The organism is Pantoea alhagi, assembly GCF_002101395.1.
In the GTDB taxonomy this organism is placed as follows: Bacteria; Pseudomonadota; Gammaproteobacteria; order Enterobacterales; family Enterobacteriaceae; genus Mixta; species Mixta alhagi.
On sequence record NZ_CP019706.1, the window covers coordinates 2,986,118 to 3,043,788 of the forward strand.

A 57,671-nucleotide genomic window follows, 5' to 3' on the forward strand; every position below is an offset into this window, starting at 1 on the left:
GGCGAAGTCAGGCCGCGCAATGGAAACCAATCCAGATAACTGCCGCCGGCAAACAGCACAATCAGCATGATGCCAAACAGAAAGGCGGGGATCGCATAACCAATGATAATCAGGGTGCTGCTCCAGACATCAAAGGCGCTGCCGTTGCGTACTGCTTTTTTAATACCCAGCGGAATCGACACCAGATAGATAATCAGCGTACTCCACAGGCCAAGCGATATCGACACCGGCAGGCTCTCTTTAATCATCTGGATCACCGAGGCGCTGCGGAACAGGCTATCGCCGAAATCAAAGCGAATATAGTCCCACAACAGGTTGAAATAGCGCTCGTGTAGCGGTTTATCGAAACCGTAACGTTTGGTGATCTCTGCGATGACTTCAGGATCGAGGCCGCGCGAGCCGCGATACTGGCTATCGCCCGGCGAGCTGTTAAGTATTGCCCGGCTGTTTTCCGCGCCGCCACTGCCGGGCAGACCGGTGGTCTGGCCAAACTGCGCGTTAGCCAGCGCCTGTTCTACCGGGCCGCCGGGGGCAATCTGCACAATAAAAAAATTCAGCGTAATGATCGCCCACAGCGTGGGGATAATCAGCAGTAAACGACGAATCAAATAAGCGCCCAAGTTGACTCCTTAACGCCGCTGGGCCGGCAATTTTTCAGCCTTGTTCACATCGTACCACCAGTTCTCCAGCCCGACGGAAAAGGCGGGCGTTACGGTGGGATGTGAAAATTTATTCCACCAGGCATAGCGGTCACTGGCACCATACCACATCGGGATCATGTAATAGTTCCACAGCAGGATGCGGTCCAGTGCGCGCCCTAACGGCAACAGCGCCGCCTTATCGCCCTGATGCGCCAGAATACGATCGATTAACGCATCCAGCACCGGACTTTTTACCCGTGGCCGGTTCCAGCTGGAATCGATAAACGGTGACTGCCAGAGCTGACTAAGGCTGCTGTTTGGCCAGGGCGTGGCGTAATAGTGCCCTGGCGTCATATCATAATCACCACCTCGCAGCCGCCGTAAATATTGCGAGCTGTCGACCCGGCGAATATCAACGGTAATGCCTAAACGCTTTAGACTGTGTTGGAAGGGGAGTACCCAGGCGATATTACCACCGCTCGGCAGCAGTAGTTCAAAACGAAACGGCTGTCCGGCGCTGTTAACCAACTGCTGATTTTTAAGCTGCCAGCCCGCCTGCTTTAGCAGCGCCAGCGCTTTGAGCAAGTTGGCGCGATCGTAGCCGCTGCCGTCGCTGCGCGGCGGCTGATAACGCTCGCTGAATACCTCATCCGGAATTTGACCTTTATACGGCGCGAGGATCGCCAGTTCCGCAGCATCCGGGTAGCCGCGTGCGGCATATTCGGTATTCTGGAAATAGCTGCTGCTGCGTAAATAGGCACCATAAAACAGCGCTTTGTTCATCCATTCGAAATCAAAGGCCAGCGTTAATGCCTGACGCACCCGGCGGTCGTTGAACAGCGGTTTTTCATTATTAAATGCCAGCCAGGCCGTATCGGTGGTGACCTGATTCGGTCGCGCCTCTTTCACGATCTGTTGCTGATCGAAACTGCTGCCACGGTACTGGATCGCCCAGTTCTTGGCCGAGCCTTCAGCGCGGAAATCTGAGGCACCCGCTTTAAACGCCTCAAAAGCGACATTGTCATCCAGGTAATAGTCATAGCGGATGGTATCGAAATTAAAGCGGCCTTTGTTTACCGGCAGATCGGCGGCCCAGTAATCTTTAACGCGCGAGTAGGTAATATACTGACCAATTTTATAGGCGCTGATACGGTAGGGGCCGCTGGAGAGCGGCGGATAGCCCAGCGGCTCGTTGAATTTACGCGACTGCCAGAATTTCTCCGACAGCACCACCATGTTAAACAGTCCCAGCATCAGGCTTTTATCCGCTTTCGGCAGCTCAATGCGCACCGTCAGCCGTGAAATCGCTTTTACCGTAACCCCTTTATAGACCAGACGAAATGAGGTTACGCCTTCGGTCATAAACTTTTCAAAGGTAAAGGCGACATCCTGTGCGGTAATCGGCGAACCGTCATGAAAGCGGGCACGAGGATTGAGCGTGATCTCCGCCCACTTAAAATCGGCGGGATAGCGAGCATACTCCGCAATCAATGGATAGTAGCTGCCGAGCTCATCGTCAGAGGTAGCGAACAGCCGATCGTACAGCGTAATGGTTCCTTCGCCAGGATAGCCGCGAGAGGCAAAGCGGTTAAAGTTATCGTAATTACCTATCACCGCCAGGGTAATTTTACCGCCTTTCGGCGCAGCCGGATTAGCGTAATCGTAATGGGTGAAATTTGCGTCATATTTTGGCTCGCCCAGCTCGGCAAAAGCGTGGCCTTCCTGAATGATTTCAGCCCACGCAGCAGGCGCTGCGCCAATAGCAAGAGCCAGTATAAGCAGACGAATTAACATTAAATCGGTTATCTCCCGAAAAAACAGGCGGCGCGGTGGACGCCGTCAAGAACCAGCGGGCTGAGCATCGGCTCGCTCGGCCTGCTGCTTTTGCAAATATTGGATAAGCTGCTCAGGCGGTAACGGGCGGCTAAACAGATAACCCTGCATATGCGTTACGCCGCGCTTAATCAGCCAGGCGGCCTGTTCCTCCGTCTCCACGCCTTCGGCAACGGTTTTCAAGTTTAGCTTACGCGCCAGCGTCAGAACCGCATCCAGCACTGGCGAAGTGACCGTTTCCATGCCGATACTTTGCACAAAACCACGATCGATTTTCAAATAGTCAAAGCTAAATTTCTCCAGATAGATCAGCGCGCTGTGACCGGTACCAAAATCATCAATCGCGATAGTGATCTGCTGTTCGTGCAGCCAGTCAAATACTGCCGCCGCCTTTTGCCCGGCAACCATGGTGCGTTCGGTTATTTCAAATACGTAATTAAAATGCGCAGGCGGCATGCTGGCAATCCACTCATTCACATCCTGGCGAAAACCTGAGGCAGAGAGATGCCCTGGTGCAATATTCAGCCCCATTGTAGCGCCCGACGGGAGATGGCAGCAAAGCAGCCGGGCATCCTGCGCGACCAGTCTGAACAGATGGCGCGTCAGCGGGACGATCATATTCTGGCTTTCAGCATAGGTAATAAAGGCATCAGGCGGAATAGGGCCGGTTACCGGATGCGTCCAGCGCAGCAGCGCCTCCAGCCCGTAGACGCGGCCGGTTGCTGCTTCGATCAACGGCTGATAAACCACGTGAAATTCATTACGTTTGATGCCCAGCAAAATCTCTTTGCCGGGGCGCAGACGCAGTGAAAAGAGCAGCCAGCTGACCGACGCGACAATCAATGCCAGCAGCAGGCCAGCCAGTAACACGAAAGCGATATCGCGTACCGTGAGTTCTTCACCGTACAGATAGAAGGTCAACGCGTAACCCGGCAGGCTAAACTGACGCAGGGCGGTAGCGGGCAGCGCCATGCGCGGAACCAGTTTATTACTCCAGGTGAGCAGCGCCTTATCGCCTGATACGATTGCCAGTCCATCCAGGCTCTCCTGATTCGCTGCCAGCAACAGCAAAGGCGTCATATTAACGTCCAGCGTGGCGAGTATGCCCTGACTGGCAGCACTGGGATGCTGTAGCCACAGCAGGATCGCGGGCTGATGGGGAAGCATGGGCGTGCCGCCGACCAACGCAACATCATATGGACGCGACAGCACCAGTGAGGAGGAAAAATTACGCACCGGCAGCAGAAAAGCGCCGGTAGCCGATGAACACCAGGCCTGGCCGTCGCGCACCAGCATGATAGTGCGAATATCGTTGATAAAGGCTGCGCGCGAGGTAAGTATGCTACCGACGCGCTGACAGCTATCGTTAGTATACTTAAGTAGCGGCAGCAGATTTTTCTGCAGATTATTAAACAAATTCTGCATATAAACCTTGCTGGCATTGGCCAGCAGATCATGTTGCTGCGCCCGCTTGTGTTGAATAATAAACAGAGTAGCGGTGCTAAAAAGAAGAAAGAAAATGAGACCCGCAACGGTACTGATCCAGGCTATCCGGCGCGGATGATCCGCTTGGCGCTTTATAACTTTGGACAATGGCATTGGGCATAATCTCCCGCTTTAGCCTTTTTTATAGTGAGAATTAGTACAGCCAGTATCTGGTAATAAGAAACGGAGAATATAACGAGTGAGGCTGTATGTCTTGCTATTCTGGAGTAAAGGTTTTTAGTAGGGCATTTTTTTCAAAAGCTGTGTATTCGGGGCGAAAAAAAACGCTGCCGGGGCAGCGTTTTTAATTGCTCATTAATATCAAACTTCAGGGAGAAGAATTAACTTTGTGTTCGGCTCAATACGCGTCGTGCTTCGCGATAACGATTTTTCCAGTATGAATCGTTGAGGCTGGAGATCATAACACCGCTGCTGGTCGAAGCATGGACAAAATTGTCGTTGCCCAGGTAAATCCCTACGTGACGGCCGGTTGAGCCCGCACGGAACAGCACCAGATCGCCAGGACGCAGCTTGGTTCGCGCCACCTCACGGCCAGTTTCTTTTTGCTCTGAAGTTGAGCGCGGCAGATCAAGACCGAATTGTTCACGGAAAGTGAGTTGTACAAATGCGGAACAATCAATGCCACGTTTAGTGGTACCGCCTAAACGATAACGCACGCCTTTCCAGTCGGCATATTGTTCCAGAATGCGCGATTTAATATCGACATTCTGCACCATTTGTTCAAATTCATCCTGAGACGCTTGAAGTAAAAAACCATTCTGGTTATTCACTGCATGGGTCTCAGTTTGCGCATTTTGTCCGTGATGACCACTACATGCTGAGAGTAATGTCGCCAGCGCGACAGCAGGGATTACCCGCAAGATATATCTCAGAAACGGTTGAGATTTGACCATTGTGTTTATTATCCCTTGAAGTCCTTACGACCGGAGGTCGCTGATTAATGAGCAAAACGGCACGAGATTAAATACTCCCAGCACATAAGACAATTTCTGAATCTTTAAAATGTGTGAATACGCACATTTTTTATTTACAGAAGCGTACATTACGTACGACTTTTGTCTGGCTGTGGCTGAGGTTAACCGATTGCAAGCCGCATGGCGAGTGGTTTTACGCACTTTTTTATAGGTTTTTTTGATGTGAAATCAATACATAACCATTTGGCTACTTTATCGACAACTTTGTGCAAATAATGGCGGGATTAAAGGGGCTTTAACCGGTCAATTTATCGGATGGCGGCTGTTTTCAGAAAAAACAGGCTGGACAAGCAGGGCCGCCCGCCAATATTCAGGCCGGGCGGTCATCACTATTTCTTTTACGTCGCTAATTAGCAGACTCATGACCAGGAAATAAAAAAGCCCCGTCGGCAATAACCTGACGGGGCTTTTCACGGTTTCGACACGCGCAGGCAGAAGCTTAGCGCGGTAAACCAGGTTTATATTTGCCGGGCAGGGTGCGCCAGAGCCAGTTAACCAGCACATCGCTGGCTGGCGTTATCAGCCACCAGCTCAGACCAACCAGCACCACCGAGAGCGAACCTACCGCAACATCGGTAAACCAGTGCGCGCCCGCCATAATGCGCGGCAGCGAAAACAGCACCACAATAACCAGCGCAATAGCAAAAGCCCTTTTGCCCAGGTAGCGCAGCATAAAGCAGGCAAAGATCATCAGCATCATGCCGTGATCGCCTGGGAAGCTGTCTTTGGAAGCATCCTTGGCAGGAATGCCGGTCAGCTCGCTTACGCGATAAGCCTGTTCAAAAAACAGCGTCGGGCTGCTGTGTTTTACCGGCAGCAGATGGCCGAGCTGGTTGAGCACTACCGCCGTCAACAGCATACAAATGCCGATCGCCAGCATACGGCGACGCTCTTGCGGCGTTTCACGCAACCAGTATGACCAGTACAGCAGGCCCATCGCCAGCAGCGATACCGCATCAAAGCCGCGATAATTAGTGATCGCCAGCAATAAGGCAAACGCATGACTGGTGGCCATATGCTGGTTAAACCAGAGAAAAATCGCGCTGTCGATGCTGAACCAGGCACCGTGATGTTCAGGCACGAACCAGGATAAAAACAGCGCCACTCCAAGTAAGTTCAGCAGCAGAATAATCGCCAAACGTTTTGCGTTCATATGGAACTCACAGCAAAGGTCAAAAATAGCGACACAGATTATGTCTTATCGCTTAAACGGAGTTTCAACAACTCGCTTTGTAGCTGGTTCCAGTCCGCTTCACTGTCGTGAATAATTTCGATACGGCTATCCGGCGGCGGCGCCTGGCGCGTCTCGATATGGAAATCGGCCCCCTGACGATTAATGCTGACCGCGCCTTCAGCGATACGCATGACCCCTTTAACGCGTGTCACCGGAGCCAGGCGCGCCCACTCAAGAATGCCGATGGTATCGAACAGCGTATCGCTGTCAAAAGCCCAGCCGCAGGCGTAATAGCCCTGACCCTGATTAAAGGCGCGACGCCAGCGCGCATTGCGATCGAGGCGTAGCGCTGAGAGCCCTGAACCATGGTGAGTATGCTGATGCGCCTCGCTCTGCGGTAGCGTGCGCAGATTATGGCGCGGTTGCGCCAACAGCGCCGGATCGATGCGGCCATATTCGGTAGAGACCAGCAGACGGCCTGCCAGCGCCTCCGCCTGCCATTGCGCCAGCGCCTGTCGATCTTCTTCCTGCCAGCGATCCTGCTTGTTGGCGATGATAATATCTGCCGCAGCCAGCTGATCGCGGAAATTTTCATTGGAACGTACGCGCGCATCACTTAGCTGACGCGGATCCAGCAGCGCCAGTGACGCCTGAAGCGTCAGCCAGGGCTGGTAAACTTCGGCGCTCAGCATATCCAGGATCTGTTTGGGATGACCCAGACCGGTGGGTTCGATCAGCAGGCGATCGAGCTGATGCTGACGTAGCAACATATTAAGCCCTACCTGCATGGGCAGACCATTAACGCAGCACATGCAGCCGCCGGGGATCTCTTTTAATACCGCGCCGCTTTCGGCCAGCAGGGCGCCATCGATACCGATTTCACCAAACTCATTTACCAGGATGGCCCAGTTTTCGCCTTCTGGTTTCTGCGCCAGCAGATGCAGGAGCGTGGTGGTTTTGCCGCTGCCAAGAAACCCGGTAATCAGGTTGACCTGGATCATAGAGATCTCCTTTTATTGATTAATTCGCTCTCTGCTGCTGCAAACATTATGTTTCATGGCGGCCTGGAGGAGTCGGGCTGCAATATCGCGGTAGCGCAGGGCGCATTAAACAGCGAGTGTTATCGTCAGCTATCAGCAACAACCAAATGTTATATTGTAACATTTGGTTGGGCGAAAGACAGATCGGAATTTTAGTCAGCGCGCCCCATATAACGGCGCTCGGCAATATGAATACGGATTTTGTCGCCGTTACTAAGATATTCCGGCACCTGAATAGATAATCCGGTTGCCATCACGGCGGGTTTGGTACGTGCGCTGGCTGAAGCGCCTTTAATGCCCGGCGAAGTATCCACAATTTCCATATCAACGGTCTGCGGCAACTCAAGCGCCAGCACCTGACCATCCATCGTCAGCACTTGCATACCCGGCATCCCACCTTCAGGAATGAACAGCAGCTCTTCTTCGATTTGCTCTTTTTTCAGGATGTAAGGGGTATAGTCCTCTTCATCCATAAACACATATTCATCGCCATCAACATAAGAGAAGGTTACTGAGCGGCGAATCAGAGAGATAGCGTCAACGATATCGTCGCCTTTAAAACGCTCTTCTACTTTCATACCGGTACGAATATCGGTAAAACGCATTTTATATAAAGTCGAGGCGCCGCGTGCGCTGGGGCTTTGAATATCAATGTCTTTAACCAGCAGCAGCTTGCCGTTCCAGGTCACGGCCATACCGCGTTTAATTTCGTTAGCTTTTGGCATCTACATTCTCTCTGCATCGTATAGTTAAGAATCGCGACAAAGTACTCCCGGCCAGCAGAACAGGCAAGATCCCGCAGCGATTTTTAACGGGTCAGATAGCAATTCATGAAACGGGCTGCTATTGTCGCGAGGTTTTCAGCGGGGGAATGTTATGGAATGTCGTAGCGGTTGTGGGGCCTGTTGTACAGCGCCGTCCATTTCATCACCGATTCCCGGCATGCCGCAGGGCAAGCCGGCCAATACGGCCTGTATTCAGCTGGATGCCCAACAGCGCTGTAAAATATTCGGCTCGCCGCTGCGCCCTAAAGTTTGCGCTGGTCTGCAGCCTTCCGCTGAAATGTGCGGCTCCTCCCGTGAACAGGCGCTTACCTGGCTGTTAACGCTGGAAGCGGCCACTGCTCCCTGAAAATATCTCTGCCTGTTCGCCTTTCCTGTAGGCTTTTGCCACCTCTTATTCTTATCAGCTGATGCTTGCTGAAGCTGAGCGATAAATCGTCTTTGCCGTCAGCGCCATTTCAGCCTGGCAGCAGAATTATTCTGAAAACGTAAATGAAATGTGCGTTGCTTCAAAAATATGCTACGCGGATTCAGACATAACTTGCGTGTAAACGGTACTCTGTACCAAACTGATTGAAACGTTTCAGCGTTATCTCGCAAGTAAAGTTGGCATGGGGTAACGCTTTTTTTCTCAATACAGCTGAAACGATTCAATTTCGGCAGGAGAGGAGAACTATGTTCCAGCTCGATATCAAGGCTATCCATCCAGGGCAGACAGCCAGTAATAAAGAAGAGGCCATTCGCCAGGTCGCCGCAGCGCTGACGGCCGCAGGCAATGTAGGCGAAGGGTATGTCAACGGCATGCTGGCCCGCGAACAACAAACTTCAACTTATCTGGGCAACGGCATTGCAATCCCTCACGGCACCACCGACACCCGCGACCTGGTTCAGCAAACCGGCGTGCAGGTGTTTCAGTTCCCGCAAGGCATCGCCTGGGGCGACGATCAAACCGCCTATGTGGTGATCGGTATCGCCGCCCGTTCCGACGAGCATCTGGCGCTGCTGCGTCAGCTTACCCATGTGCTAAGCGATGATGATGTTGCCGCGCAATTAAGAACCACCAGCTCTGCTGAAGAGCTACGCAGCCTGCTGATGGGTGAAAAGCAGGGCAGCGAATTTAAATTCGATACCTCGCTGATTGCCGTTGATGTTAACGCCAGCGATTTAATGACGCTGCAGGCGCTCAATGCGGGCCGATTGCAGCAGGCGGGTGCGGTTGATGCACGTTTTGTCGCGCAGGTTATTGGCGCGAAGCCGCTGAACCTTGGCCAGGGCATCTGGCTGAACGACAGCACCGAAGGCAATCTGGGCAGTGCCGTAGCGGTCAGCCGCGTCGCGCAGCCTGTTGTCGTTGATGGTGAAACCGCAGCGATGCTGGTGACCGTGGCGGTGGCTGATGATAAGCCGCTGCAGGTACTTAACTATCTCAGCGATCTGCTGCTGAAAAATAAAGCGGAGCGTCTGCTGAAAGCGGATGCCGCTGGCGTGCTGGCGCTGTTAACCAGCGAAGTGGATGAGCAGGCGGAAGTGCTGACGGCAGAATTTATCATCCGCAACGAACATGGTCTGCATGCCCGACCGGGCACGGCGCTGGTCAGCGTGATCAAGCAATTCAACTGTGATGTCACGATCACCAACCTTGACGGCAGCGGTAAGCCAGCCAATGGTCGCAGCCTGATGAAAGTGGTGGCGCTGGGCGTGAAAAAAGGACATCGCCTGCGCTTTACCGCCAGCGGTGAAGATGCGCAGCAGGCGCTGAATGCGATTGAAGAGGCCATTAACAGCGGCCTTGGCGAGGGGGCAGCATGAGCAGACGCGTTGCAACCATTACGCTAAATCCGGCCTATGACCTGGTGGGATATTGCCCGGAAATCGAGCGTGGTGAAGTTAATCTGGTGAAAACCACCGGGCTGCATGCCGCCGGCAAAGGCATTAACGTGGCAAAAGTGCTGAAGGATCTGGGCATTGATGTCACCGTTGGCGGTTTTCTGGGTAAAGAGAATCAGGACGGCTTCCAGCATTTGTTTAGCGAGCTGGGTATCGCCAACCGTTTCCATGTGGTGCCGGGCCGCACGCGTATCAACGTTAAGCTTACCGAGAAAGATGGTGAAGTCACCGACCTGAACTTTTCCGGTTTTGACGTTAGCGCACAGGACTGGGAGCGTTTCACCACCGATTCCCTGACCTGGCTTGGACAGTTCGATATGGTTTGCGTTAGCGGCAGCCTGCCGGCTGGCGTTGCGCCGGAAGCCTTTACCCGCTGGATGAGCGATCTGCGCGCCCAGTGTCCCTGCATCATTTTTGACAGCAGCCGTGAAGCGCTGGTGGCAGGCCTGAAAGCTGCTCCCTGGCTGGTGAAACCAAACCGCCGCGAGCTGGAGATCTGGGCCGGACGCAAGCTGCCTACGCTTGAAGATGTTATTGAAGCTGCGCATGCGCTGCGCGAGCAGGGCATTGCTCATGTGGTGATTTCGCTGGGCGCGGAAGGCGCGCTGTGGGTCAACGCCTCCGGCGAGTGGATCGCTAAACCACCGGCCTGTGAGGTGGTCAGCACCGTGGGTGCGGGCGACTCCATGGTAGGCGGGCTGATCTACGGCCTGCTGATGCGCGAATCAAGCGAACATACGCTACGCCTGGCTACGGCGGTCGCCGCGCTGGCGGTCAGCCAAAGCAATGTGGGCGTTACCGATCGTACTCAGTTGGCCGCGATGATGGCGCGCGTCGACCTGAAACCCTTTAACTGACAGCAGGAGAGGTAGAATGAAAACGCTGCTGATTACAGATCCTTCGCTGGGGCTGGCCTCCGGTTATATGGCAAAACAACTTATCACGGCGGCGGCGGGCAACGCTGGCCTGACGCTGGTGGAAAATCCTGCTGATGCTGAACTGGTGATTGCGCTGGGCAGCAAAATGCCTGCTGACAGCGCGCTGAACGGCAAAGCGGTATGGCTGGGCGAGGCGGCGCAGGCGGTACGCGATCCGCAGGCTTTCCTTGCGCGCGCCAAAGCAGAAGCAAAACCCTGGCAGGCTCCGGCTGTGGAGCCGATCGCGGCTCCGTCGGCAACCGTCGGCGCAGCTGCGACAGGCGCAAAACGCATTGTAGCGATCACCGCCTGTCCAACCGGCGTAGCCCATACCTTTATGGCTGCCGAAGCGATTGAAACCGAAGCGAACAAACGCGGCTGGTGGGTAAAGGTGGAAACACGCGGTTCGGTCGGCGCGGGCAACCCGATTACCCCGCAGGAGATCGCCGATGCCGATCTGGTGATCGTGGCGGCGGATATCGAAGTGGATCTGGCGAAATTTGCCGGCAAGCCGATGTATCGCACCTCTACCGGCCTGGCGTTGAAGAAAACCGCGCAGGAGTTTGACAAGGCGCTGGCTGAAGCGCGGCCTTATCAGCCGAAAGGCAATCAGTCGGGCGCATCCAGCGACGGCGAGCAGAAAGAGCGCGCCGGAGCCTATCGTCACCTGTTGACCGGCGTTTCCTATATGCTGCCGATGGTCGTGGCGGGCGGTCTGTCAATTGCGCTTTCCTTTGCTTTTGGTATTACCGCGTTTAAAGAGCAGGGCACGCTGGCAGCGGCGCTGATGCAGATTGGCGGCGGCACCGCTTTTGCGCTGATGGTGCCGGTACTGGCAGGCTTCATTGCTTTCTCTATCGCTGACCGACCGGGCCTGACGCCGGGATTGATAGGCGGGATGCTGGCCAGTTCAATTAACGCCGGTTTCCTTGGCGGGATTATTGCCGGTTTTATTGCCGGTTATGCCGCCAAATTCCTGAGCAGCAAAGTAAAGCTGCCGCAGAGTATGGAAGCGCTGAAGCCGATTTTGATTATTCCGCTGGTAGCAAGCCTGATTACCGGTCTGCTGATGATTTACGTGGTGGGTACGCCGGTCGCGAAAATCATGGAAGGTCTGACGCACTGGCTGGGCAATATGGGCACGGCGAATGCGGTGCTGTTGGGCGCAATCCTTGGCGGTATGATGTGTGCTGATATGGGTGGGCCGATTAACAAAGTCGCCTATGCCTTTGGTGTGGGGCTGCTCAGTTCGCAAACCTATGCGCCAATGGCGGCAATTATGGCTGCCGGTATGGTGCCGCCGCTGGCGATGGGCGTTGCGACGCTGCTGGCGCGCCGGAAATTTAACAAGGGTCAGCAGGAGGGCGGTAAAGCGGCGCTGGTGCTGGGGCTGTGCTTTATTTCCGAAGGCGCTATCCCATTTGCCGCTCGCGATCCGATGCGCGTTCTGCCTTGCTGTATCGTTGGTGGTGCGGTAACCGGCGCTATCTCGATGATGGTGGGCGCAAAACTGATGGCGCCGCACGGCGGTCTGTTTGTGCTGCTGATCCCGGGCGCAATTACGCCGGTGCTGGGTTATCTGCTGGCGATTGCGGTAGGGACGTTGCTGGCAGGCGTCTCTTACGCGGTGCTGAAACGCCCTGAAGCTGAGCTGGCGAAAGCGTAATTAACCGGTTCACGTTGTTAAAAAGCCAGCCTTCGGGCTGGCTTTTTTATAGCGCTTGCATTCAAAGTATGGGAGTGCCTTCAGAAGCAAGCTGCTGCGACTTCAGCCAGGCAATTTCATCTTTCCAGATATCGGGATTAATGGTTTCCAGAATCAGTGGAATATGGTCAAAGCGGCTGTCTTTCATCAGCCAGCTGAACACGGTTTTGCCAATATTGCCTTCACCCAGGCTGTGATGCCGATCGACGCGGCTGGCATAGGCGCTTTTCGCATCGTTCAGATGCATACCGCGCAGATACTGAAAGCCGACAATGCGATCGAATTCGGCGAAAGTCGCCTCGCAGTCCGCTTCGGTGCGCAGATCGTAGCCGCCGGCAAACGCGTGGCAGGTATCGATACAGACACCGACGCGCGACTTATCCTCCACCCGATCGATAATCGCCGCCAGGTGTTCAAAACGGTAGCCCAGGTTGCTGCCCTGGCCTGCTGTGTTTTCAATCACTGCGGTAACGCCGGTGGTTTTATCCAGCGCAATATTCACCGACTCAGCAATACGCTGCAGACACGCATCTTCGTCGATCTGGCTGAGGTGGCTGCCGGGATGGAAGTTAAGCAGGGACAGCCCCAGCTGTTCGCAACGTTGCAGCTCATCAATAAAAGCCTTACGCGATTTTTCCAGCGGCTCTTCCTGGGGATGTCCGAGGTTAATTAAAAAGCTGTCATGCGGCAGGATTTGACCGCTGCTATAGCCGTACTTTTCGCAGGCGCTGCGAAAGGCGTCGATGGTCGCAGTGGATAACGGCGCCGCCCGCCACTGCCGCTGGTTTTTGGTAAACAGCGCAAAAGCGGTTGCTTCCAGTTCATAAGCGCGTAACACCGCCTGTTCCACACCGCCCGCCGCACTGACATGCGCGCCAATAAATTTCATGCTGTTCTCCTGTTAATGGCCTGCCTGAGCAGGCCGGCCATGATAACTGATGCGCCTATGGCATGAAATGGTGAACCAGCAGGTTAATGGCGCCGCCACCCAGCAGCAGCCAGATAAACAGCATCAGGCCCAACAGCAGCGGACGCATGCCCGCCTGTTTAATCGCGCTCAGGCGCGTCGTCAGCCCCAGGGCAGCCATTGCCATCGCCAGCAGCAGCGTATCGAGTTGGTTGATCAACGCAATCCAGCCAGCAGGCAGCAGATGGAATGAGTTAAACAGCGCCACCGCAATAAACATCAGTGCAAACCAGGGAAACGGCACGGCGCTTCGTTGCGTCGAAGAGTGCGGGCTCTGGCGCTGGATCCAGGCGGAGAGCAGCAGCAGAAACGGTGCCAACATCATGACCCGCAGCATTTTGGCGATGACCGCTGCGTTTTCTGCCTCGGGGCCGATCGCGTGGCCCGCTGCAACCACCTGCGCCACCTCATGCACCGTCGATCCGGTATAAATGCCGAACTGCGTCATGCTCAGCGCGGGAAACAGCTGCTGCGCCAGCGGCCAGAGCAGCGGCCAGATAAAAATCGCCAGCGTGCCGAACAGCACTACGGTAGCGATCGCCACCGCCACCTTTGCCGCCTGCGCTTTGACCACCGGTTCCGTTGCCAGCACGGCGGCGGCACCGCAGATGCTGCTGCCTGCGCCGATCAGCCAGCAGCTCTCGCGATCCAGCCCCAGCCAGCGACGGCCAAGCCAGCAGGCCAGCAGAAAAGTTGAGCTTAGCGTCAACGCATCAATAACGATGCCGCTGATGCCGACGCCTGCAATCTGCTGGAAGGTAAGACGAAAACCGTACAGGATAATCCCCAGCCGTAGCAGACGCTGTTTCGCCAGCAGTACGCCACTATCGCACACAGAGTGAAGATAAGGATAAAGGGTATTGCCCAACAGCATGCCCGTAACGATCGCCAGCGTCAGCCCGCTCAGACCCAGCGTGGCAAAGAAATGCTGCCTGCCCAGCGTTAGCGCAGCGGCAGCCATCAGGCCGGTCAGCAGCAGCCCAGGTAAAAAACGTGCTGAACGATAGTGCGGTTTTGTCAGGGTTAAATCAGCCATATGCGGACTCCTCTTTCTCTAAGGCAAGTGTGCGCCGCGCCTGGCTTAAAAGTGAAATTGATTATATATTTATTATCAATCGGAATAAGTAATATAGGCGGAGGTGAAAGTGCTGTTTAATCGTCTACGTCGCTGGGTGCGGCTTATTAAAAAAGATGCGCTTACGCTATGGTTCGCCTGTCGCGACCCTCATGCGCCTCTGTGGTTAAAGCTTTTTACCGGAGTGCTGGCGGTTTATGCGGTTAGCCCCATCGACCTGATCCCTGATGTGATGCCCATTGTGGGATGGCTGGATGATGCGGTTATCGTACCGTCGGGTGTGATGCTGCTGTTGCGCATGATGCCAACGCAGGTACGCGCCCGCAGCGAGGCCAACGCTGAGCTACGCCAGCGGCAGGGTAAAAAAATGATGAGCAGCAGCCTTATTATTTTGCTGCTGTTTTGGCTGGCGCTGCTGATGTGGGGCGTCAGGCATTTTATGACGTAAAGGACAATCGATGCATATTACGCTGCGTCAAATAGAAGTATTTACCGAGGTGCTGAAAAGCGGTTCTACTACCCAGGCTTCACAGCAGCTGGCGCTTTCGCAGTCGGCGGTCAGCGCGGCGCTGGCCGACCTGGAAGGGCAGTTGGGCGTGCAGCTGTTCGATCGCGTGGGCAAGCGGCTGGTGGTAAACGAACATGGCCGTCTGCTCTATCCGCGCGCGGTAGGGCTGCTGGAGCAGGCGATCGATATTGAACAGCTGTTTCGCGAAGACAACGGCGCGATTAGGCTGTACGCCAGCAGCACTATTGGCAACTACCTGTTGCCGGGAATGCTTGCCGCCTGGCGACGCGACTATCCGCAGCTGCCGCTGGAGCTGAGTGTGGGCAACAGTCAGGATGTGATCAATGCGGTAGCCGATTTTCGCGTGGATCTTGGGCTGATAGAAGGGCCATGCCATCTCAGCGACATCATCAGCGAACCCTGGCTGCAGGATGAGCTGGTGGTGTTTGCCGCGCCTGATACGCCGTTGCGCCAGCAGCCGGTCACGCTGGAGAGCCTGGCCGCTGCGCCCTGGATCCTGCGTGAGCACGGCTCGGGTACGCGTGAAATCGTGGATTATCTGCTGCTCTCGCACCTGCCGCATTTTCAGCTGGCGCTGGAGCTGGGCAACTCTGAGGCGATCAAGCATGCGGTACGGCACGGGATGGGCATTAGCTGCCTGTCGCGGCGGGTGATTGCCGAACAGCTGGAAACCGGTTCGCTGGTGGAAATCAAGGTGCCGTTGCCAACGTTGTCGCGTACCCTTTATCGTATCCATCATCGGCAGAAGCATATCTCCAAAGCGCTGAGCCGCTTTCTGAGCTATTGCCGGGAATAAGTAACGGGCACTGCTAATAATCCAGCGCGAATCATGAAGGTAACTTATAACGCAGGGTTATCACTATACTTGACCCGATGAGTTGCTACAATCGCGCCTCTTTTCATCCCATTTACAGCGTTTAAATATGGTTCAGGATAAAAAAACAACACAACCACCTGGGTTGCAGCGTGCGCTAAAAGCGCGCCATCTGACAATGATCGCTATCGGCGGATCTATCGGCACCGGGCTGTTTGTCGCCTCTGGCGCGACGATCTCGCAGGCGGGGCCTGGCGGTGCGCTGCTCTCCTATGCGCTTATCGGGCTGATGGTTTACTTTTTGATGACCAGTCTCGGCGAACTGGCGGCGTTTATGCCGGTTTCCGGCTCTTTCTCCACCTATGGTGCCAAATATGTCGAAGAAGGGTTTGGCTTCGCGCTTGGCTGGAACTACTGGTACAACTGGGCGGTTACCATCGCCGTTGACCTGGTGGCATCACAGCTGGTGATGAGTTACTGGTTCCCGGATACGCCGGGCTGGATCTGGAGCGCACTGTTCCTCGGCCTGATGTTCCTGCTGAACTATATTTCGGTAAAAGGCTTTGGCGAGGCGGAATACTGGTTCTCGCTGATCAAAGTCACCACCGTGATCATCTTTATCATTATTGGCGTGCTGATGATGATCGGGATCCTGCGCGGCGGAGAGAGCGCTGGCTGGCAAAACTGGCAGATTGGCGAAGCGCCTTTCGCCGGTGGTTTTGCAGCGATGATTGGCGTGGCGATGATTGTCGGCTTCTCTTTCCAGGGAACCGAACTGATTGGTATTGCGGCGGGCGAGTCGGAAGATCCGGCAAAAAATATTCCGCGCGCGGTGCGTCAGGTGTTCTGGCGTATCCTGCTGTTTTATATCTTCGCCATTCTGATTATCAGCCTGATCATTCCTTACACCGATCCCAGCCTGCTGCGTAACGATGTAAAAGATATCAGCGTTAGTCCGTTTACGCTGGTGTTCCAGCATGCCGGTCTGCTGTCGGCGGCGGCGGTAATGAACGCGGTGATCCTGACGGCGGTGCTGTCGGCGGGCAACTCCGGGATGTACGCCTCGACGCGCATGCTGTTTACCCTTGCCAGCGAAGGCAAAGCGCCGCGTATTTTCGCTAAGCTGTCGAAAAACGGCGTGCCGCGCAACGCGCTCTATGCCACCACCGTAGTGGCAGCGCTCTGCTTCCTGACCTCGAAGTTTGGTAACCAGCAGGTTTACCTGTGGCTGCTAAACACCTCCGGGATGACAGGCTTTATCGCCTGGCTGGGCATTGCCATCAGCCATTATCGCTTCCGTCGTGGCTATGTGGCGCAGGGACATAAGCTGGAAGACCTGCCTTACCTGTCCGGCTTCTTCCCGCTGGGGCCGATTTTCGCTTTTGTGCTCTGTTTGATTATTACACTTGGTCAGAACTATCAGGCTTTCCTGGCGGACACCATTGACTGGTACGGCGTGGCTGCTACCTATATCGGCATTCCGCTGTTCCTGATCATCTGGTTTGGCTACAAGCTGGTACGCCGCAGTCGTTTCGTACGCTATCGCGATATGGAATTTCCACGCTTCGGTGACTAACGGTTAATGACGGGCAAATAAAAGAAAGGCGCGACGAAAGTTGCGCCTTTTTGTTATCTGGTACGATGCCACAAATTGCATTGATAACCATTATCATTTGTTTTATTGTTCCAGCCCTTACCGCTGGGCCTTCGGCCAGCGGCGGAGCAGGGCGGCGCGCACATTTTATTGCGACTCCACTAACGCAAGGAAGACAGACCACCCGCGCCGGAAATAACGGATATTGACAGGATTTAACATGAGTGTGACACCCGAATCCGCCCACTATGCCAGCGCTAAACTGCCTGAGCAGGTGATGGGACGCTACCGCCAGCTGTTACGGCACCGCCTGATGATGATGGGCCTGCTGCTGCTGGCTATTCTGGCCTCGCTAATCTTCGATTTTACCCTTGGCCCTTCCGGCCTGACGCTGGAGACACTCTGGCATACTTTGCTGCAGCCGGAGAGCGTAGATGCCGGAACACGCGTTATCGTGTGGGAAATCCGCCTGCCCTATGCACTGATGGCAGTGGTGGTGGGCCTGGCGCTTGGCCTGGCCGGCGCGGAAATGCAAACCATCCTGAATAATCCGCTGGCCAGCCCGTTTACGCTGGGCGTTTCATCCGCTGCGGCGTTCGGTGCCGCGCTGGCCATTATTCTCGGCATCGGCATTCCCGGTATCCCCGATCAGTGGTTTATCTCCGGCAACGCTTTTGTCTTTGCGCTGTTTGCTGCGCTGATGCTGGATGGCGTCACGCGCTGGACACGGGTCGCCACCTCCGGCGTGGTGCTGTTTGGTATTGCGCTGGTGTTTACCTTTAATGCCCTGGTCTCCATGCTGCAGTTTATCGCCAGCGAAGATACGTTGCAGGGGCTGGTGTTCTGGACCATGGGCAGTCTGGCGCGCGCCTCCTGGGACAAGCTGGGCATTTTAAGCGCGGCGGTGCTGCTGCTGCTGCCGTTCTCCCTGATGAGTTCATGGAAGCTGACCGCGCTGCGCCTCGGTGAAGATCGTGCTATCAGCTTTGGCATCGACGTGCGTCGTCTGCGTCTCGGCACGCTGCTGCGTATCAGTATCCTTTCGGCGCTGGCGGTGGCTTTTGTCGGGCCGATCGGCTTTATTGGCCTGGTTGCGCCGCATATCTCCCGACTGATATTCGGTGAAGATCACCGCTTCTACCTGCCTGCCAGCGCGCTGACCGGCGCGCTGGTGCTGTCGATGGCCTCTGTGGCTTCCAAAAATCTGATCCCGGGCATCATTATTCCGGTCGGCATCGTTACGTCGCTGGTCGGCGTGCCGTTTTTCCTGACCATTATTCTGCGTCATCGGGGGAATGTCTGATGGAAGGTTTACAAATCCGTAGGTTTCACACGGGCTATCCGAAACGTAAAGTCATTGAAAACCTCAATGTTCCCCGGCTGCCGCGCGGAAAAATCACCGTGCTGCTGGGGCCAAACGGCTGCGGTAAATCAACGTTGCTGCGTTCCCTGGCTGGCCTGAACCCGGCCCAGGGCGAACTCTGGCTTAACGGTGAAGAGTTGATGGCACAGCCGTTTGCGCGCCGTGCGGAAAAAGTGGTTTATCTGCCACAGTCGCTGCCGGCGGGCGTGCATTTACACGTTCTGGAATCCATTATTGTTGCTCAGCGCGCCTCCGGAGGTTACGGAGGAAGCGCCGTCAGCGAAGCGGAAGTCATGGTGCTGCTGGAACAGTTGGGTATTGCGCATCTGGCATTAAGCTATCTTGATCAGCTTTCCGGCGGGCAAAAACAGCTGGTGGGATTAGCGCAATCATTAATTCGACGCCCGCAGCTGTTATTGCTGGACGAACCGCTAAGCGCGCTCGATTTAAATTATCAGTTTCACGTAATGGATTTAGTGCGGCGGGAAACCCAACTGCGAAATATTGTTACTCTGGTTGTGGTTCACGACATTAATATTGCGCTGCGCCATGCAGAGCATGTATTGATGCTCCAGCAGGGCAGGTTAATTGCTGATGGTGAACCGGAAACGGTCATTACAGCGGAAAGCCTGGCCAAAGTATATGGTGTGCGTGGACGCATTGAGCGCTGCTCACAGGGCTCGCCGCAGGTACTTATTGACGGACTGGTGGCGGAACCCGGCCTGTAATTCCTTTAGCCCTTATTTAAAGCGCTACTACACGGCAATAAATAAGGGCGGGATACAAGCGAATCATCAAGGGAACAGTTAATAACGTCCTGTTGATTGTGGTAGCGCCCGGGGCGCAGGGACGTGCGCCCACTGAACAATCTGTTTAATTACCTGCTGGCATGCCTATCTGCTGGGCAGATTTTAGGTGCTGCTCAACGACCGGCGTGTGTGCCTCGGCCAGAGTCTTCACATCCGGATCCGTGATGTTCATGGCATCACTCTGCAGCCTCGACAGCACCATCTTGTGGTCTTTGATGCCAGCGTTTTCCATATACATCTTGTCAAATGCGTCGCCGCTCTGCTTTTCCAGCATGGTGGCTATGGCCTTGTGGCTGGCGTCCGGCTCAGTCGGCAGAGTCACGCCTTTTTGTTGGGCAACCGCCTGTACTTTGGTCAAGGCTCCGCCGTGGTCGTCGACCATCTGCTGAGCGAACGCTTTGACTTCACTGCTTTGGGCCTTGCTCAGCGCGATTTTGGCGGCGGCGATTTCATTGATATTGGCCTGCGCCATGTCCTTCAACGCTTTTTCGTCGCCAGAGCTGAGCCTTGCGCTCGATCCGGTCTGGCCTGAGGCGCTACTCTGCGCGGCGCTCGTCGGCGTCTGAGCTTGCACGCTGACCGCGCTGAACATAACTGTTACTGCCGATACGGCCAGCAGCCCTTTCAGGGTTTTATTCTTTAACATTTTGCTCTCCGGATGGTCATGGGTAAGGTTGATGCCAGGCAATTAACCGTGCGTAACCTCGTATGTAAATTGCTACTGCAATAGTCAGTATAGTGGATTAGCGATTTAAGGCAGGAGATTGAGTTATGGATCTCCACGGAGGACGGCAGGAAATGCGGAAGCAAAGAAGCGGAAATTGCACAGCACGGAGTTCAAAGGCTAAGGTCGGGCTGGAGGCATCCTGCTCACGAACACGCGCAACTGATCCGGTAGATACGAGAAGCCATGAGCGCCGACGCACGTCTGTTTGCCACTATCACCAGTAATAGCGGCAGGCTCTGCTGACAATTTTTCAATCAAAAAAACGTAATTTTGGAGAAAGGGGATCTGATTTTGCAGCTGTTTTCATGGTAATCCCCTTGGTAAAAATATCCGTCAGGATAGAAGAGGCTGATGATAAATACACCATCTTTGAATGCTTAAAAACTACGGGCATTAACTTTTGTCAGGTTTGAGATGCTCCTCCATCAGCGAACAGCTCAATGCCGTTTACATAACCTGCGGCATCACTGGCCAGAAATGTTGCAACAGCAGCAATTTCTTCAGGCTCACCAATACGCCCCAGGGGACTCTTTGCGGTCAAGAAAGAGAGCCCTTCTTTGGCCTTTTCTCCAAATGCGGCTCTGAGTGACTCTGTATTAACAGGACCGGGGCTGACGATATTTATGCGTATACCGGAACCATGCAGCTCTGTAACCCAGCTTCTTACCATGTTCCTGACTGCAGCTTTGGTCGCACCATAAATACTCATGTCTGGACCCGGATCCACAGAGGCCGTCGAACCAATGATGATTACGCTTGAATCTTTACCAAGCAGAGGTAAAGCCTGCTGAACTGTCAGCACCACGCCTTTAACATTTGTTGCGAACTGGTCATCAATCTGTTTTTCAGTTATTTCACCAAGTGGGGCATGGATCCCGCTGCCAGCATTAGCAACAAGAATATCAATGCGACCAAATTCAGCTTTAACCCTTTCATAAAGCGCATCCAGACTTATCTTGCTGCTGACATCAGCAACGATACCTTTTGCATTTTCCCCTAAAGTCATTACCGCCTTTTTAAGCGTTTCTTCCGTCCGGCCGGTGATGACAATATTTGCGCCTTCATCGATAAGGCTTTTCGCTATAGCCAGACCAATGCCGCTGCTGCCACCAGTGATAACGGCAAATTTTTTGTTAAGTGACTGATTCATATGTATACCATATTGGTTTGTGTAGTGGTCACTATATGCAGGCCTGAACGGGCTGTCATTAACTTATTGTAGCGATCGCTAAAGAAAAGTTTTAAGATGACAACTGACATACTTCTGGCGTAACGGGGAGATGGATATATGAGTGATACCGAAAAAGTGTTAAAGCCACGCAGGCGAACGTTTGACAGAGAGTCCGGCGTGCAGACGGCTAAAGCGCTGTTTCACCAGCATGGTTATGATGCTGTAGGCATAACGGAACTGACGAAGGCGCTGAATATAAATCCCCCCAGCCTGTACGCCGCTTACGGCAGTAAAGCGGGGCTGTTTGAGCGCTGCCTGGAGCTGTATGTTGCCGAAGGAAACCTGCCGGCTGACAAAATTCTGACGCCGGGCAGACCGTTGCATGAGGCCGTTGCCGACCTTTTTGTTACTGCTGCACGTTTGTACGCCCGGTCTCCGGTACAGCGGGGCTGTCTTGTGGCTGAAGGTATGCGTGCTGATGATCCGCAGGCCCGGGAACTGGCATGTCGCTATGGTGAAGCAGGAATTGAGTTCATCAGAAACTATATCCGGCAGTATGAGCCTGTACGGGACCGCGAACTTTCTGATTATGTTGTGACAACGCTGCGGGGCTTTTCCTCCGCCGCTGCAACGGGCCTGTCAAAAGCCAGGTTAACTGCTGTGGCTCAACTGGCCGGTCAGGCATTCAGCGCTTTGCTGACTCCAGCAAATGTTTAACCCGGAGGTAAAAGCGATGTCCATTATCGACCATATTGAAATTGCCGTAAAAAATGCTCAGGTATCGCTCAGGTTCTTTGAAGCAGCCCTCGCTCCGCTGGGATTCAGCCTGATTATTTCTGTGCCACCGGAGCGAACTCTTACAGGTGGTTCCCGGTATGGGCTGGGCCCGCATGGATACCCGAGGCTGTGGCTGCACGATAAAGACAAGCCTGGCGCTTCAGTGCACCTGGCTTTTGCTGCAAGCGAGCGCGTCACAGTTGATGAATTCTGGCGAGCCGCTGTACTGGCGGGCGGCAGGGACAATGGCGCGCCGGGAATTCGCCACCATTACCATTCCCACTATTACGCGGCTTTTATCCTTGATCCGGACGGTAATAATATTGAAATGGTGTGTCAAAACGCATGAGTAAGGCTGCCGGTTGTCACTCTGCGAAATAAATCACCTCTGAGGTCCGGCGGCCTGCGACTGACTGAGTAAAACATCGTGAGGTCAGTGATTGCTTTATTACGCCAGCAAAGACAACAATCTTACTAAACATTATTATCCATAAAGCTTTCTGCATCACCGGTCTCCTTGCGGAGATTTGCAGCATCCTTTAAAGGGGAGCGGCCAAAGAACCGGGCGTAATCTCGATTAAATTGGGGCACGCTGCGATAACCCACCTCCATAGCAACAGACGTGACGCTCTGCTGCCGCGCCAGTAGTTTGGTTCTGGCATGAAGAAGGCGGACGCGTTTCTGATACTGGACCGGACTCATATTTGTTACGGACTTAAAATGACGATGAAAAGCCGATACGCTCATGGCTTCCTGCCCAGCCAGTGATTCAACCACGAACTCTGACGCAAAATTGTGTCTTATCCAGCGAATGGCATTGCCAATGCGCGCCAGCATCGTTCCCGGTAAAGCGATATCCCTCAGCATCCAGCCATGTGGGCCTTTCAGAACATGATAAAGGATTTCCCGCTCATACACCGGTGAGAGCGCAGGGATGTCTTCAGGCGTTTTCATCAGACGAAGCATTCTTACCCAGGCATCCAGCAGTTCGGGCGTAACGGCGGCTACAGAAAAAGCACCCGACTGTGGATCAGCCCTCAGGGGGGGTAAATCAGCCAGCAGCGTCGCAATCCGTTCCGGCGTCAGAGTCAGGCTGACAGCAAGATAAGGTGCGCCACTGTCATCAGGATGTACGTCGCCTACCGCTGGCAAATCGACTGACATAACAAAATAAGAAGCAGGATCGTAATTGAATATCCGGTTACCTACCGTCATGGATTTACTGCCCCGCAGTATGAGATTAATCATCGGCTCATAGACCGCAGCCAGCGCATGCGCGGGGACATCACCCTGCACCATTGCCACCCGCGGGATACCGGTTTCGGTTCGCCAGTTTCGGGCATGGGCTGTCAGCTGACGTAACTCATCAAGCAAGGGGGCCTGTGTCACCGCCAGTCTCCTCAAAATTTAAGATAAACGAGCATAAAGCAGAAAAAGGCAAGAATCGAGCAGGAACACAGAAGCCCTGTGATGACGAGTGCTTTAACCTTTTCATATCGCAATGAAAAAGGAAAAACACCATGAAAATTGTACTGATCACAGGCGGCAGCGGCGGTATTGGCGCCAGCGCTGCAAGGCAGTGCGCGGCAGACGGAATGGGCGTCATCGTTACGTATAACAATCATCCGGATTCCGCTGAGGATGTAGTAAAGGAAATTGATCGCGCGGGAGGTCGGGCTGCCGCACTGAAACTTGATGTGGCCCGTACCGGCTCATTTGGCGCATTACGAAATGAGCTTAAGAATGTGCTCAGGCATATCTGGATGTCGGTTGTGTTATTGCGGGGCTGGCTTCTGAGCGTAATGGCTGGATTAACGCACAGTCAATTGAGGTCGCGGGCGGCTATCAAATCTGAAATATTCGGGAGTTTTTATGCTTGATCACGTGTTTCTGTCGGTCAGCGATACTGACCGTTCCGTTAAATTTTATACTGAAGCGCTTGCCCCTCTCGGCATCACGGTGCGTCATGATTATGACGGAAAAGACGGGCCTCCGGGACATCCGGATTTGAAAGGCTTCGGTGCTCAGGGCCGGATTTTTTTCTGGCTCCGCGAAGGCGTCGTGACTCCGTCTGCCGTGCACGTCGGGTTCATTGCCCGGAACCAGACAATGGTGAATGAAGCCTATGCTGCAGCCATGCGTGCTGGCGCAACTGACAACGGTGCGCCCGGCGCCCGGCTTCACTACGATCCCCGCTATTACGCTGCAGGTGTATTCGATCCTGATGGCTACAGCCTGGAATTTGTTTACAAGAGCTGGCAGCACCCCCAATGATGAAGACATTACTGATATATGGCGCAGCCGGTTATACGGGGCGCATGATTGCCGCACAGGCAAAAACCGCGGGTCTCAGTATCATTGTTGCTGGCAGAAAAGAGCAACCTCTGGGCGCGATCGCAGAATCACTTGATGCCGGGATGCGGGTTTTCAGCCTTGAAGATAAAGGTGAAGTGATTCGCCAACTGGAGGGAGTAAGTGTCGTGCTGAACTGTGCCGGGCCGTTCGCCGGCACGGCAGAGTCGCTGATGAGAGCCTGTATCGGGCAGGGCATTCACTACCTCGATATCACGGCAGAAATTAACGTTTACCGGCTGGCTGAATCATTGGGAGATGTGGCTGCGCGGGCGGGCAGCATGCTGATGCCGGGCGTGGGCTGGGATGTGGTGCCGACTGACTGTCTGGCGGTTCGCCTGGCACGACAGGTACATGAACCCCGGCGACTGCGCATAGCCTTACAGGTGGCCGGCTCTATGTCCCGGGGTTCTGCTGTCAGCGCAGGTGAAATTATCGGAGCCGGTCTGCTGGAACGCGTTAACGGTACGCTGATAACGAAACAGAATACGCAACCCGGTTGGTTTGATTTTGGTGAGGGGCCTGTCGCCTGTGCGCCGCTTTCCTTTGGCGATCTGGTTACGGCATGGCATTCAACCGGTATTCCGGATATTGAGATGTTTGTTCATGTGACCGGAGATGCTTTTCCGGAGGGGGATTTGTCGCTGCTTCCTAATGGGCCCGGCCAGGAGGAGCGTGAAGCCAACCGCGCACGCGCCATAGCCGAAGTCACCGGCTCGGACGGAAATATGCAACGGGCATTAATCGAAACGGTTAACGGATATTCCTATACGCCACTTGCGGCCGTTGAGGCTGTCAGACGCGTCCTCAGCGGTGACAGCGTCCCCGGCTTTCAGACGCCGGCAATCGTGTTTGGTGCTGAGTTTGCACTGGCAATTCCGGGTACGTCGATTCAGCTGTCCTGATTGTGCTTATAAGTTGCACCGGTTAGCGGGGTATCTGCTGGCTGGTGCTTCGCATTTTTATCACTGCCTTGTTTTTCCCGTAAACGTTTCCGTGGGAGAGATATGTCTGCACAAAAGGGCATCACGCTGTCATTAGTGTCATCAGTGCTGTTTGCTGTACTTTTCTATTACACTGTTTTTCTGCATCCGCTGAACGGATGGCAGATAGCCGGATGGCGCGCAGTAACAACCGTGCTGTTGCTGATGCTGGCACTGGCCTTTCGAAGAAAGCGGGATCCTTTCTGGCACTATTTAATGTCAGTGATAAAAAATACATGGCTGCTCATTGCAACACTTGTCTGCGCCGCGCTTCTTGCGCCTGCAGATACTTATTTTCCGCTGGGCACCCGTCAACGGGCAAAGCCGGTCACTTGCACTCGGGTACTTTCTGTTGCCTCTGGTCATGGTAGTAACCGGCAGAGCGCTGTACTGCTGGCGGCCTGCGGCGTAATGGTGCGTTCACTTCCGATCGTGGCGCTTGTCGTTATGCTGAGATATCAGTTGTATTTCATTATCAAACGTCAGCTGCAAAATAACGCTTTCTTTAGCTTAATTGCGGAAAATTTATTACTTGTGATGCCGGCAATTGCCCTGCTGATTTATCAGGGAAATGGAAAAGAATGGTTACCCGCCGGGGCTGTCGGCGGATGGGGCATTCTTGCAGGGCTGGGATTACTGAGCTGCTCTGCATTACTTTGCTTCCTGCTTGCCAGCAGTAGCCCCTCGTTTACGATGCTTGGCATGCAGTCTTATGTCGAACCCCTCCTGTTATTTCTGGTGTCATTTTTTTGCCTGGAGAAAAACTGACTCTGGCATCGCTGCTGACGTATGTCCCGATATGGCTCGCCGTTCCGGCGCTGATGGCTGATGGTTATAAAAAAGTGAAAGCCAGTGCGCACCACAGCAGAAAGCGGTGAATCGTAGGGATACGTCTGTCAGCGCTGGCTATCGTATTGACCTTGCCCGGGAGTCCCGGGCGCTGTTTCAGGCTTCCGGAACGGGTCTTCCGTCAGCGCTGGCACCCGTGACTGCAAAATACCGACAGGGCCGTTTGGTCCCGTTAACGCCTTTTTACCGCCGTGGCTGCGCATTCTTTTGACGTCAGAAAGCCTGTACTGTCATTTAAATCTGTGTCAAGCCCGGCTTCAACAGCGTTGACCTTAATACCAGAGGGTCGGGTTCTTTTGCGAATGAAACGGTAAGCTCCGTTGCAATGGCAAAGCCGATAACTTTATTGCCCTGGGAACGAGCCCGGCTTTTTCCTGTCCACTACGCTCACTCAGTCTGCGTACGGTTGACAGGTGCGCCAACGTGAAACTGAAGAGCACCCATCAGACGGGGAACAACATTGCGCGACGTAAATCGCCAGTAACCGTCATGTTTTTCAAAAGTGTCGTAATAACGCCCTGTACATATTGGCTGTAACGGGAATCCGTCCAGCTCCTGATGTACAGTGAAATAACTGACGCAGGTGGCTGAATCACCGGAAGGGAAAATATCTATCAGTGCACTGGATACGCTATGCCAGGTGCGGGGAGTTCCGTCTTCATGACGCTGAACACCACGGATAAAAAACTGCTCAACCTCTTCGCGACCATGAGCAGTATCACTGAGGACAATAAATTCGGCGTGTTCAAACAATTCAGAGTTCTCGGTAAATTTTCCGTCATCCAGGTTATGAACATACATTGCAAGCAACCGCTGAATCTTTAGCTCATCAATATAACGTTGTTCATTTACTGTATTAATGGCATTAGTCATAATCTGACCCCTTTGGGTTATTGTTGAAATAATTTCGCCATTCAGAAAGCAGGCGAATTGAATTAATCAATATGATTTTTTTAATAACAGACTCAGCCAGCTGTTCAGCACTGCGAATAAGTCAGACAATGACGCAAACGCAAAATCCATATAAGTCCGGAAATGACATAACCGGAACTGAGTCGGCTCTTCCTGCAAAGAGGCTGTCATACTGCCCACAAATATTATTTCTTCAGTGACTCGGTCAGATCTGAGAGGCACCACCGTCGGCGAATATCTCCGCGCCGTTAATATAAGCGGCATCATCACTGGCAAGAAAAACGACAGCTTTCGCAATTTCCTCAGTCCGCCCAATGCGACCAATCGGGCTGCGGTCGCGTAAAGACTGCAAAATTGCGTCAACCGGTTCTGGAAGGAAATCTCGCAGGGACTGCGTATCAACCGGACCGGGACTAAGAATATTGATGCGAACGCCGGTACCTTTGATATCCAGTATCCAGCTACGAACCATAGCGCGTAAGGCGGCCTTGGTGCCGCCATAAACACTCAGTCCTTCTCCGGGATTAATAGAAGCAGTTGAGCCTGTGATAACAATGCTGCTACCGGGCTTCATAAGCGGCAAGGCTTTCTGTACGGTAAAAGTAATACCCCTTACATTCGTGGTGAACTGGAGATCAAACTTTTCCGGGGTAATTTGCCCGAGAGGTTCAATTTCTCCCATGCCTGCATTTGCTATCAGAATATCAATGCGACCAAACCGGGAACGAATTTGATCATAAAACGCATTCAGCTCGGTGAGGCTGGTCACATCTACCTGAAACTGACACGCATCCGGGCCAAGCGTACTGACTGCCAGTTCCAGTTTATTTTTGTCTCGTCCGGTAATGATTACCGTTGCACCGAGTGCTGAAAGCTCCTGTGCTATCCCCAGACCAATGCCGGATGATGCGCCAGTTATAACCGCGATTTTTTTCTGAAAAGACTGAATCATTGTGTATTCTCCTGATTACTGCGGGGTAAGTTTGTAGTGATCACTACACTCAAAACGGAAGGCACACAACAGGAAATTACGATGCGTAAAATAAATCAAATAAAAACAATGCCATAGATTTAGCTTTTAATGCTGGATAGTTTATCGATTACGATATGATGAATATTCATCAACCGAAGTGAAACAGGAAAACAGGCTGAGATGGCCTGCATTTGTTCGTGATGCAAAAGTGGCTATTACACAGGCTATGTTGCTTTATGTCGAAATTCCTCGGTTGATCAACGAACTTGCAAAGTTATAGTCTGAGATAAAGCAATCCATTGTTATATTGTGGGTTAGAACATGTTACCCGATCGTGACAACGTCCGCTCATCACTCAAAGCGGACATCGGCCTACGCCTGGGGCTGCTTAGTGTCAGAAGCGGACGTTAGCACTTTGGGGCATAACGAAAATGCACCGCAACACAATTATTTTGCTTGCCAACTCATGAGGCATAGCGCCTATATTTCCTGGCGATCTGCGCCATATGCCACAGCTTTCATTGCTTGCAGCGCGTCCAGACGCATTTTTAATGCGGCTTCAATATTGTCATATGCTGTACTGCCCAGCGGCAGGCGTAGCGGGGGACTGGCAGCATCAGCAGCAGCGATCATAGCCATCACGCATTTTTCAGCATCGCCTTTAACCACAAACTCTCCAGACATTATTGCCGTCCGCAGTTTCCCCGCTGCCGTATGGCGGTAAGGCGGCAAGGCATCAGCAATATCCAGTCCCGCACCGAACTGTGTCGCCGTCGGCCCCGGCTCTACCAGCACAAAGTCGATGCCAAATGCCGCCACTTCTTGCCGTACCGCTTCGACAAAGCCTTCAATTCCCCATTTAGTGGCATGATACAAACTGAAATTGGGGTAGGCGATCTGACCGCCTTCTGAAGAAACCTGCACAATGCGTCCGCCGCCTTGCTGCCGCAAAAATGGTATTGCCGCACGGATCAGCTGAATCGAACCCGTGAGATTGGTGGCAATCTGCCGCTCAATTTGTATATCGCTTAGCTCTTCTGCGGCACCAAACAGGCCGTAAGCCGCGTTGCTTACCACAATATCAATCCGTCCCGCCTGAGCAAACGCAGATTCGACGGTGGGTTTTATCGTCGCTGATGTACTGAGATCAAGCACCATCACCTGCAAATAATCGCCATATTTTGCAGACATATCATCTAATACAGCTTTACTGCGGACGCTTGCAAACACCCGATCGCCACGGGCCAGCAGCGTTTCGCACATCAGACGGCCCAGGCCGCTGGATGCGCCGGTAATTAGCCAGGTTTTCATTGTGGTCATCTCCGTTTAGTGAACTGAAGGTCATCATAAAACGAATGATTGATGGCATAATCTCCACAAAGCAGAATGAGATGGTGGGAAATATTCAACAATGAAACGTCCTTCCTGGAACGAACTGCTGGCTGTGAAAATCATTGCCGAGCAGCGCAGTTTTAGTCGCGCTGCTGACGTGCTCGGGCTTAAACGCTCATCGCTTAGCCATACTGTCAAAGGACTGGAAGCGACACTTGGCGTACAGCTATTCCTTCGCACAACGCGCAGCGTTGCGCTAACCGAAGCGGGTGAAATGCTGATTGCGCGCCTGTCACCCTTGCTGGCGGAGATGGATGAACTGCTGAATGACGTCACCGCCAGCGCTCAGCAGCCTTACGGCTTGTTGCGCATCAGTGCCAGCGATGCAGCGATCAGTCTTCTGCTGGAAACGGTATTGCCGACATTTATTCAGCAAAAGCCGGGGATAGAAATTGATTTAGTCGCACAGGGCCAATTGGTGGATATCGTGGCGCAAGGGTTTGATGCGGGCATCCGGCTGATTGAAGATGTGCCTAAAGACATGATTGCAATTCCTCTGAGCGGACCGCTGCGCTTTGTTACGGTGGCATCGCCCGCTTACCTGGCAGGACGGCCAAAAATCCAGCATCCTCAGGATATTATGCAACATACCTGTCTGCGTCAGCGCTTACCAGGCGGCAAACGCTATCACTGGGAATATCAGCAGCATGAGCAGCAGTTTGAGCTGGATGTGCCGGGCAGCCTGACTCTCGATAGCAGCGCTTTAATGGTGGAAGCGGCTGTAGCCGGATTAGGCGTGGCATATGTGCCGGAGCGCTACGCTCAGCCGTGGCTGAAGACACAGCGGCTGGTTACATTGTTGGACGACTGGACGATTGCCTCGCAGGGCATCGCGCTCTACTTTCCGCAAAATCGCCATATGCCTGTCGCATTGCGGCTGTTTGTCGACACGGTAAAAGCAGCGCCGCGCGCCTGAGAGTGGCCGATGACAATGCACCTGTTTCTCTGTGCTCAGAGAGACACTATTGAACACCGTATGATTCAGCCGCGATGATAAGGGTTATACCGAAGATGGATACCGCTACTGTCTGGCGATGTACTGGAGGCCCTGATGAAAAAGGGCGGCCTGCGCCGCCCCTGGTTTTATGCCAACAGATGCTGCGCATGAAAGCGCAGGTGATCCTCAACAAACGAGGAAATAAAGAAATAGCTGTGGTCGTAACCCGGCTGAATACGCAGCGTCAGCGGCCAGCCTTTCTGCTGCGCAATCGCCTCCAGCTGCTCGGGCTGTAGCTGATCGGCCAGGAACTGATCGCTGTCGCCCTGATCGATTAGCAACGGCAGCGGCTGCTGCGCCTGCTGCATTAGCCAGCAGCTGTCATATTGCCGCCATTGCTCACGATCTTCGCCTAAGTAGGCGTTAAAGGCTTTCTGGCCCCACGGCACCGAACAGGGATTAACGATCGGGGAGAACGCAGAAGCAGAGGCAAATTTTTGCGGATTACGCAGCGCCAGCATCAGCGCGCCGTGACCGCCCATCGAATGCCCCATCACCGCCTGACGATCGCTTACCTTAAAGCTTGCGGCAATCAACGCCGGCAGCTCCTCGTTAATGTAATCGTACATATGAAAATTCTGCCGCCAGGGTTCCTGCGTTGCATTCAAATAGAAACCCGCACCCTGTCCCAGGTCATAGGCTGCATCGTTCGGCACCTCATCACCACGTGGGCTGGTATCGGGCATCACCAGCACCAGGCCCAGCTCCGCCGCCACACGCTGCGCGCCTGACTTCACGGAAAAGTTTTCATCAGTGCAGGTCAGGCCCGCCAGGCACCAGACCACCGGCGGCGGCGCATCGCCCTGCGGACCTGGCAGAAAAATGCCGAAGGTCATGTTGCAGCCCAGCACCGACGAGTGGTGCCGCCAGCGCTGCTGCCAGCCGCCAAACAGGCGATGTTCTTCCAGTAATTCCAGCGTCGTTGGCATGATGGCTCCCGTTTATTTACTGAAATGCACCACGGAGCGGATCGATTTGCCTTCATGCATCAGCTCGAACGCTTCATTGATCTCCTCCAGCGGCATGGTGTGGGTAATAAAATCGTTTAGCTGGAATTTACCGTCAAGGTAATCCTGCACGATACCCGGCAGCTGCGAACGACCTTTTACGCCGCCAAAGGCGGAGCCGCGCCAGACGCGTCCGGTCACCAGCTGGAAAGGACGGGTAGAGATCTCTTCGCCCGCGCCCGCAACGCCGATAATTACCGACTCGCCCCAGCCTTTATGGCAGCACTCCAGCGCTGAACGCATTACGTTAACGTTACCGATACATTCGAACGAGTAATCTACGCCGCCGTCAGTCATCTCAACGATCACTTCCTGAATCGGCTTATCGTAATCTTTCGGGTTAACCAGATCGGTGGCACCCAGCTTGCGTGCCAGATCGAATTTGCTGGTATTGATGTCGATGCCGATAATACGGCCCGCTTTCGCCATCTTCGCACCGATGATCGCCGACAGGCCAATGCCGCCCAGGCCGAAAATGGCAACAGTGTCGCCTTCTTTGACTTTGGCGGTGTTCATTACCGCACCCATACCGGTAGTGACGCCGCAGCCCAGCAGACAGACTTCTTCCAGCGGCGCTTCTTTGCTGATTTTAGCCAGCGAGATTTCCGGCACAACGGTGTATTCAGAGAAGGTGGAGGTGCCCATATAGTGGAAAATCGGCTTGCCGTCTTTAAAGAAACGGGTGGTGCCGTCCGGCATCAGGCCTTTACCCTGGGTGGTACGAATCGCCTGGCAGAGGTTAGTTTTGCCTGACAGGCAGAACTTACATTTGCCGCATTCCGGCGTGTAGAGCGGGATCACGTGATCGCCTACTTCAACGCTGGTGACGCCTTCGCCTACCGCTTCCACAATACCGCCGCCTTCGTGGCCGAGGATCGCCGGGAATACGCCTTCAGGATCCTTGCCCGACAGGGTGTAAGCATCGGTATGACAAACGCCGGTGGCGACAATACGCACCAGGACTTCACCTTTCTGCGGCGGCATTAAATCCACTTCTTCAATTTTCAGCGGTTCGCCTGCGGCCCAGGCAACGGCGGCACGGGTTTTAATCATTTTCATTTATCAGCTCCAAAGGATGTATCAGTTCATCATTAACGGGTTTGTCGTCAAACTGTTCAATAATCAGGTACTTCAGCGCTTCCACATTTGGGGTAAACGCATCACGCCGCCAGATTAGCCAGGTAGCGGTATCAGAAAACTTAGGCGGCAATACATGCGCCTGAACCCGCTCGCGGGCGGGCATCTGCGCCAGCACCGACTGCGGGATCAGCGCCACGCCAGCACCGCTGGCAACGCAGGCCATCATGGCGTGATAGGACTGGATCTCCATAACATTATGCGGTTGCACGCCATCTTCGCGAAACCACTCTTCCAGCCGCAGACGATAGGAACAACTGCTGCGAAAGGCGAAAACCGTATCGCCGCTGGCGTCCACCGCGCTGCGGATCGGCCCATGGCCAGCGCTGGAAATCAGTATCATCTGTTCACGAAAGGCAATGCAGCCGTTCAGCTCTTCATAATTCACCGGCCCGTCAACCAGGGCCGCCGCAAGGGTTCCTTCGCGCACGCGATCGATAATCTCGCCAGAAGTGCCGGTGATCAGCGAAAGCGCCACTGCCGGATAACGCTGATGATAAGCCGCCAGCAGGTTCGGCAGGCGCGTGGCGGCAGTGCTCTCCATTGAACCAAGGGCGAAGTTACCCCCCGGCTCGCCGGTGCGCGCCATGCTCAGCGCCTCTTCACTCAGCGTCAGAATTTTTTGGGCGTAGCTCAGGAAATTATGGCCCATCGGCGACAAACGCAGGCGTTGTTTTTCACGAATAAACAGGTCAACGCCGATCTCCTGCTCAAGCTGACGCAGGCGCGTGGTCAGGTTAGAGGGTACACGATGCAGCTGTTCAGCGGCCCGCGCCACCGAACCGGTTTCTGCAACCAGGCAGAACATACGTAACTGGACTAAATCCATCTGTTCTCTTACCGTAATCAACTTGGTTATAAATATTCACTTTTCGTGAGTTTAAACGTCGCGCATCATGGACGCAACCGTTGATTAAAAAAGATGATATGGCTTATGCAGAATCGGGGCGCTCAGTCAGGGGCAGGGCGCATTGCGCTCAGTGCGCTGCTGTCGTTGGTGGTGGCGATGGGCATCGGGCGTTTTGCTTTTACGCCGCAGGTGCCGCTGATGATCGCCGGGCATCAGCTAACGTTAACCAGCGCCAGTGTGGTGGCGGCGCTTAACTATCTGGGCTATCTCTGTGGCTCCTTTGATGCGATGCGCGCCCGTCAGCGCGTGGAGTGGCGACTGCAGGCGGGCGTCTGGGGCGCGGTGGTGCTGACGCTGCTTTCTGCATGGCTGAACGATCCCTGGCTACATGGCGCCCTGCGTTTTCTTATCGGCTGGGCCAGCGGCTGGGCGATGGTGCTGGTAGCGGCATGGTGCGGCGAGCAGTTGCAAAAGCGGGGCAGACCGGCGCTGCTGGCGATGGTTTTTGCCGGACCGGGTATCGGTATTTTCCTTAGCGGCATGCTGGCAGTGCTGTTGAATCACTATCATCTTTCGGCGGCTGGTGCATGGCTGGCCTACGGCACGTTGGCCCTACTGCTGATTGCGCCGATTGCGATCAACCTGCCGCGTCGGGGCGAGCTGCACCGGCCGGAAACGGCCCCCGCGCCGCTGGTACTGAACGGCAACCTTAAGCGGCTGCTCTGGAGCTACAGCCTGGCAGGCTTCGGCTATATCCTGCCTGCCACCTTTCTCTCCCAGCTGGCAGTTACTCGTTTCCCACACAGTCTGTTCGCCCAGTTTGTCTGGCCGATTTTTGGCGGGGCAGCAGTGGCAGGTATTGTGCTTGGCATTGTGACCCGACAATTGGCTGGCGCCCATACCCGACTGGCGATAGCGCTATGGGCACAGGCGCTGGGAGTGTTTATCGGCGGACTGATGCCGGGCATCGGCGGTTTGCTGCTGGGCGCGCTGCTGACGGGCGGCGGTTTTCTTTGCGTGGTGCAGCTTACGCTGCAGTATGGCCGCGAGCTGGCTCCGCAGCATGCGCGCTATCTGGCAGGATTGCTGACCACCGGCTACGCCATTGGCCAGCTGGCCGGGCCGATGCTCTCCTCGCTTTCCAGCCTGTTTCTGCATCGCCTCGATCCCGCGTTATATGTTGCTGGCGCGGCGCTGCTGGTGGCCGGCGCTCTGGTGTGGCGACGCGCTGCATGAAGCAATTTCAGTCGTGATTACGTGTATTCACTGGATAAACCGGGCGGAGTGCTTCAGAATACGCCCTCAGATTATTACCCCGATAACGACCACGCTGGCGATTATCGGCTGTTACACCTGCTGGAGAAACATCACATGGCGACGTTAAGTCATGAAGCTGCTCTGGTTCACGACGCGCTGGTCGCGCGTGGACTGGAAACCCCGTTACGTGCGCCCGTACGTGAAATGGATGACGAAACGCGTAAGCGGCTGATTGCCGGGCATATGACTGAAATCATGCAGCTGCTCAATCTTGATTTAGAAGATGACAGCCTGATGGAAACCCCACACCGCATCGCTAAGATGTATGTTAATGAAATTTTCTCTGGTCTGGATTACGCCAATTTTCCCAAAATCACCCTTATTGAAAACAAAATGAAGGTGGATGAGATGGTGACCGTGCGGGACATTACCCTGACCAGCACCTGTGAACATCATTTTGTGATTATTGATGGTCAGGCGACCGTTGCCTATATTCCCAAAGATAAGGTGATTGGTCTGTCAAAAATCAACCGCATCGTTCAGTTCTTTGCCCAGCGTCCGCAGGTCCAGGAACGTTTGACGCAGCAGGTACTGATTGCGTTGCAGACGCTGCTCGGCACCAATAACGTAGCGGTATCGATTGACGCGGTGCACTACTGCGTTAAGGCGCGCGGCATTCGCGATGCCAACAGTGCCACCACCACGACATCGCTGGGCGGCCTGTTCAAGTCCAGTCAGAACACGCGCCAGGAATTTTTACGTGCGGTGCGTCATAACTAATCTCCTCTGACGGCAGAGGGAAGCGCAGCAGGAACCGGCATGCAACGAAATATCACGCTGGATTTTATTCGTGGTCTCGCCATTCTCGGTATCCTGCTGCTGAATATCAGCGGCTTCGGCCTGCCTTCCGCCGCTTACCTGAACCCTGCCTGGCACGGTCAGCCCTCTCTGAGCGATGCGCTTAGCTGGGCGGCGCTCGATCTGCTGGCGCAAAGTAAATTCCTTACGCTGTTTGCCCTGTTGTTCGGCGCGGGCCTGCAAATGCTATTGCCGCGCGGTAAACGCTGGCTTCAGGCACGCTTAAGCTGGCTGGTGATCTTCGGGTTTATTCACGCTCTTTTCCTCTGGGAAGGGGATATTCTTCTCGCCTACGGCATTATCGGCCTGATTGCCTGGCGAATGATCCGCGATGTTCCTTCCACGCGCTCGTTGTTCAACACCGGCGTAATGCTCTATCTGGTCGGCGTTGGCGTACTGCTGCTGTTTGGCCTGATTTCCTCGCCGGAACCGGCGCGTTCCTGGCTGCCCGGTGCGGCGGATATACAGTATGAAGCTTTCTGGAAGCTAAACGGCGGCTGGAACGCAGTGCAAAACCGCCTCGATCATCTCTCATCCATGCTGCTGGCGCTGGGCGCGCAGTATGGCTGGCAGCTGGCAGGGCTGATGATGATCGGCGGTGCGCTGATGCGCAATGGCTGGTTTCAGGGAGCGTTTAGTCGTCGTCACTATCGCCGCACGGCAGCGATCTTGTTGAGCCTCGGCTGGCTGATTCAACTGCCGGCGACGCTGTTACAGTGGCAGCTGGACTGGGCGTTTCGCTGGTCAGCGTTTTACCTGCAGGCGCCGCGCGACCTGGCCGCGCCCCTGATTAGCCTTGGCTATGCAGCACTTTGCTTCGGCTTTTGGCCTCAGCTGGCCAGGTTGAAAATTACCCAGCCAATCTGCTGCGTAGGCCGGATGGCGTTAACTAACTATCTGCTGCAAACCCTGATTTGTACCACGCTGTTCTACCATCTGGGCCTGTTTATGCACTTCGACCGCCTGCAGCTGTTGATGCTGGTGCCGCTGGTCTGGCTGGCAAATCTGCTGCTTTCCTCGCTGTGGCTGCGCCGGTTTCGTCAGGGACCGCTGGAGTGGCTGTGGCGTAAGCTTACCGCGCTGGCAGCGGGTAAGCCACTGAACAGCGCACGCCCCGGACAATGACGCCTGTCACAATTGTTACAAAATTGTATGTAACCGTTTTCATGAGTGTGACCTGTTTCACGTAGCCCGTCGCGGTTGCCTGCCAGAATAGTCGCCAGCAATCCCAGTTGGCAGGTACATCATGCAGCATATCTTCCTTATTTCAGGTCACTCATCATGATAACTATTCGTGATGTCGCGCGTCTGGCGGGCGTCTCCGTCGCAACAGTCTCGCGCGTGCTGAATAACAGCAGTGCGGTAACAGCTGAAACCCGTGACGCTGTGCAGCAGGCGGTGGATACCCTGGGCTATCGGCCAAATGCGAATGCGCAGGCGCTGGCCACGCAGGTTAGCGATACCATCGGCGTGGTGGTGATGGATGTTTCCGATCCCTTTTTCGGCGCGCTGGTAAAAGCAGTGGATAGCGTGGCGCAGCGGGTACAAAAACATGTCCTCATCAGCAACTCCTGGCATCAGGAACAGGAAGAGCGCCACGCCATTGAAGTCTTAATCCGTCAACGCTGCAACGCGCTGGTGGTGCATTCCAAATCCCTTTCCGATGCCGAGCTGGGCAACTTTATGGATCAGGTGCCAGGCATGGTGCTGGTCAACCGTATCGTGCCCGGCTATGAATATCGCTGCGTCGGGCTGGATAACGTTAGCGGGGCGCTCATGGCGACGCGTATGCTATTGCAGCAGGGCCATACGCGCATTGGCTATCTCGGCTCCAGCCATGCGATTGAGGATGAGGAACAGCGTCGGGCGGGCTGGCTGCAGGCGCTGCACGAGCAGGGCATTACGCCGCCGGACGTCTGGATCGGCAGCGGCGAGCCGGACATGCAGGGCGGGGAGGCGGCCATGGTTGAGCTGCTGGGGCGCAATGTGCAGCTTACGGCGCTATTTACCTATAACGACAGCATGGCTACCGGCGCGCTGACCGCGTTAAAAGATAACGGTATTCTGGTGCCGCAGCATATCTCTGTTATCGGCTTCGATGATATTCCGGTGTCACGCTATACCGATCCGCAGCTGACCACTATCCGTTATCCCATTGTTTCTATGGCAAAAATGGCCACAGAGCTGGCATTAAAAGGCGCAGTTGGCGAGCTGGATACCAGCGCCCGGCACTTTTTTATGCCAACGCTGGTGCGGCGTCATTCGGTGGCCGCCCGACAAAATGTGGGGCCGGTCACTCTTTCAAACGATTCCGCCATGTAACCGTTTTCAATCTGTGAGTAAATTCACAGTTAATTAACATATGCCTCTCTATGATAGCAGCGACTTAACGGCGATGAAACATCATGTAACGGTTTTAGCCTGCAGGCTGAATTGTTCTACAGCGCGCCGCGCAACAGTTTGGCATTACTTTCCAGGAAGCGTTACCGATTAAGGAAGTCAGGTTTTGTGTCAGCAATCCATCGGCTTTGCGTAACGTTTAGTTAACTACCCGCCCAGGCCGATTTTTTCACTAAGTATCCGCACACCTTCATCTGCTGGATGGAGGGTTTGGATGTAGAACGACCCCTGTAAAAACCGGAGATACTAATATTATGAATAAGAAGGTTTTCACCCTCACAGCCCTGGTTGCCAGCATGATGTTTGGTGCAACGGCGCACGCAGCAGATACCCGTATTGGCGTGACCATCTATAAATATGACGATAACTTTATGTCGATGGTGCGTAAGGATCTGGAAAAAGATGCGCAGGCTGCCGGTGGCGTTCAGCTGCTGATGAATGACTCGCAGAATGACCAGTCAAAACAGAATGACCAGATTGACGTTCTGCTGGCAAAAGGGGTTAAAGCGCTGGCAATCAACCTGGTTGACCCGGCTGCGGCAGGCGTGGTGATTGATAAAGCGCGCAGCAACGACGTACCGGTGGTGTTCTTTAACAAAGAACCAAGCGCCAAAGTGCTGGCTGGCTATGACAAAGCGTATTATGTCGGCACCGATTCTAAAGAGTCTGGCGTGATCCAGGGGCAGCTGATTGAGAAGCACTGGAAAGCGACTCCGGCATGGGATCTGAATAAAGATGGTCAGATTCAGTTCGTGCTGCTGAAAGGCGAACCGGGCCACCCGGATGCGGAAGCACGTACCAAATACGTGATCGAGACGCTGAATAAAGACGGTATCAAAACGCAGCAGCTGGCGATGGATACCGCGATGTGGGACACCGCTCAGGCAAAAGACAAAGTTGACGCCTGGCTCTCTGGCCCTAACGCCAATAAAATCGAAGTGGTGATCGCTAACAACGATGCGATGGCGATGGGCGCGGTGGAAGCGCTGAAGGCGCACAATAAATCTTCCATTCCGGTATTTGGCGTCGATGCGCTGCCGGAAGCGCTGGCAATGGTGAAATCGGGTGCAATGGCCGGTACGGTGCTGAACGACGGCGCCAACCAGGCGAAAGCCACCTTTGAACTGGCGAAAAATCTGGCGGCTGGCAAACCGGCTGCTGAAGGCACCAACTTTAAGCTGGAAAATAAAATTGTACGTATCCCTTACGTTGCGGTAGATAAAGAAAACCTTGCTCAATTCAGTAAATAAACGAAGTCGGGCACAGCGATAGCTGTGCCCTTTTTTGCCAGACGCAGATACATTTAGCCAGGTAAATTATGGCCAGTGAAAAAACAGCACAGCATGAATATTTGCTGGAGATGACTAATGTCAATAAGTCATTTCCCGGCGTAAAGGCTTTAGATAATGTTAATCTAAAAGTCCGGCCGCATTCCGTTCACGCGCTGATGGGGGAGAATGGCGCGGGTAAATCGACCTTATTAAAATGCCTGTTTGGTATTTACAGTAAGGACAGCGGCAGCATTATTTTTCAGGGTAAAGAGGTTAATTTCCAGAGCGCGAAAGAGGCGCTGGAAAATGGCGTATCCATGGTGCATCAGGAATTAAACCTGGTGCTGCAGCGTTCGGTAATGGACAACATGTGGCTGGGTCGTTATCCGCGCAAAGGCATATTTGTCGATCACGATAAAATGTATCGTGATACCAAAGCCATTTTTGATGAGCTGGATATTGATATCGATCCGCGCGACAAAGTGGCGCTGCTTTCCGTTTCGCAAATGCAGATGGTGGAAATTGCCAAAGCATTTTCCTATGACGCTAAAATTGTGATTATGGATGAGCCAACCTCTTCTCTGACTGAGAAAGAAGTTAATCATCTGTTTACCATTATTCGTAAGCTAAAAGATCGCGGCTGCGGCATTGTTTATATCTCGCATAAGATGGAAGAGATATTTCAGCTGTGCGATGAAATTACCATTCTGCGCGACGGTCAGTGGATCAGTACTCAGCCGCTGGAAGGGCTGGATATGGATAAGATCATCGCCATGATGGTAGGACGCTCTCTGAATCAGCGTTTCCCCGATAAAACCAACGTGCCGGGCGAAGTGATTCTGGAAGTGCGCAACCTGACCTCGCTGCGTCAGCCTTCGATCCGTGATGTTTCCTTCGACCTGCATAAAGGGGAGATCCTTGGTATTGCCGGTCTGGTGGGCGCCAAGCGTACCGATATCGTAGAAACGCTGTTTGGCATTCGCGAAAAGTCGGGCGGCACCATTAAGCTGCACGGCAAGGCGATCAATAATCACAGTGCCAATGAGGCGATTAACCACGGCTTTGCGCTGGTTACCGAAGAGCGTCGATCCACCGGGATTTACGCCTACCTGGATATTGGCTTTAACTCATTAATTTCTAATATTCGTCAGTATAAAAACCGCTTCGGCCTGCTGGATAACAGCCGCATGAAAAGCGATACCCAGTGGGTAATTGATTCCATGCGGGTAAAAACGCCGGGACATCATACCTCGATAGGCTCGCTTTCCGGTGGTAACCAGCAGAAAGTGATTATTGGCCGCTGGCTGCTTACCCAGCCGGAAATATTAATGCTGGATGAGCCAACGCGCGGCATAGACGTTGGCGCAAAGTTTGAAATTTATCAGCTTATTTCCGAGCTGGCAAAGAAAGATAAAGGCATCATTATTATCTCTTCAGAAATGCCGGAGCTGTTGGGAATTACTGACCGGATCCTGGTAATGAGTAACGGTCTCGTTGCCGGTATTGTCGAAACCAAAAACACCACGCAGAACGAAATATTACGTTTAGCGTCGTTACACCTTTAATGATGTAAGGGCTGTTACCATGAAAGCTACAACTAAAAAGAATGCGCTAACCTGGTTAAAAGAGGGCGGCATTTATGTGGTATTGCTGGTGCTGCTGGCAATTATTATCTTCCAGGATCCCACTTTCCTTAGCTTAATGAACCTGAGTAATATTCTGACTCAATCTTCGGTGCGTATTATTATCGCGCTGGGTGTGGCTGGATTGATTGTTACCCAGGGTACTGACCTTTCCGCCGGACGACAGGTTGGGCTGGCGGCGGTGGTAGCGGCAACGCTGCTACAGTCGATGGAAAACGCTAATAAAGTGTTTCCTGACATGGCTACCTTACCGATCCCGCTGGTGATTCTGGTGGTTTGTGTGGTGGGCGGCCTGATTGGTCTGGTTAACGGCGTTATTATCGCCTATCTGAAGGTGACGCCGTTTATCACCACGCTGGGTACCATGATTATCGTCTACGGCATTAACTCGCTCTATTACGATTACGTGGGCGCTTCACCGATTGCCGGGTTTGACGCGGGCTTCTCCACCTTTACCCAGGGCTTCCTGCGTTTTGGCGATTTTAAACTCTCCTACATCACGTTCTACGCCATTATCGCTATCGTGTTTGTCTGGATCCTGTGGAACAAAACGCGCTTCGGCAAAAATATTTTTGCTATTGGTGGTAACCCGGAAGCGGCGCGCGTGTCAGGCGTTAACGTTCCGCTTAACCTGATCCTGATTTACGCACTGTCCGGCGTGTTTTATGCCTTCGGCGGGCTGCTGGAAGCGGGCCGTATCGGCAGCGCCACCAACAACCTCGGCTTTATGTATGAGCTGGATGCCATCGCCGCGTGCGTGGTGGGCGGCGTCTCCTTTGCTGGTGGCGTCGGTACCGTAGCGGGCGTGGTGACCGGGGTACTGATTTTTACCGTTATCAACTACGGTCTGACCTATATCGGCGTTAACCCTTACTGGCAGTACATTATCAAGGGCGGCATTATCATTTTCGCCGTGGCGCTCGATTCTCTGAAATATTCGCGCAAAAAATAAGCATTAAGGCGGCGGTGAAAACCGCCGTCTGTGATGTTATAGGTTAATTTTATTCACCTGATACCCTGTTTATCGTTATTGGTAATCAGCGGAATACAGGCAGCTGGCTTTGTTTAAACATCCTCTGGCTCAGGGGAAAGATAAGTAATAAGCATTGATGTGATTAAATAAAGCGCATTAAAACGGCGATGTTTTAATTTAATTAAATAATTAAAGCCACGCTGGAAACAATTTGTATATTTTTAGTGAGAGTAAGTTTTTATTCCGTTTGCCAGAATAGGCGGCACATACTTGTGCTACGGTACTCCCCCTAAATGAAGTGGTTCACAAAAAGCGCGGTTTTGTTTTCATGCAAAACGTCTCTCGCCGCGTTTCTGGCTTTATCGATTGCGCTTCTCCTTAACTTTGAAAAACCTGCCTGGGCAGTCACAACGGTTTTTGTTACTTCGCAGTTATATGCCGCTTCCACACTGTCAAAATCGGTGTTTCGCCTGTTGGGAACGCTGCTTGGCGGTTTCTTTATTTTATTGATTTATCCCGAAACGGTGCAGTCACCGCTGTTTTTCAGCTTTAGCGTCTCGTTATGGGTGTCAGTTTGTCTCTATCTGTCGCTGAAAGAGCGTACGCCTAAAAGCTATATTTTTATGCTGGCCGGATACAGCGCAGCTATCATGGGATTCCCTGATGTCAGCTCGCCTTATGCCATTACCGGGACGGTGATTTCGCGCCTTGAAGAGATTACATTGGGTATCGTCTGTAGCTCGCTGATTCACCGACTGATACTGCCTGTTCCCATGCATCATCTGTTAAGCCAGAGCGTAAACAACTGGTATAAAACGGCACAGAAACTCTGTAATGATTTAATTACCCATACCTCAGGACGCCGTTCGCCTGAACGGGAAGATATCCTGATTGGCATGGCGAACTATCCACTAAATGTTGAAACGCTTCTTACCCACTGTATCTATGACGGCGAGGCCGCGCGCAACGTGATCAGGCTGGTCAGCGTACAGTACAAGCATTTAACCTGGCTGTTGCCAACGCTGACCGCGATTGAAACCCGGCTCACGCTGCTGGCCGAACTGAAAATCCCGTTTCCGCCGTGCGTGACGCATGTTTTTCAACATTTCCTCTTATGGCTGAATTTTGACGTTTCCCGCAATACGGTCTTGATGCAGTATCGGCTCACGGAATGCCAGTCTTCTCTTCAACAGGCGTGGCGCGAAGGAAACATCAGCACGGAGGAGGTTTTACTTTTCACTGGACTACTGGAGCGGCTGGGGAATTTTGTCCGTATTGACGACGCCTGGCATAATGTGACCGCCCGTGCAGCGGATCTCTACAGCAGCAGCGATGCCGTTTTGTCTAAGAGCAGCGCGAATATGCGGCATACCGACCAGGGTCTGTTGCTGCTTTCGGCCGTCACCGCATTTATGGCGACCTTCCTTTCCTCGCTGTTCTGGATAGGCAGCGGCTGGGCTGACGGAGCGAATGCGCCGCTGATGGCAGCAATCACCAGCTCTTTTTTTGCCAGCATCGATTCTCCGGTCACGCCCATGCGGCTGTTTATTAAAGGGGTGGTGATTGCGCTGCTGATCAGCCTGTTTTATATCGCGGTGCTGATACCGCAGGCCAATACGCTACAGGCGCTGATCATCTGCCTGTTTCCCGGGTTGTTCGTGCTGGGTCTGGTACTGGCGCGGCCTGCTACCAATTTGATAGGGCTGAGCGTGGCCATTCAGCTGCCCGGCTTTATTGGGCTTAGCCATCACTATGTACCCAATTTGATTGTGACGCTGAATGCCGGTATTTCTACTCTGACCGGCATCATCATTGCCGTGGCGCTTTGCGCCATTATCAGAAACAGGCGGCCTTCCTGGATTGCCCGCCGCGCGTTTTCCATGGGAATAAGAGATCTGCTGGGGTTCATTAAGGCGGTGGAAAGGAACTCTTCTTCTCTGCTGATGCGTCAGCATTTTATTATCCGCATGCTCGACCGGGTCAATATCATTCTGCCGCGCAAACGGCTCGATCCGGATGCTGAGCTGAGTGCGGCGGGCGATCTGATCGCTGAAACCTGGATTGGCGCTAACTGCTATGACTTTTACGCGCGTTATCACACGGAGCTGCAACAGCATCAGATTGACAGCGGCCAGATGTTTCACGAGCTGAGCCTCTATCTGCGGCGCAAAATGAAGGTGTTACAGACCCAGCCGCATCAGGATTTACTGGATGAACTGAATCAGTTACTGAAAAAGCTGGAGACGCTTTCGCTTACCTGCCCGGCTACCTTTGCGGCCATGGTGCACTTGTTCAATATCCGCGTCTCGCTTTATCCGCAGCAGCGCTGGCTCTGAGTTTCATTCGCTGCCCGTCAGCAAGGCAATGTTATAAGAGGCGACAGAGAAGCCGCTACTTCTTCTGTCGTTTTTGCTCCAGCTCCAGCAGCTGTTCCGGCGTCACCGCCGGATAGCTCTGCGCATCCTGTGGCACTTCATGCACTGCCGGGATTGAGACCAGCGGGCCAAGGAAACGCGGCTCCCGCTTCATAATATAAAGATCGGCCAGCGCGCCAAGGCGGGCGGCCACTTCACGCACACGAACCGTTAACATATTTTTCGGCGAGGGCACCGCGTAGCACTGCGCCTGGATGCCCATATGCAGCGCGATAAACAGCGCGCGTTCGCAGTGGAAGCGCTGGGTAATAATAATAAAATCGTTGGTATCAAACACTTTGCGGGTGCGCACAATCGAATCGAGAGTACGAAATCCGGCATAATCCAGTACGATATCGCCAGGATTGACGCCAGCGGCGATCAGATCGCGACGCATGGTCATCGGCTCGTTGTAGCTCTGCTGCGCATTATCGCCGCTAAGCAGCAGATAGTTAACTTTGCCGCTGTTATAGGCATTGATTGCGCCCCGGATGCGGTAGTAGTAGTACTGATTCTGTACGCCGGTACGATAATATTTGGCGGTGCCCAGCACCACGCCCACCTGACGATGCGGCAACGAAGTCAGATCTTCATAAATCCACGGGGCCGTTTTCCATGCAATCCAGCGATCGAGGCCGAGCGCGGTCAGGATCATCAACAGCAGGATGATAATCAGACCATATGTCATGCGTTTCAACATGTTCGGCATTGCTCAGGATGGGGCGGAAAGAATGTCTCAAGGCTACTTGAGGCGTTAACATGAAGCAAGCGCGCGCCGGTCGGGCGCGGCTTTTTTAAACAATCTCCGCCGTTACACGGGCGGTGAGGGCGTCGCTTAAATCGAGGTGCGACGGTAGTTACGATACTGCGGCATCCAGAAATTATTGGCAATCGCCCGGGAAAGCACATCTTCCGAGGTGACAACCGCCACGCCCGCCAGCTGCGCCGCCTTGCCCACCGCCATCGCGATCACTTTTGATACGCCCTGAATATCTTTGATTTCCGGCAGCACCGGCCCTTCGCCTTCATTTACCAGCGGCGAGCAGTCTGCCAGCGCGCGGCTGGCCGCCATCAGCATGCTGTCGGTTACGCGCGTTGCGCCGGAGGCGATCACGCCCAGACCTATGCCCGGAAAAATATAGGAGTTATTGCACTGGGCAATAGGATAGGTTTTGCCCTGCCAGGTTACCGGCGCAAACGGACTGCCGGTCGCAACCAGCGCCGCGCCATCGGTCCAGCTGAGCAGGTCGGCTGGCGTGGCTTCTACCCGGGAGGTTGGGTTAGAAAGCGGCATCACGATCGGACGCGCGCAATGTTTATGCATCTCGCGGATAATTTCTTCGCTGAACAGACCCGGCTGGCCCGATACGCCAATCAAAATATCGGGTTTGGCATTGCGCACCACATCCATCAGCGAGATGGCGTCGCTGGGCAGATTCCAGTCGTTAAGGTTTTCGCTTTTCTGTACCAGCTTGCTCTGGAAGCTGAGCAGGTTAGGCAGCTTATCGGTCAGCAGACCAAAGCGGTCCACCATAAAGACTTTGGCGCGCGCTTCTTCATCGCTCAAACCTTCCGATTTCATCTGGGCGATAATCTGTTCGGCGATGCCGCAACCTGCGGAACCCGCGCCGAGGAATACCACGTTTTGATCGCGCAGGCGATTGCCTGCGGCACGGCTGGCGGCGATCAGTGTGCCAAGCGTTACTGCGGCGGTGCCCTGAATATCATCGTTGAAACAGCAAAGCTGATCGCGATAGCGCTCCAGCAATGGCATCGCGTTCTTCTGGGCGAAATCTTCAAACTGCAGCAGCACGTTCGGCCAGCGGCTGCGCACCGCCTGAATAAACTCATCGACAAAGCGGTCATACTCTTCGCCAGTAATACGCGGATGACGCCAGCCCATATAGAGCGGATCGTTCAGCAACTGCTGATTATTGGTGCCGACATCCAGCACCACCGGCAGGGTGTAAGCCGGACTGATGCCGCCGCAGGCGGTATAGAGCGACAGTTTACCGATCGGAATGCCCATGCCGCCGATGCCCTGATCGCCAAGGCCGAGAATACGTTCGCCGTCGGTGACCACGATCACCTTCACATTCTGTTTGGTGGCGTTCTGCAGCATATCTTCAATGCTGGCGCGATTGGGGTAGGAGATAAACAGCCCGCGTGCGCGACGGTAGATCTCGGAGAAATGCTCGCAGGCAGCCCCTACCGTCGGGGTATAAATAATCGGCATCATCTCTTCCAGATGATTGTCGAGCAGGCGATAGAACAGCGTTTCGTTAGTGTCCTGAATGTTGCGCAGGTAGACGTGCTTATCGTTATTGTTTTTAAAATCCTGAAACTGACGCCAGGCACGCTCCGCCTGTTCCTCAATGGTTTCCACTGTTTCCGGCAGCAGGCCGTTAAGGTTAAAGTCGTTACGCTCTTCAATAGTAAAGGCGCTGCCTTTGTTGAGGAGTGGAAATTCCAGCAGAATGGGACCAGCGTAGGGAATATAAAGCGGACGTTTACTCTCGTAATCGAGTTCCATGCAGTGTTTGCTCCGGTTACAGGCACGTTCTCTTTGGGGAAGTGGCCCGTGTTTTATCACGATAAGGGGTGCCACGATCCTAAGAAAATTCTCGCAGAAGTACAGCTTTTGTTAACTTTCGATAACAAAAGCTGACACTTTGCGCCAGGCGTTACGCTTTTTTTAGCGTAACGGTATGAAGCGTACCGCAGCCCAGCGCCTGAAGGGTGGCGGCGGTCGCAGGCTGCTGCTGCAATTGCGCATCGGGCAATTCTGCCAGTACGGCGCGGGCGATCTGCTGGCAGCTTTCGCCATGCATGTTCAGCAGGATCAGCGCCGCCTGTAGCGGAGGCAGGCTGGGGTTAAAGGCCGCATTTTCAATATATCCGCCGTGATAAATTGCGCCGCTGGCGCTTTCCAGCGCAATGCCGCTATGCGCCTGGCTGTAGGGAGCATGGCTGCGGTTGGCCGCCGCGATAGCCGCCTGAGCCAGCGCATCTCCTGTGGGCGCATAGCCGTGATCAACCTCATCCATTACCAGGGTGGAAATATGCAGGTCTCGTGGGCCAAAAGAGTCCGGCAGATAGTCGCCCAGCGTTGCCACCGGGCGGCCAGGTAAACTGATACGCAGCGCCGTGCCGCTGTTCAGTTCGTTCATAAACTGGCGGCAGTGACCGCAGGGCGTGTAGTTGACCGTAATGGTTTGCAGGCCGCTTTCGCCACGTAGCCAGGCGTGGGTCACCGCGCTCTGCTCCGCATGCACGGTCTGCTGCATGGTAGCACCGGTAAATTCCATATTGGCACCGAAATACCAGTGCCCGCTGTTGCCGCGCGCAACGGCACCAACATTAAAGCGCGACAGCGGCGTAACGGCGCAGGCAGCAGCCAGCGGCAGCAGCGCCAGTGCTAAAGCGTCTGCATCCATGCCGCTCTGCTGGCATAAAGAATCGACCTGGTCGGGTGTTAAAAAGGCGGCAAAATCTTCAGCGTCAAGGATGGGAAGAAGGGCGGTCTGAAGTTCAGCCGCTAAGTCGGCAAAGGCCGGACGAAAACGTGGATGCATTGCATGCCTCTTATAAAAGGGATATCCCAAAATTGTAAAGCACCGACAACGGGTTATATGTGATCTGTGTCGCTACGGCAATGCAATGTATGAAATGAAATTACAATTTGCGCGATCTCTCGCAACTTTTAGCCAAAAAGGGCGAGCAACACAGGAAAAAGAAACGGTGCCAGCAACGAGGTAATGATGCCGCAGATCACCAGCGCCAGCGAACTGAATGCCCCTTCCTGATAGTCCATTTCGGCGCAGCGTGCCGTGCCAAGCGCATGCGACGCGTTGCCGATTGCCAGTCCGCGTGAGGCTTTGGTTTTAATTCGCATCAGGTTAAGCAGCATGTGACCAAATACCGCGCCCAGTACGCCCGCAATCAGCACACAGATAGCGCTAATCGCCGGAATGCCATGCAGTGAGGCGGAAACTGCCATCGCAATCGGCGTGGTGACCGATTTCGGCATAATGGTGGCGGCAATTTCCGGCGTTGCGCCAAGCCACAGGGCGATAGCGGTGCCGGAGACCATGGCGGTAATGCTGCCAATAAAACAGACGCCGATAATCGATTTCCAGCGGGCGCGAATTTGATGGATTTGCTCATAGAGCGGCAGGGCCAGCGCGACCACGGAAGGCTGTAACAGACTATTCAGGATCTCGCTGCCCTGGAAGTAGCGCGCGTAGGGCATATTGATCAGCAACAGCAGGGGAATGATCACCGCCATTGAGATCAGCAGCGGATTAAACAGGGAAATTTTTACCCGCGCCGCCAGCCAGCGGGCAGAAAAAAACACCGCCAGCGTCAGCGGCAGCGACCACCACATATCACTCATTTTTATTTTCCCCCACGATGGGCTTGCTGTGCAGGCGATGCGAGCTGTAGCCGACGACCATTAATACCAGCAGGGTGCTGAGCACACAGGAAACCATAATCGGGCCGAACTGGGCGGTGAGGATATCGGTGTAGTTCATCACGCCGACGCTGATCGGTACAAACAGCAGCGCCATGTAACGGATGATCAGATAACAGCCAGGTTTCACCCATTTTACCGGGACGATCTGAAATCCCAGCAGTAAAAAGAGGATCAGCATGCCGATGATACTGCCGGGGATCACGATAGGCAGCAGGGATGAAATACCGATACCGGCATAGAGACAGAGATAAATAATGATGAAGGCGCGCAGATAGCGCCAGCAGGCAGACAGCACAACTGACATGGCAGACTCCTGTGGTTAGCGCTGATAATCATACGCTGAAACCCCTTTTCGTGCTACCGGTCACGTTTATCTGTAAGAGCGATCAAGGAGTAAAGCGGCCTGCGGCATAACATCCGCAGGCCAGGCTGTCAGGGGGCGTCTTTACCATTGGCCGGAGCGCCCGGCGCAGGCACCGGAGCCGGTTTTAACGCTCCCCATCACGGATTATTTATTTTACCGGCATGCCGGGCTGAGCGCCCTCCGCGCCGAGAATAAACAGATCTTTACCACCCGGACCAGCCGACAGCACCATGCCTTCCGATACGCCAAAGCGCATTTTACGCGGTGCCAGGTTAGCCACGATAATGGTATGACGCCCCACCAGCACCGACGGATCCGGGTAAGCGGCGCGAATACCGGAGAAGATCTGGCGCGTTTCACCACCCACATCCAGTTCCAGACGCAGCAGCTTATCGGAACCTTCAACCAGCTCGGCGGTTTTAATCAATGCCACGCGCATATCCACTTTGGCAAAATCGTCGATGGTAATGGTGTCAGCGATGGGATCGTCTGCCAGCGGGCCGGAGACCGTCGGTTTTGCGGCGGCAGCGGCATCTTCTTTCGATGCTTCGATCAGGGCGTTTACCTTCGGCATTTCGATACGGCTGTAAAGGGCTTTAAACGTGGCGACTTCATGATCCAGCAGCGGCGTAGCGATTGCATCCCACTGCAGTTCAGTTTTCAGGAAGCCTTCCGCGCGCTCACTTAACGATGGCAGTACCGGCTTCAGCCAGGTCATCAGCACGCGGAACAGGTTAATGCCCATGGTGCAGATCGCCTGCAGATCGGCATCGCGGCCTTCCTGCTTCGCCACCACCCACGGGGCCTGTTCATCAACATAGCGGTTAGCCACGTCCGCCAGCGCCATGATTTCACGGATCGCACGACCATATTCGCGGCTGAGCCAGGCATCGCCAATGCTGTCAGCGGCATCGGTAAAGGTCTTATACAGCGCCGGATCGGCCAGGTGGTCTGCCAGCTTGCCGCCGAAACGTTTGGCAATAAAGCCGGCGTTGCGTGAAGCCAGGTTAACCACTTTATTGACGATATCGGCATTAACGCGCTGGACGAAATCCTCCAGGTTAAGGTCAATATCATCGATGCGTGAAGAGAGCTTGGCCGCATAGTAATAGCGCAGGCTGTCAGCATCCAGATGCTCAAGCCAGGTGCTGGCCTTGATAAAGGTGCCACGCGATTTAGACATCTTGGCGCCGTTTACCGTCACGTAGCCATGAACAAACAGGTTGTTCGGCTTACGGAAATTGCTGCCTTCCAGCATGGCTGGCCAGAACAGGCTGTGGAAGTAAACAATATCCTTACCGATAAAGTGATACAGCTCGGTAGTGGAGTCTTTCTGCCAGTATTCGTCAAAGTTCAGATCGCCGCGCTTATCGCACAGGTTTTTGAACGAGCCCATATAGCCGATCGGCGCATCCAGCCAGACATAAAAATATTTACCCGGCGCGCCCGGGATCTCAAAGCCGAAATAGGGCGCATCGCGGGAGATATCCCACTGTTGCAGACCCGATTCAAACCACTCCTGCATTTTATTTGCTACCTGCTCCTGCAATGCGCCGGAGCGAGTCCAGGCCTGCAGCATTTCGCTGAAGGAGGGCAGGTCGAAGAAGAAATGCTCAGAATCACGCATCACCGGCGTCGCGCCGGAAACCACCGATTTCGGATCGATCAGCTCGGTCGGGCTATAGGTTGCGCCGCACACTTCGCAGTTATCACCATACTGGTCGGCCGATTTACATTTCGGGCAGGTGCCTTTTACAAAGCGATCCGGCAGAAACATGCCTTTTTCCGGATCGAATAACTGCGAAATAGTACGATTTTTAATAAACCCGTTCTCTTTCAGACGGGTATAAATCAGCTCCGACAGCTCGCGGTTCTCATCGCTGTGCGTGGAGTGATAGTTGTCGTAGCTGATGTTAAAGCCAGCGAAATCTTTCTGATGCGCCTGACTCATCTCAGCAATCATCTGCTCAGGCGTAATTCCCATCTGCTGTGCTTTCAGCATAATCGGGGTGCCGTGCGCGTCGTCGGCACAAATGAACCAAACCTGATTGCCGCGCATTCGCTGGTAACGGACCCAAATATCAGCCTGAATGTGCTCCAGCATATGGCCGAGATGGATAGGGCCATTAGCGTACGGCAGAGCGCACGTTACCATTATTTTTTTCGCGACTTGAGTCATAGCGGGACTTATTTCTTCTGGTTAAAAAGGGCTTTAGATGGTAACCGAAAGCCCGACCTGACGTAAACAAAGGGATTTCGCGCGTTGTCAGGCAAATACGATTTGTACGGGCTTCTGGTATGCTTAGAAACATCAACTTATGCCCGGAAAACGCTGGTTGTCGAAACAGGCGACAAGCCCGGACATAAAACAACCCGAACACAAGGAGAAGGGATGAGTTCACACTCCCAGGGGGCCTTAGCGCCCGACACGCTGCGCGCCATGACCGCAGGCGTATTAAAAACTTTTACCCATCCGACGCTGAAGCATAACCTCACCGCGCTGAAAGCGCTGAACCATGTCGCGTTGATGGACAACAAGCTGCATATTGAAATCAAAATGCCCTTTGCCTGGGGCAGCGGTTTTGAAGCGTTACAGGAGCAAACCAGCGCCGATCTGCTGCGTATTACCGGCGCGCAGGCGATCGACTGGCGTTTGAGCCATGATATCGCCACGCTGAAGCGGGTAAAAAACCAGCCGGGCGTTAATGGTGTGAAGAATATAATTGCCATTAGCTCAGGTAAAGGCGGCGTGGGGAAATCCAGCACCGCAGTAAATATGGCGCTGGCGCTGGCGGCGGAAGGCGCACGCGTCGGTCTTCTGGATGCTGATATTTACGGCCCCTCGGTACCGACCATGCTGGGCACCGAAGATCAGCGTCCTTCTTCACCGGACGGCAAGCATATGGCGCCGATTATGGTGCATGGCCTGGCCACCAACTCAATCGGCTATCTGATTACCGAAGATAATGCGATGGTATGGCGCGGACCGATGGCCAGCAAAGCGCTGATGCAGCTGCTTAATGAAACCCTGTGGCCAGAGCTGGATTACCTTGTGCTGGATATGCCGCCGGGCACTGGCGATATTCAACTGACGCTGGCGCAAAACGTGCCGGTGACCGGCGCAGTAGTGGTAACGACGCCGCAGGATGTGGCGTTGATCGATGCCCGCAAAGGGATTGTGATGTTTGAAAAGGTTGACGTGCCGGTGCTGGGCGTAGTGGAAAATATGAGCATGCATATTTGCAGTAACTGCGGCCATCATGAAGCGATTTTCGGCAGCGGCGGGGCAGAGATGCTGGCGGAAAAATATCATACCCGCCTGCTGGGCCAGCTGCCGCTGCATATTACGCTGCGTGAAGATCTTGATGCCGGTCAGCCCACGGTGATCCGCCGTCCGGAGAGTGAATTTGCCGGGATCTATCGTCAACTGGCGGGCGCGGTGGCGGCTGAGCTTTACTGGCAGGGAGAGGTTATCCCTGGCGACATCGCTTTCCGCGCCCTGTAACCGTTACAGCGCCTGGAGATAGAGTTCCCGTACCTGCTCACGCGTGGCGGGGCGGGGATTCGCGGGCGCGCAGGGATCGGCCAGCGCTTTATCCAGCCAGCCTTCAATATCGTTTTCATTAATGCCCAACTGGCGGAAGCCGGAAGGGATGCCAACCTGTGCCGCCAGCTGGCGCAACGCCTGAATCGCGGCATGGCTGGCAGCCTCATCGTCCATAGCGGACGTATCGACCCCCAGCGCAACGGCAATACGGGCGAAATGAGCCACGCTGGCGGAGCGGTTAAAGGCCGCCACTACCGGCAGCAAAATTGCGTTACAGACGCCATGCGGAAGATTGTGAGTCGCGCCCGGCTGATGGGCCAGCGCATGCACCAGACCCAGTCCCGCGCTGTTAAAAGCCATGCCCGCCAGATACTGCGCGCAGGCCATCATTTCGCGCGCCTCGCGATTCTGTCCCTCCTCAACCGCGATCGGCAGCCAGCGGTGGATAAGAGCAATCGCTTCCAGCGCAGAAGGATCGGTGAGAACATGCGCACCCAGCGAAACATAGGCTTCCAGCGCGTGCGTCAGCGCATCCATACCGGTTGCAGCGGTGACATCGGGCGGAATGCCCAGCATCACCGCCGGATCGTCAACGGCAATATCAGGGATCAGGTGACTATCGATAATAACCTGCTTAATTTGACGATCGCTGTCGGTGATCACCGCATTGCTGGTGGCTTCGGCGGCGGTGCCGGCGGTGGTATTAATCGCCACCAACGGCACGCCGGGCTGACGCACTTTGCCGACGCCCGCGTAATCCATCGCGCGGCCCGGATTGGCGGTGAGAATTTTAATGGCTTTAGCGGTATCAATTGGGCTGCCGCCGCCAAAGGCGATCAGAAAATCGCACTGCTGCTCACGAAAGGCGGCAATACCGGCCTGCACCTGTTGTTCTGTGGGATTGGGCGCGACGCCGGTAAACAGGGCATAAGGAATCGCCTGTTGATCCAGGCTTTCGGTCAGGCTGCGGGTTAAACCCAGCTGCGCCAACTGCGCGTCGGTCACAATCAGCGCCTTGCCCCAGTTTTTCTGCGTCAGCAGGCGCGCCATATCGGCAATCGCTTCATAGCCATGCAGGCTGATGCCCGGTAATGCCAGTTGAAAACTCATGTTTATCTCCATCAAGGTCTAAAACCTGCCTGCGCCGGAACCCGCAGCGCAATCGGCAGCCTGAAAATGCGTCATTCGATTGATAGAGGTAAAACTAACGGAGCAAGTCCGGGGAAACCTTTCCGTTACGGTCACCCGTACAGGCAAGCTGGCACTGGCAGTAAGGAACGCGCCTGACAGCTCACGTTTTTGCTGTGTTAAGTGAAATAGTTAAATATTATCAGTAAGTTAACTATTGCTGCACGTAGCGTAGCGTCGTCGTTTTCGGATAATGCATCAGCAGGTAGCGTCCCTGTTCACTTTCGCCTTCCGAAATGATTTCCCAGCCATGATGCAGATAAAATTGCTGGGCAGATTTATTCGCCAGCAGGCACTTCAGTGCGCCGGTAGAGGTAAAGCGTGCCTGAATCGCCAGGAGCAGCGCACTGCCGACGCCACGCCCCTGATACTGTGGATCGATAAACAGGCTATGCAGAAAATTGTCATTTTCCAGCCAGGCGGCAAAACCCAGCCGGTGCCCTTCCTCTTCGGCAACCAGCACCTTTTCGCCTAACACCACCCGGTCAAAATCTTCCAGTTGCCAGCCGTCGGGATCAAGCCATGTCCAGCTTGCCTTACGCGAGGCCAGAAATAGCGTGCGTAAAAAAGGGCGGTCGGCTTCAGTAAATGGACGGATATGCATGCGTACTCCTTATGCTCAGCGCGGAATCAACAGATGTTAATAAAATTAGCATGATTAACGGTAAGCGGGCGAAAAGGCAGGAACGGGCAAGAAGATGGAGCAGAGCCGCCCCGGCGTTGGGGTAGCTCTGTAGCTGGCGATCAGACCACGCCGGACGGCATGGCGTGCGCCATGTTGGGAGGTGCATCGCCCTGATACTTCTCAATCTCCAGTTGTGCCATATGGCCACAGTTGCCCTGCGCCAGCATGGAGGTGCCGATATCAACGGTGAGGCAGTTTACGTTGCCGTTGCGGCATAGCGTACCGGGCTGGGTGGGATCGGCGGGATCGTACCAGGCACCTTCGCTGATCCGTACCACGCCGGGACGAATGTCCTCTGTAACCAGCGCGCCGACCAGGATCTGTCCGCGCGAATTAAAGGCGCGCACCAGATCGCCGCTGCGAATCCCGCGTCGGGCGGCATCCTGCGGATTGATCAGGATTTCCTCACGATTAGCGACCGCGTGCTTCGCGCGCAGCGGGGTATTATCCAGCTGTGAGTGTAGCCGCAGAGCAGGATGGGCAGTATTAAGCGACAGCGGCCAGCGTTCAGCCAGCGGGCTACCGTGCCACTCCTGCGGCGGCAGCCAGCCCGGCAGCCCCGGACAATCGGGGTACTGCATCGCGGCGATACGCTGCGAGAAGATTTCAATCTTGCCGGAAGGCGTACCCAGCGGATTAAGCAGCGGGTCGGCGCGGAAATCGGCGAAGCGTACCCACTGTTTGTTAGCCTCAGGAACAGGAAAACGGATGTAGCTGTTTGACTGCCAGAACATATCAAAAGGCGGCAGCGCCACGCCTGCGGTACGCGCCTGGCCTTTCATATTATCGTACATCGATTTCAGCCACAGCATCTCGTCCCGGCCTTCGGTAAAGGCCTGCTCCACGCCGAGGCGCGCCGCGATTGCCCGAAATATATCGAAGTCATTGCGAGCCTGATGCTGTGGCGCAACGCACTGGCGCATCGGGAAAACGTACAGCCGGGAGTAGTCGCCGCCCATGTCGAGATCGTTGCGTTCATAGCTGGTGGTGCAGGGCAACACAATATCCGCGTGCGTGGCGGTCGCGGTCCAGTAAGGCTCCTGCACCACAATGGTTTCCGGCCGCCGCCACGCCTGCAGCAGATTATTGGTATCCTGGTGATGATGAAAAGGATTGCCGCCCGCAACATAGACCATTTTTACATCCGGATACGTTATCTGACGTCCGTTAAAATCAATCGTCTTGCCGGGGTTTGCCAGACAGTCGGCGATGCGCGCCACCGGAATCGGTGCGGGGGCGTTTTGGGGTGCTTCACCTGCGCTGATGCCGGAAATAATACCGCCGCGCGCCGTGGGGCTGCCGCCGGAAGAGTAGTGATAGCTAAAGCCGAAGCCGCCGCCGGGCAGGCCAATCTGACCCAGCATCGCAGCCAGAGTAACCAGCAGCCAGTGCGGCTGTTCGCCGTGGTGCTGACGCTGAATGCCCCAGCCAGCCATGATCATGGTGCGCTTTTGGGCCATATCACGCGCCAGCTGGCGGATGGTTTCTGCTTCAACGCCGCAAATTGCGCTGGCCCATTGCGCATTTTTCACCACACCGTCATCTTCGCCCAGCAGGCTGGCGCGGAAGCGATCGAATCCCACGGTGTAACGCTTCAGGAAGGCCTCATCATGCAGCTGTTCGCTGAGCAAAGTATGGGCAATGCCCAGCATCATTGCGCTATCGGTATAGGCATGCGGCGCGATCCACTCGGCATTCAGCGCTTTTGCCCCCGGCTGGCGAATCGGGTCGATAGCGATTGTCCTGACGCCCTTTTCCGCCAGTTGGGCAAAGCCCTCCAGACCCACATGGTCCGGCACGTTCCAGCTGTTTTTCAGCGTGGTTTGAGGATTACAGCCCCACAAAATCACCAGCTCGCTATGCTCCAGCACGTTGGGCCAGCTGGTTTGCTGCTCGTAAACCTCCATAGAGCCGACCACGTGCGACATAATTACCTGGGCTGCGCCGGTGGAATAGTCGCCGCTGTAGCTGAGAAAGCCGCCGCACAGGTTCATTAAACGCTGTAGCAGGGCGCGGCAGTTGTGCAGCATACCGGTGCTTTTCCAGCCGTAAGAGCCAGCGTAAATAGCGGAAGGGCCGTAATCCTGCTGCAGTCGCTTAATTTCCGTGCTCACCAGCGCGATCGCCTTGTCCCAGCTGACTGCAACCCACTCATCGCGTCCGCGTCGTTCAGCATGGCTGCCAGGCCCGTTTTCCAGCCAGCTTTTACGCACCATTGGTGTTTTGATGCGGTTAGGCGCGTAAACCTGCCAGGGCGCCATCGCTATCAGCTCATTTGGCGCCGGATCGTCCGAAACCGGCTGTACGCCAACCATTCGCTCATTTTCGATAATTGCTTCGAAAGCGCCCCAGTGCGCGGCGGTAAGGATGCCTTTTTGCGCCGGACGCAAGGCGGTAAACTGTGGCAGTGCCTGACCAATCGCTTTAGCCAGTGCGGTTTTACTGTAACCGAAATGCAGTGCGCTGGTGGCCAGCAGGCCGCTGCCCGCCTGTAAAAAGCGTCGGCGTGACCAGCCGGAGGTGAGATTTTTTTTCATTTTTCACGTCCCTCTCTGTTGTTCATATCGCTGGCGTGCTTCTGCGCATACTGGGTCAGCAGGCGCAGCTGTTCCTGATCCAGCGAGGTGCGCGGTGCCATGCCTTTCATCACGCCAATCCATTGATTCGCGTTGTAGTGATCCAACGCGGTCAGACCGTGGCAGCCGGTACAGTTGGCTGACATCAGTCCGGCGGCGTACTGCCAGATTTTCTGCTGGTCATCAATCAGGGCTTTTTGCGGCAGCCAGAAGGTAAGCGAGACCTGATCCCACTGCTGGCCGGTTTCGCTGTCGGTCTGTGTGTTCAGCACAACCACCTG

General features: G+C 54.3%; 53 protein-coding genes (2 of these 53 running past the window's edge). 25 read left to right on the forward strand and 28 right to left on the reverse strand.

The genetic code is table 11. The features are described from left to right. From B1H58_RS13930 to yeiP, 7 genes are all read right to left on the reverse strand, one after another. A protein-coding gene (locus B1H58_RS13930) for a microcin C ABC transporter permease YejB (protein WP_085071082.1) crosses the window boundary here: on the reverse strand, window positions 1–620 show its 5' portion. Its footprint begins 466 nt before the window's first position; the window shows 620 of its 1,086 coding nt (coding positions 1–620); the start codon lies at window positions 618–620; its stop codon lies off the left edge, out of view. A gap of 9 nt (window positions 621–629) precedes the next feature. Then, window positions 630–2,435, reverse strand: coding sequence for an extracellular solute-binding protein (locus tag B1H58_RS13935; protein ID WP_085071083.1), 1,806 nt, complete (start codon window positions 2,433–2,435; stop codon window positions 630–632). Between the two features lie 45 nt (window positions 2,436–2,480). Next, window positions 2,481–4,073, reverse strand: a complete 1,593-nt coding sequence (locus B1H58_RS13940) for a cyclic di-GMP phosphodiesterase (protein WP_085071084.1) — start codon at window positions 4,071–4,073, stop codon at window positions 2,481–2,483. A 227-nt stretch (window positions 4,074–4,300) separates the two neighbouring features. Continuing rightward, window positions 4,301–4,873, reverse strand: a complete 573-nt coding sequence (gene mepS, locus B1H58_RS13945) for a bifunctional murein DD-endopeptidase/murein LD-carboxypeptidase (RefSeq protein WP_085071085.1) — start codon at window positions 4,871–4,873, stop codon at window positions 4,301–4,303. A 520-nt stretch (window positions 4,874–5,393) separates the two neighbouring features. Beyond that, complete coding sequence (locus B1H58_RS13950) at window positions 5,394–6,107, reverse strand: phosphatase PAP2 family protein (protein WP_085071086.1); 714 nt, start codon at window positions 6,105–6,107, stop codon at window positions 5,394–5,396. A 38-nt stretch (window positions 6,108–6,145) separates the two neighbouring features. Then, the gene (locus B1H58_RS13955) at window positions 6,146–7,129 is read right to left on the reverse strand and encodes a CobW family GTP-binding protein (RefSeq protein ID WP_085071087.1); all 984 of its coding nucleotides are present in this window, start codon (window positions 7,127–7,129) and stop codon (window positions 6,146–6,148) included. A 191-nt stretch (window positions 7,130–7,320) separates the two neighbouring features. Further along, window positions 7,321–7,893 carry an elongation factor P-like protein YeiP gene (yeiP, locus tag B1H58_RS13960; RefSeq protein ID WP_085071088.1) on the reverse strand — a complete coding sequence of 191 codons (573 nt, stop codon included), beginning with the start codon at window positions 7,891–7,893 and terminating at the stop codon, window positions 7,321–7,323. 151 nt (window positions 7,894–8,044) lie between these two features. Here yeiP and B1H58_RS13965 point away from each other — a divergent pair, with 151 nt between their 5' ends. The 4 genes from B1H58_RS13965 (at window position 8,045) to fruA (ending at window position 12,420) form a co-directional block, all read left to right on the forward strand. Next, a complete protein-coding gene (locus tag B1H58_RS13965) occupies window positions 8,045–8,299 on the forward strand; it encodes a YkgJ family cysteine cluster protein (protein ID WP_085071089.1) in 255 nt (84 codons plus the stop codon). Window positions 8,300–8,625: 326 nt separating this feature from the next. Next, window positions 8,626–9,759 (forward strand): fused PTS fructose transporter subunit IIA/HPr protein, encoded by a 1,134-nt coding sequence (gene fruB, locus B1H58_RS13970; RefSeq protein ID WP_085071090.1) that lies wholly within the window; start codon window positions 8,626–8,628, stop codon window positions 9,757–9,759. Continuing rightward, entirely contained in the window at window positions 9,756–10,694 is a 939-nt protein-coding gene (fruK, locus tag B1H58_RS13975) for a 1-phosphofructokinase (RefSeq protein WP_085071091.1), read from the forward strand. Before fruB ends, fruK begins: the two co-directional genes overlap by 4 nt. A 16-nt stretch (window positions 10,695–10,710) precedes the next feature. Next, complete coding sequence (fruA, locus tag B1H58_RS13980; RefSeq protein WP_085071092.1) at window positions 10,711–12,420, forward strand: PTS fructose transporter subunit IIBC; 1,710 nt, start codon at window positions 10,711–10,713, stop codon at window positions 12,418–12,420. A gap of 61 nt (window positions 12,421–12,481) precedes the next feature. Here the strand turns inward: fruA and nfo are convergent, their stop codons facing one another. Further along, complete coding sequence (gene nfo / locus B1H58_RS13985; protein WP_085071093.1) at window positions 12,482–13,348, reverse strand: deoxyribonuclease IV; 867 nt, start codon at window positions 13,346–13,348, stop codon at window positions 12,482–12,484. 55 nt (window positions 13,349–13,403) lie between these two features. After that, window positions 13,404–14,462: a YeiH family putative sulfate export transporter gene (locus B1H58_RS13990; protein WP_085071094.1), complete on the reverse strand. Its 1,059-nt coding sequence runs from the start codon at window positions 14,460–14,462 to the stop codon at window positions 13,404–13,406. Between the two features lie 109 nt (window positions 14,463–14,571). On the opposite strand from B1H58_RS13990, the gene B1H58_RS13995 reads away from it, so the two are divergent. From B1H58_RS13995 to B1H58_RS14015, 5 genes are all read left to right on the forward strand, one after another. After that, entirely contained in the window at window positions 14,572–14,949 is a 378-nt protein-coding gene (locus B1H58_RS13995; RefSeq protein ID WP_085071095.1) for a YkvA family protein, read from the forward strand. A gap of 10 nt (window positions 14,950–14,959) precedes the next feature. After that, complete coding sequence (yieE, locus tag B1H58_RS14000; RefSeq protein WP_085071096.1) at window positions 14,960–15,826, forward strand: DNA-binding transcriptional regulator YeiE; 867 nt, start codon at window positions 14,960–14,962, stop codon at window positions 15,824–15,826. Between the two features lie 127 nt (window positions 15,827–15,953). Further along, entirely contained in the window at window positions 15,954–17,420 is a 1,467-nt protein-coding gene (locus B1H58_RS14005; protein WP_085071097.1) for an amino acid permease, read from the forward strand. 238 nt (window positions 17,421–17,658) lie between these two features. Further along, window positions 17,659–18,741, forward strand: coding sequence for a FecCD family ABC transporter permease (locus tag B1H58_RS14010; RefSeq protein ID WP_085071098.1), 1,083 nt, complete (start codon window positions 17,659–17,661; stop codon window positions 18,739–18,741). Beyond that, window positions 18,738–19,529 carry an ABC transporter ATP-binding protein gene (locus B1H58_RS14015; protein ID WP_157130179.1) on the forward strand — a complete coding sequence of 264 codons (792 nt, stop codon included), beginning with the start codon at window positions 18,738–18,740 and terminating at the stop codon, window positions 19,527–19,529. The genes B1H58_RS14010 and B1H58_RS14015 overlap by 4 nt, the downstream gene beginning before the upstream one ends. A 145-nt stretch (window positions 19,530–19,674) precedes the next feature. Here B1H58_RS14015 and B1H58_RS14020 read toward each other — a convergent pair whose 3' ends face one another. Together B1H58_RS14020 and B1H58_RS14025 are read right to left on the reverse strand one after the other, a co-directional pair. After that, window positions 19,675–20,256 (reverse strand): DUF4142 domain-containing protein, encoded by a 582-nt coding sequence (locus B1H58_RS14020; protein ID WP_085071100.1) that lies wholly within the window; start codon window positions 20,254–20,256, stop codon window positions 19,675–19,677. A gap of 484 nt (window positions 20,257–20,740) precedes the next feature. Next, the gene (locus B1H58_RS14025; RefSeq protein WP_085071101.1) at window positions 20,741–21,487 is read right to left on the reverse strand and encodes an SDR family NAD(P)-dependent oxidoreductase; all 747 of its coding nucleotides are present in this window, start codon (window positions 21,485–21,487) and stop codon (window positions 20,741–20,743) included. A gap of 138 nt (window positions 21,488–21,625) precedes the next feature. Between B1H58_RS14025 and B1H58_RS14030 the strand changes: the two genes are divergently transcribed. Continuing rightward, complete coding sequence (locus B1H58_RS14030; RefSeq protein WP_085071102.1) at window positions 21,626–22,225, forward strand: TetR/AcrR family transcriptional regulator; 600 nt, start codon at window positions 21,626–21,628, stop codon at window positions 22,223–22,225. 16 nt (window positions 22,226–22,241) lie between these two features. Then, complete coding sequence (locus B1H58_RS14035) at window positions 22,242–22,634, forward strand: VOC family protein (RefSeq protein ID WP_085072323.1); 393 nt, start codon at window positions 22,242–22,244, stop codon at window positions 22,632–22,634. 125 nt (window positions 22,635–22,759) lie between these two features. On the opposite strand, the gene B1H58_RS14040 is transcribed toward B1H58_RS14035, so the two are convergent. After that, a complete protein-coding gene (locus B1H58_RS14040) occupies window positions 22,760–23,584 on the reverse strand; it encodes an AraC family transcriptional regulator (protein ID WP_237172397.1) in 825 nt (274 codons plus the stop codon). A gap of 221 nt (window positions 23,585–23,805) precedes the next feature. Here B1H58_RS14040 and B1H58_RS14045 point away from each other — a divergent pair, with 221 nt between their 5' ends. The 4 genes from B1H58_RS14045 to B1H58_RS14060 all read left to right on the forward strand — a co-directional run bounded on the left by B1H58_RS14045 (window position 23,806) and on the right by B1H58_RS14060 (window position 26,388). Continuing rightward, entirely contained in the window at window positions 23,806–24,165 is a 360-nt protein-coding gene (locus B1H58_RS14045; protein ID WP_085071104.1) for an SDR family NAD(P)-dependent oxidoreductase, read from the forward strand. Continuing rightward, window positions 24,158–24,559 carry a VOC family protein gene (locus tag B1H58_RS14050; protein ID WP_085071105.1) on the forward strand — a complete coding sequence of 134 codons (402 nt, stop codon included), beginning with the start codon at window positions 24,158–24,160 and terminating at the stop codon, window positions 24,557–24,559. The genes B1H58_RS14045 and B1H58_RS14050 overlap by 8 nt, the downstream gene beginning before the upstream one ends. Then, window positions 24,559–25,542, forward strand: a complete 984-nt coding sequence (locus B1H58_RS14055) for a saccharopine dehydrogenase family protein (RefSeq protein ID WP_085072324.1) — start codon at window positions 24,559–24,561, stop codon at window positions 25,540–25,542. Before B1H58_RS14050 ends, B1H58_RS14055 begins: the two co-directional genes overlap by 1 nt. 102 nt (window positions 25,543–25,644) lie before the next feature. Next, window positions 25,645–26,388 (forward strand): EamA family transporter, encoded by a 744-nt coding sequence (locus B1H58_RS14060; protein WP_085071106.1) that lies wholly within the window; start codon window positions 25,645–25,647, stop codon window positions 26,386–26,388. Between the two features lie 468 nt (window positions 26,389–26,856). Here the strand turns inward: B1H58_RS14060 and B1H58_RS14065 are convergent, their stop codons facing one another. The 3 genes from B1H58_RS14065 to B1H58_RS14075 all read right to left on the reverse strand — a co-directional run bounded on the left by B1H58_RS14065 (window position 26,857) and on the right by B1H58_RS14075 (window position 29,665). Further along, window positions 26,857–27,342: a nuclear transport factor 2 family protein gene (locus B1H58_RS14065; RefSeq protein WP_085071107.1), complete on the reverse strand. Its 486-nt coding sequence runs from the start codon at window positions 27,340–27,342 to the stop codon at window positions 26,857–26,859. Window positions 27,343–27,586: 244 nt separating this feature from the next. Continuing rightward, window positions 27,587–28,333, reverse strand: a complete 747-nt coding sequence (locus tag B1H58_RS14070) for an SDR family NAD(P)-dependent oxidoreductase (RefSeq protein ID WP_085071108.1) — start codon at window positions 28,331–28,333, stop codon at window positions 27,587–27,589. A gap of 501 nt (window positions 28,334–28,834) precedes the next feature. Continuing rightward, window positions 28,835–29,665 (reverse strand): SDR family oxidoreductase, encoded by an 831-nt coding sequence (locus tag B1H58_RS14075; RefSeq protein ID WP_085071109.1) that lies wholly within the window; start codon window positions 29,663–29,665, stop codon window positions 28,835–28,837. Between the two features lie 100 nt (window positions 29,666–29,765). On the opposite strand from B1H58_RS14075, the gene B1H58_RS14080 reads away from it, so the two are divergent. Then, window positions 29,766–30,662: a LysR family transcriptional regulator gene (locus B1H58_RS14080; RefSeq protein WP_085071110.1), complete on the forward strand. Its 897-nt coding sequence runs from the start codon at window positions 29,766–29,768 to the stop codon at window positions 30,660–30,662. Window positions 30,663–30,829: 167 nt separating this feature from the next. Here the strand turns inward: B1H58_RS14080 and fghA are convergent, their stop codons facing one another. From fghA to ptrR, 3 genes are read right to left on the reverse strand one after another with little or no spacing between them, the layout of a single operon-like run. Then, a complete protein-coding gene (fghA, locus tag B1H58_RS14085) occupies window positions 30,830–31,672 on the reverse strand; it encodes an S-formylglutathione hydrolase (protein WP_085071111.1) in 843 nt (280 codons plus the stop codon). Between the two features lie 12 nt (window positions 31,673–31,684). Then, complete coding sequence (locus B1H58_RS14090) at window positions 31,685–32,809, reverse strand: S-(hydroxymethyl)glutathione dehydrogenase/class III alcohol dehydrogenase (RefSeq protein WP_085071112.1); 1,125 nt, start codon at window positions 32,807–32,809, stop codon at window positions 31,685–31,687. Continuing rightward, window positions 32,796–33,716, reverse strand: coding sequence for a putrescine utilization regulator PtrR (ptrR, locus tag B1H58_RS14095; protein WP_085071113.1), 921 nt, complete (start codon window positions 33,714–33,716; stop codon window positions 32,796–32,798). Before ptrR ends, B1H58_RS14090 begins: the two co-directional genes overlap by 14 nt. Before the next feature lie 105 nt (window positions 33,717–33,821). Here ptrR and B1H58_RS14100 point away from each other — a divergent pair, with 105 nt between their 5' ends. From B1H58_RS14100 to B1H58_RS14135, 8 genes are all read left to right on the forward strand, one after another. Continuing rightward, on the forward strand, window positions 33,822–34,973 hold the full coding sequence (locus B1H58_RS14100) for a YbfB/YjiJ family MFS transporter (RefSeq protein WP_085071114.1): 1,152 nt from the start codon (window positions 33,822–33,824) through the stop codon (window positions 34,971–34,973). A 135-nt stretch (window positions 34,974–35,108) separates the two neighbouring features. Next, complete coding sequence (gene folE, locus B1H58_RS14105; protein WP_085072325.1) at window positions 35,109–35,774, forward strand: GTP cyclohydrolase I FolE; 666 nt, start codon at window positions 35,109–35,111, stop codon at window positions 35,772–35,774. A 39-nt stretch (window positions 35,775–35,813) separates the two neighbouring features. Further along, on the forward strand, window positions 35,814–36,977 hold the full coding sequence (yeiB, locus tag B1H58_RS14110; protein WP_085071115.1) for a DUF418 domain-containing protein YeiB: 1,164 nt from the start codon (window positions 35,814–35,816) through the stop codon (window positions 36,975–36,977). 156 nt (window positions 36,978–37,133) lie between these two features. Then, entirely contained in the window at window positions 37,134–38,174 is a 1,041-nt protein-coding gene (gene galS / locus B1H58_RS14115) for an HTH-type transcriptional regulator GalS (RefSeq protein WP_085071116.1), read from the forward strand. 332 nt (window positions 38,175–38,506) lie between these two features. Then, window positions 38,507–39,502, forward strand: coding sequence for a galactose/glucose ABC transporter substrate-binding protein MglB (gene mglB, locus B1H58_RS14120; RefSeq protein ID WP_085071117.1), 996 nt, complete (start codon window positions 38,507–38,509; stop codon window positions 39,500–39,502). A gap of 68 nt (window positions 39,503–39,570) precedes the next feature. Next, window positions 39,571–41,088 (forward strand): galactose/methyl galactoside ABC transporter ATP-binding protein MglA, encoded by a 1,518-nt coding sequence (gene mglA, locus B1H58_RS14125; protein WP_085071118.1) that lies wholly within the window; start codon window positions 39,571–39,573, stop codon window positions 41,086–41,088. 19 nt (window positions 41,089–41,107) lie between these two features. Continuing rightward, window positions 41,108–42,118: a galactose/methyl galactoside ABC transporter permease MglC gene (gene mglC, locus B1H58_RS14130; protein WP_085071119.1), complete on the forward strand. Its 1,011-nt coding sequence runs from the start codon at window positions 41,108–41,110 to the stop codon at window positions 42,116–42,118. Window positions 42,119–42,432: 314 nt separating this feature from the next. Continuing rightward, window positions 42,433–44,475 carry an FUSC family protein gene (locus tag B1H58_RS14135; RefSeq protein ID WP_085071120.1) on the forward strand — a complete coding sequence of 681 codons (2,043 nt, stop codon included), beginning with the start codon at window positions 42,433–42,435 and terminating at the stop codon, window positions 44,473–44,475. Between the two features lie 55 nt (window positions 44,476–44,530). Here the strand turns inward: B1H58_RS14135 and sanA are convergent, their stop codons facing one another. From sanA to metG, 6 genes are all read right to left on the reverse strand, one after another. Then, window positions 44,531–45,253 carry an outer membrane permeability protein SanA gene (sanA, locus tag B1H58_RS14140; RefSeq protein ID WP_085071121.1) on the reverse strand — a complete coding sequence of 241 codons (723 nt, stop codon included), beginning with the start codon at window positions 45,251–45,253 and terminating at the stop codon, window positions 44,531–44,533. Between the two features lie 135 nt (window positions 45,254–45,388). Further along, window positions 45,389–47,086 (reverse strand): NAD-dependent malic enzyme, encoded by a 1,698-nt coding sequence (locus B1H58_RS14145; RefSeq protein WP_085071122.1) that lies wholly within the window; start codon window positions 47,084–47,086, stop codon window positions 45,389–45,391. 151 nt (window positions 47,087–47,237) lie between these two features. Next, window positions 47,238–48,128, reverse strand: a complete 891-nt coding sequence (gene cdd, locus B1H58_RS14150) for a cytidine deaminase (protein ID WP_085071123.1) — start codon at window positions 48,126–48,128, stop codon at window positions 47,238–47,240. Window positions 48,129–48,256: 128 nt separating this feature from the next. Continuing rightward, window positions 48,257–48,949, reverse strand: coding sequence for a CidB/LrgB family autolysis modulator (locus B1H58_RS14155; protein ID WP_085071124.1), 693 nt, complete (start codon window positions 48,947–48,949; stop codon window positions 48,257–48,259). Continuing rightward, on the reverse strand, window positions 48,942–49,334 hold the full coding sequence (locus B1H58_RS14160) for a CidA/LrgA family protein (protein ID WP_085071125.1): 393 nt from the start codon (window positions 49,332–49,334) through the stop codon (window positions 48,942–48,944). Before B1H58_RS14160 ends, B1H58_RS14155 begins: the two co-directional genes overlap by 8 nt. A gap of 208 nt (window positions 49,335–49,542) precedes the next feature. Further along, window positions 49,543–51,573, reverse strand: a complete 2,031-nt coding sequence (metG, locus tag B1H58_RS14165; RefSeq protein ID WP_085071126.1) for a methionine--tRNA ligase — start codon at window positions 51,571–51,573, stop codon at window positions 49,543–49,545. Window positions 51,574–51,786: 213 nt separating this feature from the next. Here metG and apbC point away from each other — a divergent pair, with 213 nt between their 5' ends. Continuing rightward, a complete protein-coding gene (gene apbC, locus B1H58_RS14170; protein ID WP_085071127.1) occupies window positions 51,787–52,899 on the forward strand; it encodes an iron-sulfur cluster carrier protein ApbC in 1,113 nt (370 codons plus the stop codon). Window positions 52,900–52,902: 3 nt separating this feature from the next. Here apbC and fucO read toward each other — a convergent pair whose 3' ends face one another. From fucO to B1H58_RS14190, 4 genes are all read right to left on the reverse strand, one after another. After that, entirely contained in the window at window positions 52,903–54,051 is a 1,149-nt protein-coding gene (gene fucO, locus B1H58_RS14175) for a lactaldehyde reductase (RefSeq protein ID WP_085071128.1), read from the reverse strand. Window positions 54,052–54,283: 232 nt separating this feature from the next. Next, window positions 54,284–54,733 (reverse strand): GNAT family N-acetyltransferase, encoded by a 450-nt coding sequence (locus B1H58_RS14180; RefSeq protein ID WP_085071129.1) that lies wholly within the window; start codon window positions 54,731–54,733, stop codon window positions 54,284–54,286. 140 nt (window positions 54,734–54,873) lie between these two features. After that, the gene (torA, locus tag B1H58_RS14185; protein WP_085071130.1) at window positions 54,874–57,351 is read right to left on the reverse strand and encodes a trimethylamine-N-oxide reductase TorA; all 2,478 of its coding nucleotides are present in this window, start codon (window positions 57,349–57,351) and stop codon (window positions 54,874–54,876) included. Further along, on the reverse strand, window positions 57,348–57,671 hold the 3' portion of the coding sequence (locus B1H58_RS14190) for a NapC/NirT family cytochrome c (protein WP_085071131.1). Its footprint extends 843 nt past the window's final position; only the last 324 of its 1,167 coding nucleotides appear in the window; its start codon lies off the right edge, out of view; the stop codon is at window positions 57,348–57,350. The genes torA and B1H58_RS14190 overlap by 4 nt, the downstream gene beginning before the upstream one ends.

Coding starts and splice junctions, on each gene's coding strand:
- fghA (WP_085071111.1), bottom strand. CDS start 31,672: ATGCCAACGACGCTGGAATTACTGGAAGAACATCGCCTGTTTGGCGGC.
- B1H58_RS14005 (WP_085071097.1), top strand. CDS start 15,954: ATGGTTCAGGATAAAAAAACAACACAACCACCTGGGTTGCAGCGTGCG.
- B1H58_RS14075 (WP_085071109.1), bottom strand. CDS start 29,665: ATGAAAACCTGGCTAATTACCGGCGCATCCAGCGGCCTGGGCCGTCTG.
- B1H58_RS13990 (WP_085071094.1), bottom strand. CDS start 14,462: ATGGCTGATTTAACCCTGACAAAACCGCACTATCGTTCAGCACGTTTT.
- B1H58_RS14135 (WP_085071120.1), top strand. CDS start 42,433: ATGAAGTGGTTCACAAAAAGCGCGGTTTTGTTTTCATGCAAAACGTCT.
- fruK (WP_085071091.1), top strand. CDS start 9,756: ATGAGCAGACGCGTTGCAACCATTACGCTAAATCCGGCCTATGACCTG.
- sanA (WP_085071121.1), bottom strand. CDS start 45,253: ATGTTGAAACGCATGACATATGGTCTGATTATCATCCTGCTGTTGATG.
- B1H58_RS14090 (WP_085071112.1), bottom strand. CDS start 32,809: ATGAAAATGATTAAAACCCGTGCCGCCGTTGCCTGGGCCGCAGGCGAA.
- mepS (WP_085071085.1), bottom strand. CDS start 4,873: ATGGTCAAATCTCAACCGTTTCTGAGATATATCTTGCGGGTAATCCCT.
- B1H58_RS14045 (WP_085071104.1), top strand. CDS start 23,806: ATGAAAATTGTACTGATCACAGGCGGCAGCGGCGGTATTGGCGCCAGC.
- metG (WP_085071126.1), bottom strand. CDS start 51,573: ATGACTCAAGTCGCGAAAAAAATAATGGTAACGTGCGCTCTGCCGTAC.
- B1H58_RS13955 (WP_085071087.1), bottom strand. CDS start 7,129: ATGATCCAGGTCAACCTGATTACCGGGTTTCTTGGCAGCGGCAAAACC.
- B1H58_RS14065 (WP_085071107.1), bottom strand. CDS start 27,342: ATGACTAATGCCATTAATACAGTAAATGAACAACGTTATATTGATGAG.
- mglB (WP_085071117.1), top strand. CDS start 38,507: ATGAATAAGAAGGTTTTCACCCTCACAGCCCTGGTTGCCAGCATGATG.
- yeiB (WP_085071115.1), top strand. CDS start 35,814: ATGCAACGAAATATCACGCTGGATTTTATTCGTGGTCTCGCCATTCTC.
- mglC (WP_085071119.1), top strand. CDS start 41,108: ATGAAAGCTACAACTAAAAAGAATGCGCTAACCTGGTTAAAAGAGGGC.
- B1H58_RS14030 (WP_085071102.1), top strand. CDS start 21,626: ATGAGTGATACCGAAAAAGTGTTAAAGCCACGCAGGCGAACGTTTGAC.
- B1H58_RS14145 (WP_085071122.1), bottom strand. CDS start 47,086: ATGGAACTCGATTACGAGAGTAAACGTCCGCTTTATATTCCCTACGCT.
- B1H58_RS14020 (WP_085071100.1), bottom strand. CDS start 20,256: ATGTTAAAGAATAAAACCCTGAAAGGGCTGCTGGCCGTATCGGCAGTA.
- B1H58_RS14040 (WP_237172397.1), bottom strand. CDS start 23,584: ATGGTGCAGGGTGATGTCCCCGCGCATGCGCTGGCTGCGGTCTATGAG.
- ptrR (WP_085071113.1), bottom strand. CDS start 33,716: ATGGATTTAGTCCAGTTACGTATGTTCTGCCTGGTTGCAGAAACCGGT.
- yeiP (WP_085071088.1), bottom strand. CDS start 7,893: ATGCCAAAAGCTAACGAAATTAAACGCGGTATGGCCGTGACCTGGAAC.
- B1H58_RS14035 (WP_085072323.1), top strand. CDS start 22,242: ATGTCCATTATCGACCATATTGAAATTGCCGTAAAAAATGCTCAGGTA.
- nfo (WP_085071093.1), bottom strand. CDS start 13,348: ATGAAATTTATTGGCGCGCATGTCAGTGCGGCGGGCGGTGTGGAACAG.
- B1H58_RS14050 (WP_085071105.1), top strand. CDS start 24,158: ATGCTTGATCACGTGTTTCTGTCGGTCAGCGATACTGACCGTTCCGTT.
- apbC (WP_085071127.1), top strand. CDS start 51,787: ATGAGTTCACACTCCCAGGGGGCCTTAGCGCCCGACACGCTGCGCGCC.
- B1H58_RS14155 (WP_085071124.1), bottom strand. CDS start 48,949: ATGAGTGATATGTGGTGGTCGCTGCCGCTGACGCTGGCGGTGTTTTTT.
- B1H58_RS13940 (WP_085071084.1), bottom strand. CDS start 4,073: ATGCCATTGTCCAAAGTTATAAAGCGCCAAGCGGATCATCCGCGCCGG.
- B1H58_RS14080 (WP_085071110.1), top strand. CDS start 29,766: ATGAAACGTCCTTCCTGGAACGAACTGCTGGCTGTGAAAATCATTGCC.
- B1H58_RS14180 (WP_085071129.1), bottom strand. CDS start 54,733: ATGCATATCCGTCCATTTACTGAAGCCGACCGCCCTTTTTTACGCACG.
- yieE (WP_085071096.1), top strand. CDS start 14,960: ATGCATATTACGCTGCGTCAAATAGAAGTATTTACCGAGGTGCTGAAA.
- B1H58_RS13950 (WP_085071086.1), bottom strand. CDS start 6,107: ATGAACGCAAAACGTTTGGCGATTATTCTGCTGCTGAACTTACTTGGA.
- B1H58_RS13965 (WP_085071089.1), top strand. CDS start 8,045: ATGGAATGTCGTAGCGGTTGTGGGGCCTGTTGTACAGCGCCGTCCATT.
- torA (WP_085071130.1), bottom strand. CDS start 57,351: ATGAAAAAAAATCTCACCTCCGGCTGGTCACGCCGACGCTTTTTACAG.
- B1H58_RS13935 (WP_085071083.1), bottom strand. CDS start 2,435: ATGTTAATTCGTCTGCTTATACTGGCTCTTGCTATTGGCGCAGCGCCT.
- mglA (WP_085071118.1), top strand. CDS start 39,571: ATGGCCAGTGAAAAAACAGCACAGCATGAATATTTGCTGGAGATGACT.
- fruA (WP_085071092.1), top strand. CDS start 10,711: ATGAAAACGCTGCTGATTACAGATCCTTCGCTGGGGCTGGCCTCCGGT.
- B1H58_RS14010 (WP_085071098.1), top strand. CDS start 17,659: ATGAGTGTGACACCCGAATCCGCCCACTATGCCAGCGCTAAACTGCCT.
- fruB (WP_085071090.1), top strand. CDS start 8,626: ATGTTCCAGCTCGATATCAAGGCTATCCATCCAGGGCAGACAGCCAGT.
- B1H58_RS14070 (WP_085071108.1), bottom strand. CDS start 28,333: ATGATTCAGTCTTTTCAGAAAAAAATCGCGGTTATAACTGGCGCATCA.
- B1H58_RS14160 (WP_085071125.1), bottom strand. CDS start 49,334: ATGTCAGTTGTGCTGTCTGCCTGCTGGCGCTATCTGCGCGCCTTCATC.
- galS (WP_085071116.1), top strand. CDS start 37,134: ATGATAACTATTCGTGATGTCGCGCGTCTGGCGGGCGTCTCCGTCGCA.
- folE (WP_085072325.1), top strand. CDS start 35,109: ATGGCGACGTTAAGTCATGAAGCTGCTCTGGTTCACGACGCGCTGGTC.
- B1H58_RS14055 (WP_085072324.1), top strand. CDS start 24,559: ATGAAGACATTACTGATATATGGCGCAGCCGGTTATACGGGGCGCATG.
- fucO (WP_085071128.1), bottom strand. CDS start 54,051: ATGAGTTTTCAACTGGCATTACCGGGCATCAGCCTGCATGGCTATGAA.
- B1H58_RS14025 (WP_085071101.1), bottom strand. CDS start 21,487: ATGAATCAGTCACTTAACAAAAAATTTGCCGTTATCACTGGTGGCAGC.
- cdd (WP_085071123.1), bottom strand. CDS start 48,128: ATGCATCCACGTTTTCGTCCGGCCTTTGCCGACTTAGCGGCTGAACTT.
- B1H58_RS14060 (WP_085071106.1), top strand. CDS start 25,645: ATGTCTGCACAAAAGGGCATCACGCTGTCATTAGTGTCATCAGTGCTG.
- B1H58_RS14100 (WP_085071114.1), top strand. CDS start 33,822: ATGCAGAATCGGGGCGCTCAGTCAGGGGCAGGGCGCATTGCGCTCAGT.